Genomic DNA, 57,671 nt, shown 5'->3' on the forward strand with positions numbered 1-57,671 from the left:
CGCTGATAAGCTACTAAAAATAATAGCCGCCTCGATTTTTCGGGGCGGCTATTATTTTTTATCGAAGAGAAACTTAGTTATTCAAAATAACCTTTCATAATTCCTCGTGGAGAGTTGCGGACAAACAGCAAGATTTCATCTCTTTCTTTTGTTGCAGGCATTTCTGCTTCGATATGTTCTATTGCCATGCTGGTATTCATGCGAGACAGATAGATATAGCGATAAATCTCCTGTATGTCTCTGATTTGCTCATTTGTGAAGCCTCTGCGACGGAGACCAACCGAATTAATACCACAATAAGAGATTGGCTCACGAGCAGCTTTTACAAAAGGAGGAATATCCTTGTTTACTTTGCTACCACCCTGAATCATTACATGCGGTCCTACATGGGTAAACTGATGGATCATCGTTCCACCGCCGATTACAGCCCAGTCTCCCACTACAACTTCGCCTGCGAGCTGAGTTACATTTGACATGATAACGTTATTGCCAACCACACAATCGTGGGCTACGTGGCAGTAAGCCATAACAAGGCAATTGTCGCCAATGGAAGTGCTTCCTTTTGATGCTGTGCCTCTGTTGACAGTGACGCATTCACGCAGGGTGGTATTATCACCTATGATGGCTAACGAGTCTTCTCCTTTGAATTTAAGATCCTGGGGAACTGCACTAATTACAGCTCCGGGGAAAATTTTGCAATTTTTGCCAATACGAGCTCCTTCCATGATTGTGACATTTGAACCAATGTGAGTGCCTTCGCCAATCACGACATTCTTATCGATAGTTACAAATGGTTCAATTACTACATTGGAAGCAATTTTTGCTTCTGGATGGATGTATGCCAATGGTTGTTTCATAATTGCAGTAGTTTTGATGTATATAATCTTATTTATTCTTTGCTATTTGTGCCATAAACTCAGCTTCGGCCACGATTTTATCTCCAACAAAGGCATAGCCTTTCATGGTAGCGCAACCTCTTCTGATCGGACTAATTAATTCGAGTCTGAATATTACCGTATCGCCAGGAACTACTTTCTGTCTGAATTTGACATTGTCAATCTTCATAAAGTATGTAGAATACAACTCAGGCTTCTCAACCTGATGTAAGATCAGCAGTCCTCCGGTTTGCGCCATCGCTTCAACCAATAAAACTCCGGGCATTACCGGTTCATTGGGGAAATGGCCCATAAAAAAGGTCTCGTTGCTGGTTACATTTTTCAGTCCGATAACCACAGAGTCTGTAATTTCCATCACTTTATCGACCATCAAAAACGGCCAACGGTGAGGCAACATTTTCTTTATTTGATTGATGTTAAGTACGGGCTCTTTATTTGGATCATACACAGGAGTTGGAACTTCCTGGCGTTTAATTTCTTTGCGAATTACTTTGGCCAGCGCGGTATTAATCTTATGCCCCGGACGGGTTGCAATGACCTTCCCCTTGATGGGTTTTCCGATGAGAGCAAGATCGCCCATTACGTCCAGTAGTTTATGTCTGGCGGGTTCATTCTCAAACTGTAGAGGCGTGAGATAGCCTAATTCATCAACTTTTTTATGCGGATGGTTGAGCAAGTCTGCAATGCGGTTTAATTCTGTTTGCTCAATAGGTTCGTCGTAAATCACCAAGGCATTTTCGAGATCACCGCCCTTAATAAGGTTCATTTTAAGCAATTGTTCCAACTCGCGTACAAACACGAATGTTCTACAGCCTGCAATGTCTGCGGCGAAATCTTCCAGTTGATTAAGAACCGCATATTGGTTGCTTAAGATAGGAGATTTGAAGCCAATCATTGTCTGAACGCTGAAATGATCATCGGGCAGAATTACGATTGAGGAGTTGGTAGTCGGGTCTGTATATTCGATTTTCTTTTTTACAACAAAAAAGTCTTTTTCAGCTTCTTGCTCAACTATACCAACAGAATTGATTTTGTCGATAAAAAGTTTAGCGCTGCCATCCAAAATCGGAAATTCAGGTGCGTTTACTTCCATCAGGCAGTTGTCAATTCCAAAAGAGAAGAGAGCAGCCATGGCGTGCTCTATGGTGCTTACCTGGGCATCTCCGTTTGAAAGAACAGTGCCGCGTGTGGTTTGTGTTACATATTCAGCCAAAGCCGGAATTATAGGCTGACCTTCTAAATCTATCCGTTTAATTATACACCCGTGGTTTTCAGGGGCAGGAAAGAATGTGAGCTGAATGTCAACTCCTGTGTGAAGACCTTTCCCCTGAAGCGAAAAGGATCCTTTAAGCGATCGTTGTTTTGGCATTTTTGGTTTGTTAGTTAGTCTGCTTTGATTTGATTGCGTAATTGTTCTATTTCCTTTTGCAAATTATTAATTGTGTTTGCAAGTTCCGGTAGTTTTTTGAAATAGACATACGATTTACTGAATTGCATATGAGGCATTGCCGGAGAACCCAATAATATTGAGTTTTCTTTGACATTGCCTGTAATGCCAGCCTGTGCTGAAATTTTCACGCCTTTCTCAATATGAAGGTGGCCGGGAATTCCCACCTGACCGCCAAACATACAATTCGGGCCAATTTTTGTTGAACCTGCAATGCCGGTTTGAGCGGCAATTACAGTATTTGATCCTACTTCAACATTATGTGCAATTTGAATAAGATTATCGAGTTTTACTCCTTTATGAATGATAGTGGAGCCCATAGTTGCTCTGTCAACGGTTGTGTTGGCACCTATTTCAACATCACTTTCCAACACAACATTCCCAATTTGGGGAATCTTGTTGTAACTTCCATCTTCAGTAGGTGCAAAGCCAAAACCATCAGCGCCAATAACGGCACCCGAGTGGATTACACAACGATCACCAATAACGCAATTGGCATAAATTTTGGCTCCGGCATAAATGGTTACATCGTCTCCAATTTTTACGTTGTCACCAATGTAACTTTGCGGGTATATCTTCACGCTTTTGCCCGTTTTTACATTGTCGCCAATGTAACTGAATGCTCCAATGTAAGGTTCAGCTCCAATTTCGGCAGATGCCGATACATATGATAACGGTTCAATCCCGCTTTTATTTTTCTTGAAGCTGTCAACGAGCTGAAGTAATGATGCTAACGACTGATATGCATTTTCAACTTTAATGAGAGTGGCGGAAATAGGCTTTTCCGGAACAAAATCATTGTTTACAAGTATGATCGCAGCTTTGCAGTCGTAGATGAAATGACTGTACTTAGGGTTAGATAAAAATGATAATGTTCCTGGAATACTATCATCAATTTTTGAAAGATTATTTACTTTAACATCGCGATCTCCAATAATTTCTCCATGCAAGAAATCGGCAATTTGTTGTGCAGAAAATTCCATTCGTCTATATTTTTGTGGGTATTAGGACAAAACTCCAAAGCTTTTTGTCCTCGTCTTAAGTTACAGCACATCTTTAATTAGATGCTGAACTTATACAATTCGTTGCATCACTAACTGAAATTTGTTCACTTTTTTGAGTAGTATTTTCAACAGAGTAATGATGGTTCGCCTCATTTCAGAGGGGATTTTAACAATTAAGTTAAAATAAAGTGTGCAAAGATATGAACATTAATTGGAATGAGCTATATTTTTTCTATAAAATATATCAATAAGATATTGAGAATTAGTTGTATATGTCAATTATTTTGGTTTGATAATGATGTTGCGCCTGATTTGTAAATAGCACGAAAACAGGACTTTGATATTTAATATAACTGAATTTTATTGTCGTGAAAGATTGTTGAAATAATGATTGAGTTGTCAAAGAAGAAGAAATGGTAGTATGGGTAGAGTTCTTAACGGAAAAATAGCTACTTTTGTAGGATAAAATATACACTTTCCTAACGCTATGGATAAGAAGCACTTTTCTCAATTTCTTGGGTTTATAAAAGGCAGTTTGATTCTGAAAAACGTGTTTTACGCAGCAACGATACTCGTTGCCTTATTGTTGTTCGTCCTTTTTATGCTTCAATTTTACACTCACCATGGAGAGGCAGAGACTGTGCCGAATTTGTGTGGGCTGAAACTGGAAGATGCAGCAAAGCTCTTGGATAATAGAGGTATGCAGTATCAGGTGATTGACTCGGTATATAAGCCGGACAAAGCGCCAGGTATGGTCATGGAGCAATCTCCCATAGGAGGATCTAAGATAAAATCATATCGAAGTATCTATATAACGATTAATGCAAAAATGCCTCCGGGTGTTGCATTGCCCGATGTGCGCGATCTGTCTTTACGTCATGCACAATCGTTGTTGGAAAGCATGGGAATTAAAGTGATGGGAGTTGAATATGTGCCGTCGGAATACAGCGATTTGGTGCGAGATATAAAATATAATGGTCAAACTTTGACTCCGGGCCAAAAGATACCGGCAGGCAGTGGTGTGATACTTGTTGTTGGGCGAACATCTACAGATGAAGATGGTAATCAGTTGATGCCTGACGTTCAATCTCTGTCATTGGAACAAGCCACCCGTTTGATAAATAGTCACATGCTTTCGATCGGAGCTACAAACTTTGACGTGGAGCCAACAAATGAACAAGATAAGGCAAATTATATTGTTTATAAGCAATCGCCGGCTGCCAATGACTCCGTTCCTTCCGGCAAAGCTATTACTCTTTGGTTGACCAAGGAAAAGGGTAAGGTGGCAACAGAAGAGGTATCGACACCGGCTCCTGCACCTGCAAAAACAACTCCTGCAGTAGCTCCAAAAAAGGAAGAAAAGAAGAAAAAAAAGGAAGATATTGAAAAATTCTTCTGATAAATCTGAATGTCAATATCCCGGATTATGACCAATGATTTTGAAGTTGATCAAGACGAATTGGATGAACTGGAAGAAACTCCGGGACAAGAACTTTTTGAGCATTTTCGTTTTGTTGCAGATAAAGGTCAAACCTTAGTACGTATAGATAAGTTTTTGGTTGACAGAATCCAGAATGTTTCCCGAAATCGCATTCAGGAGGCTGCTTCAGCCGGAGCAATTCTGGCGAATGGCAGCGCGGTAAAATCAAACTACCGTGTCAAACCCAATGACATTATTTCCATCATGATGACACACCCGCCACGTGATGTAGAAATACTTCCCGAGAATATTCCTCTAAACATTGTTTACGAAGATGATAGCCTGTTGGTGGTAAATAAGCCTGCGGGTTTGGTTGTGCATCCCGGGCATGGTAACTTCGATGGCACCTTGCTCAATGCCTTGGCTTATTACATGAAGGATAATCCTCACTTTAATCCCAATGATCCACGCTTAGGTTTGGTTCACCGGATCGATAAAGACACTTCCGGACTACTGGTGATTGCGAAGACCGAGGAGGCAAAGACGCTGCTTGGAGCACAGTTCTTCCATAAAACCACTAAGCGGCTATATTGGGCTTTGGTATGGGGAACTGTTGAAAATGACGAAGGTACAATTGTCGGGCATGTTGGCAGGAGTATCCGGGATCGGCAAAAAATGGATGTATTCCCCGACGGTGAATATGGTAAACACGCGGTTACTCATTATCGGGTGTTGGAACGCCTGGGTTATGTAACGCTGGTGGAATGCCGGCTCGAAACGGGTAGGACACATCAGATCCGTGCGCATATGAAATATATCGGGCATCCTCTGTTTAATGATGAACGATATGGGGGGCATGAGATTTTGAAAGGAACCCAGTTTGCCAAATACAAACAGTTTGTAAAGAATTGTTTTGATGTATGCCCCCGGCAGGCTCTTCATGCCAAAACATTGGGCTTTGTTCATCCGGTAACAAAAGAAGAGATGTATTTTGATAGTGATATACCTGAAGACATGCAACAAGTGTTGGAAAGATGGAGGGTATACATTGCAGGAAGAGATTCGCAGATTAATTAATTCAATCTTATGATGTATTAATTTTGCACTATGAGGAACAAACGGAAAATAATAAATGATCCTGTTTTCGGTTTTATTAATATACCGACCGAATTTCTGTATGATCTGATTCAGCACCCTTATTTGCAACGATTATCCCGTATAAAACAGTTGGGGATGTCGTCGTTTGTTTATCCCGGAACACAACATACCCGGTTTCAACATTCTTTGGGAGCAATGTACCTGATGGGCGAAGCAATAGCTCAGTTGCGCCAGTTAGGCTATGAAATAAATAAAGAAGACTGTGAAGGGGCACTTGCGGCTATTTTGTTGCATGATATTGGCCATGCTCCTTTTTCGCATGTACTTGAAAATAGTTTAGTGTCAGATATTTCGCACGAAGAAATCTCTTTGTTGATGATGCAACAGATCAATAAAGAAGAAAATGGTAAACTTGATAATGCGTTGAAAATCTTTCACGGTACGCATCCGCATGTTTTTTTGCACCAATTGGTCTCCGGTCAGTTAGATGTAGACCGGCTGGATTACCTGCGTCGTGACAGTTTCTTTTCCGGGGTTACAGAAGGAACCATTGGCTCCGATCGAATTATCAAAATGATGGACTTGTACAAAGGACGTCTGGTAGTACAGGAAAAAGGTATATATTCTATTGAGAAGTTCCTTATGGCCAGGCGATTAATGTATTGGCAGGTGTATTTGCACAAAACGTCTATTGCAGCTGAAAAACTGATGATTTATGCCCTGACAAGAGCAAAAGAACTTGCCATGGAAGGCCAGGAACTGTTCGCTTCTCCTTCGCTTCATTTCTTTTTGTATAACTCCATATCAAAAAAAGACTTTTACCAACGTCCGGAAGTGCTGGAAAATTACGCCTTGTTGGATGATAGTGATATTCTGTCGGCCATGAAAGTCTGGATGAATCATTCGGATGTGGTTCTTTCAACCCTGAGTAATGGTTTTATCAACAGGCGCTTGTTTAAAGTGAAAGTTCTACAGCAACCACTTTCTCGTCAGGAGTGTAGCGAGTTGAATGCGCAATATCAGCAGCATTTTGGTATTTCGGAGCACGATGCTAACTATTTCTGGGCTGTGGAAGAAGTTGCTAATGAGGCATACAGTCCCAATGAAGCCGGAATTCAGATAAAATATAATAATGGGGATGTGAAAGATATAACAGAAGCATCCGATATGTTTAACTTACAGGTGCTTAGCAAGGAGGTAAAAAAATACTATCTCTGTTACTGGCCTGTGTATTAATTTGAAAAAATGAACGCATTTATCACCGGAACTACCGCAGGTTTTGGAAAAGCCATTGCATTGCGCTTGGCAAAATTGGGCTACAACGTGATTATTACCGGTCGAAGAAAAGAACGCCTTGATAGTTTAGCCGAAACCCTGCGTAATGAATTTTCGGTAAAGGTATTGCCACTCTGTTTCGACATTCGGGATAAGGAAGCTTGCCGTCAGGCGGTGGAAAGCCTGCCTGCCGAATGGCAGAAAATTGACATTCTTGTGAATAACGCAGGCTTGGCCTCGGGTTCGGCTCCTTTCAACGAATTCGACATCGAAGACTGGGACAAAATGGTAGATACCAATGTAAAGGGATTGCTTTACATCAGTCGTTATATTACCCCTCTGATGGTGGCCGCAAAATCAGGACATATCATAAACCTGTCGTCGATTGCCGGACGCGAAGTGTACCCTTCCGGCAATGTGTACTGTGCCACCAAACATGCGGTGAACGCTATTACTCAGGGCATGCGCATCGATATGCTGAAGCACAACATCAAGGTGAGTTCCATCTCTCCGGGTGCTGCCGAAACCGAGTTTTCGCTGGTACGTTTTCACGGCGATCAGACTAAAGCTGATGCTGTTTATCAGGGTCTTACTCCACTCAATGCAGAGGATATTGCTGATGCGGTGGAATACATCGTCACGCGCCCGGCTCATGTCAATATCAACGATATTTTTATAACTCCTGCCCGTCAGGCAAATACCTACGTATACAACCGGACTGACGAGTAATAAACCGAGTCTAATTATGGTACAGCCATTAGTAATTCCGGAAAAAGAGAGGCGAGAAGTTGCGCGGCATTATCGTGAAATGCTGCGTGCAGTCGATAATATCCTAACACAAGAGGATATTAAATTGTCGCGTCAATGGATGTATCAGTCGATTGCAAAAATGCTGGAAAAGGGAGAGATGATGCCCACGCGCCGCGTGATCAAGCACTTGAGGATGGCTCAGGTGTTGGTCAATGAATTCGGACTGGGACGTTCTGCTATTCTGGCTACGATACTGTATGATAGTTTGCTGGCGGGCTCCGAAACTCTCGAATCGATAGAGAAGCAGTTCGGTCCTTCAGTTTCAATTATTGTTCACGGCTTGTGTCGTGCTCACGATTTGTATGAGCGTAACAGCGCCATCGAAACCGAAAATTTCCGCCAGTTGTTGCTCACCTTTGCCGAAGACATGCGGGTGATCCTTATCATGATTGCCGATCGTTTGGATACGATGCGGACACTTCGTGATCATGCCGATGACGAAGTGAGGTTGAAGGTGGCACACGAAGCATCGAATCTCTATGCACCGCTGGCTCACCGTATGGGGCTGTATGCCATCAAAACCGAACTGGAAGATCTTTCACTCAAATATTCGAATCCTCAGATATACAAGGAAATTGCCCATAAGCTCAACGAAACCAAGCGGTCGCGCGATCAATACATTGCGTCGTTTATCGAACCGGTGAAGAAAAAGCTCGAAGATGCAGGCTTTAAGTTCGACATCAAAGGGAGAACCAAGTCGATTCACTCGATTTGGAACAAGATGAAAAAGCAGAACACTCCTTTTGAGAATATCTACGATTTGTTTGCGATTCGTATTATTCTTGATACTCCCGTTGATAAAGAGAAATCGGAATGCTGGCAGGTATATTCTATTGTGACGGATATGTACATGCCAAATCCCAAGCGCTTGCGCGATTGGCTTTCCATTCCAAAATCCAACGGCTATGAATCGTTGCACATCACGGTGATGGGAAATGAAGGTAAATGGGTGGAGGTGCAGATTCGTACCCGCCGCATGGACGAAATTGCCGAAAAAGGGGTTGCTGCCCACTGGAAATATAAAGGCATTAAAAGTGAGTCGAGTGGTATGGATGAATGGTTGAAGAACCTGCGTACCATTCTCGAAAATCCCGAGATGAACTCCAAGGAGGTGATGGACAACTTCAAGCTCAACCTCTACGACGACGATGTGTTTGTGTTTACGCCCAACGGCGATCTTCATAAGCTGAAAAAGGGAGCTACCGTGCTCGATTTTGCCTTTGCCATTCACTCTGGACTGGGGTGCCGCTGTGTGGGGGCAAAGGTTGGTGGACGGAATGTTCCGTTGAAATATGTTTTGCTCAACGGTGATCAGGTGGAAATTCTTACTTCGGCTAATCAATCGCCTAAAAGAGACTGGTTGAATATTGCGGTCACTTCTAAAGCCCGTACTAAGATCAAGCAGTCGCTCAAGGAAGAAGAGAACAAAGCCGCCGATTTGGGTCGTGAGGCTTTGCAACGCCGCATGAAGAACCGTAAGATTGAATTTGACGAGGCTCAGATTATGAAGCTGGCGCGTAAACACGGATTTAAATTCGTGTCCGAATTCTATCAGGCCATCTCTTACGAGCGGCTCGATGTGATCGATCTTTGCGAGGAGTTGGTTGAACTTGACAAGCACGAGGAGACACCGGAACTGGCTGCTTTGCGGAGCGTAGATAATTTTTCGAAGCAGACTGACCTTGAAAAAATCACTTCGGAGAACGATGTGCTGGTGATCGGCGACAATGTGAAGAATGTACAGTATTCGCTTGCTAAATGCTGTAATCCTATTTATGGCGACAATGTATTCGGCTTTGTTTCGGTAACAGGAGGAATTAAAATTCACCGCGACGACTGCCCCAATGCCTCACAGCTGAAAGAGAAGTTCGGTTACCGCATCATCGATGTGAAATGGGCCGGCAAATCGGGTAAATTCGACCTTGCCACCCTGCGCATTGTTGGTAAAGACGATATCGGTATAGTGAGCAATATCACCTCGGTTATCTCCAAGGAAAACAGAGTACAGATGCGCTCCATATCCGTCAATTCGCACGATGGTATGTTCGAAGGAACCATTACTGTGATGGTAAGCGACGTAGCTCAACTCTCCCAGTTGATAAAAAAACTGCAAGGTGTCAAAGGCGTGATCCGCGCAGAACGTATGTAATATTCCGATTCATATATAAAAATAAACCCTCATGTTGAAAAACATGAGGGTTTATTGTTGAATTATAATTTGCTTCAAATTATCTGCGATGACGCTTTGATTTGTGACTTTTCCCTGCCTTTGCAATGTATTTTTTATAAGCAGAAGAATGAGCTCCTTTTGCGTATTGATAATCGAAAGAGCTGGCTTTTCTGATTACATATATGTCGTTGATCGGCATATGATATGCAAAGTCAAATAATTTTTCAGGATTGATAGCATTACCTAAGTAACGGGTTTCAAAGTGGAGGTGAGGTCCGGTAGAGTGACCGGTGCTACCTCCTAATCCAAGCACGTCACCAGCTTTTAGAGGTTGGTTTTCGTGAACGAGAACTTTTGATAAGTGGCCGTATACAGTTTCCAGCCCATTGTCATGACGAATAACAACATAGTTTCCGTAACCGCCGGCTTCATAACCTGTGATACGTACTTTGCCGTTGAAAGCTGCGTGTACAGGATCCCCAACATTGAGTTTTAAGTCGGTTCCGTAGTGGAAACGATATCTACGCATTCCAAAGTGCGATGTGATAAAGGTTGCAACCGGAGGGACGTATTGAGAAAGATTGATACGTACGGAATCGGGTAATTTGGCAACCGGAGTCATATACGGGTTGATACGTCTGTTGGTCCAGGTTTCGTATACCCCGCTTGCAGGAACTTCCGTATCCTCTTCTGTAGCATACGGGTCTTCTTCCTGTTGCATTTTTTGCTGCATCAATGAATTGAGCGCGTTAATTTGACGTTGTACGTCATCGACTGCGGCTATTTCTTTATGATACACGTGCTTCGCTTTCGCTCGTTTCTTTGCAGAAACGCTTTCAGTTGCCAAACCGCACATAAATAGCCATACAAGGGTGAATAAGAATACTTTCTTCATTCTTGTTTGGTTTATAGGTTAGAGTAATTCGTCGGAAGTATACAACACAGGTGTTACTGCCAACTGATACGAAAAAATTTCTTCCGGGCTGAAAAAACGGTTAATTTCCGTTAGGGCTGATTCTGGTGAATCGGATGCATGAATAATATTCTCCAATCTACTCATGCTGTAGTCTCCGCGAATAGTTCCCGGAGCGGCTTCCCGCCCATTGGTAACTCCGGTCATTTGCCGGACAACACGAATACTGTCTTTGCCCTCTACAATGCCAATTATAACCGGAGTTCTCTTCATCGATGCTGTGATGGAAGGGAAAAATGGTTTATCAGCTAAATGGGAGTAATGTTCTACCAGAATATCATCTGAAAGTTGCATCATTTTTAATCCGGTGAAGTAAAGTCCTTTTTTCTCAAATCTGCTTATTACTTCGCCAAGAATGCCTCTTTCTAATGCGCTGGGTTTTAGAATTATAAGTGTTCTCTCCATGGCTGATTAAGTGGCTATTGCACTAATTTCAGGTCAAAGTAACAAATTAAAATCGACAAATCCAAACTTTTAAAACTGAAATTAGCTGATTTTTTTCCAGTCGACGGCTTCTTTTTGTTTTTTTTGTAATTGTTTAGTGAGTATGAGATGTTCGGGGTGTTGAAGCAATGGGTCATGGTCAAGGAGGTCGTTGGCTACGTTTCTTGCGAATTGCAACATTTGCGAATCATGCGCCAAATCGGCTATTCTCAGGTTGAATGGCAATCCGCTTTGCTGGGTTCCTTCAATATCGCCGGGACCCCGCATTTTCAGGTCTGCTTCTGCAATTTCGAAACCGTCATTCGTGCGGGTCATTGTTTCCATGCGCTTTTTTGTGTCTTTGCCTAATTCAAATGGCGTGAGTAAAACGCAGTATGACTGGTCGGCGCCGCGACCCACACGTCCCCGCAACTGATGCAACTGAGACAAACCGAATCGTTGCGCACTTTCAATAATCATAACGGAGGCGTTGGGAACATTCACTCCCACTTCTATTACGGTTGTAGCAACCATGATTTGTGTGTCGCCTGAAGCAAATTTGCGCATAGCCTCATCTTTTTCCGCTGGTTTAAGTTTCCCGTGAACCATGCTGATCCTATACTCGGGGAATGCTTCTTTTACCTGATTAAATCCTTCGGTCAGGTTTTGGAAATCGAGTTTTTCAGATTCTTCAATAAGAGGATATACAATGTAGATTTGTCGTCCTTCTTCTATTTCTTTCCGGATAAAGCGATAAACGGAATTCCGCTTGTTTTCATAATAATGATATGTCTGGATAGGTTTACGGCCGGGAGGTAGCTCGTCAATCACAGATACTTCTAAATCCCCGTAAATAGTCATTGCCAGTGTGCGGGGAATGGGGGTGGCTGTCATAACCAGTATGTGAGGAGCCTGGTCGTTTTTAGTCCATAGTTTGGCGCGCTGGGCAACTCCGAACCGGTGCTGTTCGTCAATAACAACCAGTCCGAGATTGCTGAACTGAACATTGTCTTCCAGTAAAGCATGTGTTCCGATGAGGATGTGTAATTCTCCGGACTGGAGTTGCTCGTGGAGTTGTACTCTGTCTTTTTTCTTTGTGGATCCGGTCAGAAGCCCGACATTTAAATTCATTCCAGACAAAAAAGCGGAAATGGTTTCGTAATGCTGTGTGGCGAGTATTTCGGTTGGAGCCATTATGCAGGCCTGAAATCCATTGTCGATGGCCAAAAGCATCACCATGAGGGCAACCAGCGTTTTGCCACTTCCAACATCGCCCTGAAGTAGCCGGTTCATCTGCTTGCCACTTCCAACGTCGGCACGGATCTCGCGAATGACTTTTTTCTGGGCGTTAGTAAGTTCAAACGAAAGAAACTGCTTGTAGAATTGATTGAAGTGGTCGCCTACGTGCGCAAACCTGAATCCGGCGGTTTGTTGGTTTCGTAACTTGACTGTACGTAGTAACGAGAGTTGAATATAGAACAACTCTTCAAATTTTAGCCGCTGGCGGGCTTTGGAAAGTTGTGCGGCGCTTGAGGGGAAATGAATATTGACCAATGCCTCGTGCAGCGGTAGTAACTTAAATTGCTTAACAAGGTATCCGGGTAAAGTCTCGGGAACTCTTTCTTGTAAGGAAGAAATGAGGTTGAAAATGATTTTCTGAACCGCTTTGGAGTTCAGAAAATTGGATTTCATCTTTTCTGTGGTGTTATAAAATCCTTGAAGAACAATTTTTCCTTTCCCCGCGGAATCGGATATCTTTTCAATTTCGGGGTGAGCAATATTAATATGTCCGTTAAAGAGTGAGGGCTTCCCGAAAACGATATATTCTGTGTTGACTTTATATTGGTCTAAAACAAAACGAACGCCTTTGAACCAAACCAGCTCTATGGTGCCAGTCCCGTCAGTGAATGAGGCAGTCAGGCGCTGAGAAGGGCCTGTACCGATGGTTTCAAAACGTGTGATCTTACCTTTTAGCTGAATATATGCCGTGTCGCTCTGTAGTTCGCGGATTGTGTAGAACTTGCTTCGGTCAATGTATTTGTATGGAAAATAATAGAGAAGATCCTCAAAGGTGAGAATGCTGAGTTCTTTGTTTAGCATTTCTGCCCGTTTGGGACCAACTCCGGTTAAATACTTTAATTCATTCGATGCAAGATTAATCATTCCGTAAAATCTCTTCTGTTGCGAAGTTAAGAAATTATGGCCTCTCTTTCCGATAAAAGAACCTCGGCAATTTTCAGATCCGGAGGCGTAGTGACTTTTATATTGTCCCTGTTTCCTTCAACCAAATTGAGCTCAATTCCCAACGACTCGACCACAGTGGCGTCGTCCGTAAACCGTTCTTCATAGGTCTGGTTGTAGGCTATCTTAAGAATAGAGGACTGAAAGACCTGTGGTGTTTGTACTATACAATACTGATTCCGCTCGACGGCAAAATTGGTGTTGTTTTCGGTTTTTCTCAGACTGTCGACAATGGCATATACAGGAACGGCTGTGCCATAATGCTCGGCTGTGGAGAAACAGTTTTCAAGCGTTTGGCGGTTCACCAGCGGGCGCACTCCATCATGGACTGCGATAATGCATTTTTCCTTGATGGCAACTAATCCGTTTTTTACAGACGCAAAACGAGTTTCACCGCCCTGGACGATTTCGTGAGGAATAGTGAAGTTATGTTCGTTGCACAGTTTTTTCCATAGGCTAATCTGATTAGCAGGCAGAACAATAATTAGTTGGATGAGAGAATCGTAGTCGTAAAAGACTTTGATAGTGTGCATTAAAAGAGGGATTCCTCTGAGTTGAATAAATTGCTTTGGGAGGTTGGAGCTCATCCTTTCACCTTTGCCTCCGGCAACAATAATGGCGTAACGTTTCACTTTGACTTTGGTTTATTTCTGGTATAGTTTGGTTTTCCCCTTTATTTAGAACGTTTGTTCTGAAAAAAACGGGTCATAAGTTCTGCACATTCAGTTTCCATCACACCACCCAGTACCGTTGTTTTGGGGTGTAGGGCATTGGTGGCAAAGACATGATACCCCCGTTTCTCATCGCGGGCACCAAAAACAATGCGCCCTATCTGTGCCCATGAAAGTGCTCCTGCGCACATAACGCAAGGCTCAACCGTGACATAGAGAGTGCATTCCGTGAGGTATTTCCCTCCCAGCGTATTTGCGGCGGCTGTGATTGCAAGCATTTCAGCATGAGCCGTGACATCATTTAATGTTTCTGTCTGATTGCCGGCTCGGGCTATGATCTGGTTTTGGCATACCACGACAGCCCCAATTGGAATTTCACCCTGAGACTGAGCTTTCTTAGCTTCTGCCAGAGCCTGCTTCATAAAGTAATTGTCATCAAACATAAAAACAAAGGTAGTAATTTTTATGAAATTGTACTTCCGGAATCTTCTTTGCCAATAAAAAACGTATTTTTGTGTCTTCTATCACTAAATCATAATTAAGTAACTAAATAACTATGCCAACAATACCATCCAGATTAGCCGCGTTGCGTCAGAGAATGTCCTCACGGGGAGTGGCCGCAACCATCATTCCGAGTACCGATCCTCATGCAAGTGAATATGTAGCCGATTATTGGAAAGAACGTCAATGGATATCGGGTTTTACCGGTTCTGCAGGAACTGTTGTGGTGACCGAGAAAGAAGCCGGTTTGTGGACTGATTCCCGTTATTTTCTGCAAGCCGATTTGCAGTTGCAGGGAACCGGTATCGATTTGTTCAAAGACGGCTTGCCCGAAACTCCGTCAATCACAACCTGGTTGGGGTTGGTGTTGCCGGCAGGTAGCAAAGTTGGAATTAATCCGTTACTGTTTTCGGTAAGTGCTGTCGAAAATTTACAGAGCGAATTGACGGCTGTCGGACTGATGTTGGTAACCGATGTGGATTTTTTAAAGTCGCTTTGGAAAGATCGGCCGGCTTTGCCTGAGACTCCGGTTATGGTTTATCCTGTTGAATATTCAGGCAAAAGTGCTAAGGATAAAATTGCCGGTATCAGAGAAGTCATGGATAAAAAAGGCGCCGACGCATACTTTTTTACGGCTTTGGATGAAATAGCATGGATTTTCAATATTCGTTGTTCAGACGTTGATTATAATCCGGTTGCCATAGCCTTTGGTGCTATCGATAAACAAAAAGCCACGTTGTTTGTTAACCCACAAAAAATTTCGCACAATGTAGCGGCTCTGCTTGCTGATGAAGGTGTTGAGATTGCTCCTTACAATGCTGTTTTTGAATATGTGGCAACGCTTCATGTTCATTCTAAGGTGATGATCGATAAGAGCAAAACAAACTTCGCGCTGTATCAGGACATTCCTTCTCACTCCACAGTTATCAGCGTGCCATCTCCGATTTTCTACGCAAAAGCGATAAAAAACAGCGTCGAATTGGCTGGAACCCGCAATGCTATGATGAAAGATGGAGCTGCATTGACCCGTTTCTTTATGTGGCTTGAGGCGAATGTAGTTTCAGGTACGCTGACAGAATTGAGCATTGCCGAACAATTGTGCAAATTCAGAGCTGAGCAACCGTTGTTTAAAGGTGAGAGCTTTGGAACGATAGCCGGGTATAAAGATCATGGTGCCATTGTGCACTACTCTGCCACTGAAGAAAGCAATGCTACTTTGCAACCGGAAGGCTTTTTGCTGCTCGATTCGGGTGGACAATATCTTGATGGAACTACTGATATCACTCGTACCGTTTCGCTGGGGATTCTTACCGAAGAGGAAAAACTTGACTTTACGCTTGTGCTGAAAGGTCATATTGCTCTGGGAATGGCAAAATTTCCGCAGGGAACACGCGGGTCGCAGCTTGATATTTTGGCCAGAAAAGCTTTGTGGGATCGTGGCTGGAACTACGGACACGGGACCGGCCATGGCGTAGGACATTTCCTTTGTGTACATGAAGGACCCCAAAGCATCCGCATGGATGAGAATGCCACACAACTGGGTCCGGGTATGGTGATTTCGAATGAGCCGGGCTTGTATCGTTCGGGCAAACATGGCATCCGATCCGAGAATTTGGTAACAGTGGTTGAGGGAGAAAAAACCGAGTTCGGACAATTCTACCAATTTGAAACGTTGACTCTTTTTCCGTTTGATACGAAAGCATTGGAGGTTTCTTTGTTGAGCGATGAAGAAAAAAGCTGGCTTAATAATTATCATCAAACGGTGTACGAAAGAGTCAGTCCTCTTTTGAACGATGAAGAAAAAGTATGGCTAAAACAAAAATGTGCGGCAATTTGAATTGAAAGACATGAGCAGTGCCGATCTTTCTCTGCTTAGGCAGGCTATTGACACGCAGGTTTCATTGAGCGACGAAGAGTGGAATCAATTGTTGGCACGTGTCAGTGTGCGCTCTTTTGGTAAAAATGAGTTGCTGCTGAAGGAAGGGTCGGTGTGCAATTGTTTGATTTTCATTATTTCCGGCGCTGTGGTTTATTATTCTCTCAGTGAGAAGGGGGAGGAGATCACTACCGATTTTGCGCTTGAAGGGAGTTGGGTGACCGATAACAGAAGCCGTTTGAGCCAAACGCCCTCGCATCTCAACATCAAAGCCATTGAAGCAACTGATGTTGCCATTATTGCAGAGTCCGATTTGAATGAGTTGTATCGGAGTGTTCCGAAGATGGAGCGCCTCGGTCGTATTCTCATAGAGCGGGCCTATGTACGGTTGGTGCAACTGAGTCTCGATTTGCAGATTTTGTCGGCGGAAGAGCGCTATCTTAAACTATTGCGGGAAAATCCGGAGGCTGTCAGGCGTTTGCCTCTGTACCATATTGCCAATTATCTGGGTATTGCGCCCAAGTCGCTCAGCCGTATTCGGGGAAAACTGACATAACCCCTGATTTGGTAACATTTGCGGAGAAGAATCTCTTTTTTATAACGGAACTTTGCATCGTTAAAATCAAAGTTTACAAGTTATGAAAAAGAGATTTTTTTTATGTGTGATGCTGATGCTCTCTTCGTTGGGGCTTTGGGCGCAAAGTGATTCGGTACAAATGGCAGCTCCGGTCAGAACGTGGAATGTGAGATCGGCTATTGAGGTCGAAAGTCTTGTGCCGATGTTCATGACCGGCGGATTCCATATCGGGATCGGATACCGGCTCGACAAATTTCGTGTACGACTCAGCGTAATTAACGGTGGTAGTTATGATGCAGAGAAGGCCGGTATTAATAACTCTTCGAGCGACTTTAAGCGTTTCTACAAAACATCACCCGGTCTTTTCTTTGGGTATAATGTTTGGCGCAATCTCGAGCTCTACTCTTATCTCGAATTGCATACCTTTGAGATAGAGCAGCGCAGCACGGGTGTCCGAAAAAATCTGTTCAGTACGGATACCGGACTGGGGCTCAGTTATCAGTTCTTTATCGGAAACATATTTTACATTCAGCCCGGACTGCATCTTTACCTCAGAAAAAGAAACAGCATCGATTTTGAAACGGCTCGTTATATTATTCCCGGAGCCGATTTCTCTCCGGTATTGAGACTGGGAGCTCGTTTGTGGAGTAAATCGAAGTGATGAATATGGTTCGGTTTGTATTTATGATGACTGCCATTGTCGCTCTGGCTTCGTGCAAAACCAACATCGGTGCAAGGAGCTCGCTATTGGTTGGTGCTGACGATATGCACAAGATAATTTATTATGCTACGCTGGCAGGAAGCTCGCATAATACTCAACCCTGGAGAGTTGAGGTTCTGGGCGATCGTGAAATAAGGGTCTTCGCCGATACTACACGTGTCTTGAATGTGATTGATCCGAAAAAGCGTGAATTATATATTTCTCTCGGAGCGTTTATTGAAAATCTTGATTTAGCGGCCGGAGCTTTGGGGTATGCCACGGAGGTACAGGTGTTGCCCCGCTCTGAACGAACTGCATGCGTCGCTGTCGTAGCTCTGAAGAGGGCTCGTCCTTCGGGCTTTGACTTACATTCGATTGTTGGGAGAAGAACGTTGCGGGTTTCGTTTCATACCGCGGATATTCGGAAAGAAGAGGTGGCAAGTATACTCGGAGATGATTGGCAAACTTCTTTCTTCGCAGCATCTACGGAGGAAGGGCGTTTTATCGCGAAGCAAACCCTGTCGGCTTACCGCCAGCAGTCAATGAATCGTGAAGCACAGGCTGAATTTGCCAGCTGGGTGCGTTTTTCTGATCGGGATGTGCGTCTAAGACAAGATGGGATTACAACAGCTGGGATGCAGATAAATGGCATTAAGGGGTTTGTGGTTCGAAACTTTTTCAAACCGGCAGATGCGGAGAAAAAACAGTTTGTCCAAGCGGGTATTGGAACGACGGAAAAGCAGGTGAATAATTGCGGTGGCTGGCTTGCTTTGACTAGTGTCGACAACTCGGTGCAGAGCTGGATAGATGTTGGTCGTCGTTACGAGCGAATGAATATTATATGTACATCATTGTGCATCGGATTTCAACCGATGAATCAGCTTGTTGAAGAACAGAACTTTCTGGAAAATGTGCAACACGAGCTCGGAAAGGGTGGAGAAATTCAGTTTGTTGCACGCATTGGCTATGTGATTGAGACTCCGTCTCCGGTCAGTCCACGTCGGTCGGTCGATAGCGTTGCGGTGTTTTACAAATAGGCTATCTGTCTTAAAGAATGTCAAGCTTATTGCGAAAGGAAATGCCGGCTCCTTATATTTGTGCTATAAACGATAGAAATATGAATCCATCATTTTATCAATTAAGTGCAAAATTGCTTCGGGGGCAGAAGGTCTCAATGGAAGAGTATAAAGGCAAAGTTGTGCTGGTGGTCAATACTGCAAGTCAGTGTGGATTGACGCCTCAATTTGAAGGGCTGGAGGCTCTTTATCAGAAATACAAGGAGAGAGGATTCGTTGTTTTGGGTTTTCCCTGTAATCAGTTTGCGCATCAGGAACCGGGTACTGAAGATGATATCTCTCAGGTTTGCCACATGAACTATGGCGTTACATTTCCGATGTTTGCTAAGGTAGATGTAAACGGAGAAAACGCACATCCTGTTTTTAAATATTTGACGTTGACCTTGAAGGGACTGTTTTTTAATCGAATAAAATGGAATTTCACCAAATTTCTGATTGATGCGGAAGGGGTGCCGGTGAAGCGGTTTGCTCCGGTTACCAAGCCTGAACATCTGGAGAAGGAAATTGAACGATTATTGTCCAGAAGAAAATAGTAAACGATCAATTTTTGGATGTTGATGCCGTGAAGGCTTCTAGTGGTCGAAGGTTGGTGTTATTGATAAATAAAAAAGTCTCTGAAAATAATTACTTTTCAGAGACTTTTTATTGTGATTCAGCTGGGATTCGAACCCAGGACCCCATCCTTAAAAGGGATGTGCTCTACCGGCTGAGCTACTGAATCAAGGCTTTAAGCTATTGCTAAAAGCGGATGCAAAGATAGGGTCTTTTTTTTGAAACACCAAGTAGCGATGACGTTTTTGGACGAAAGAACGTGCTATTTTTTTTAATTAATTGATATATAGTTTTTTATTTTTGTTGATTGCGGAAGCTTTTTATTGTTTTGGCAAATTCAACCATCTTTTCGGGGGTGCTTTCCAGTATATTTCCCACCACAATAATGTCGGCTCCCGCATTTAAAGCGTTCAAAATATCTTCGTTAGTGCGTAATCCACCTCCTACAATTAGTGGAACGGAGATCGATTTTTTGACGACAGAGATCATTTCGGCAGGAACGGGAGGTTTTGCTCCGCTGCCGGCTTCGAGGTAAATCAGTTTGTTGCCCAGTAATTCGCCGGCAATGGCCGTTGCTGCTGCTAATTGCGGTTTATGCCGTGGTATGGGACGTGTGTTGCTGATATATTCCACGGCTGTTGTCTGGTCGCTTTCCACCAAAATATATCCGGTTGATATTGTCTCTATGCCCGATTGTTTTACAGCAGGTGCAATAACAACGTGTTGCCCGATCAGAAAATCAGGGTTACGTCCGGATATCAGAGACAAAAACAATAAAGCATCGGCTTCGGGTGTAAACTGGATTGCATTTCCGGGGAAAAGAACCGTTGGTATCAGACATTGGCTTTTCAGGTGCTTGATTAGCCGTGCAGTAGATTCGCTGGTCAGGCTGCCGCCGATAAAAATCAGATCGGGTTTTGTGGTGTTGAGTAGAGATGCAAAGTGGGAAATCTGTTTTTCGTCCGAGCATTTATCCGGATCGATCAAGACGACAAATAGTTTTTGATTTTGCTGTACAGCGTCCGACACTAATTGGTAAATTGCCTGCTTCATAGTAAGTTTTTAACGAGGCAAAGGTAAGAAAAGAAATGTCTATTTCTTATGCAACTCCGCCAGATATTCCTGTTCGGGCTGGCCCGGGGTGGGGAAGAGGTTGGCACTCCTTTCCAAGAGTTTCAAATCCATGAGGGTAGAATAGCCCGAGCGACAAAAAATATTGGGTGTCTGCAACAGATGCGTTTTAAGCTCTCCCGAAGAAAGACCCGGAACCAAATCGATGTTGCCAATAGCAGATCCAGACATGCAGTCCCCCGGTTTTCCACTTACGATTAGAGTGGGCTCCTCTCGGTCTTTAAACCTTTCGATGCACATTTGCTCAAATAAAGTACGATGAGGTTCTGGCCCTGAGATAAGGCAAAGGTTTGTGTAGTTTTTTTTAACCGGAATAGCGTTCGTTGAGGGGAACCGTGAGAGCCATCCGATAAACCGCGCATTGGTCGGTAACGGATATTTGTGAGAAAGCTCTCCCGAAAGATTTCCTTTTCCTTCAATGTCGGGAATCCAGCATTCATCGTAACGGGTAATTATACAGCGGTGGCAAAACCGGAGCAAGGGTTCCATCCAACGGTAAGGGGCCCGAATCAACAGCTGATGGGTTATGTAAATGGATTTGACCGATTTGTTCCAAAGTCCGAAACGATTATCGGAAATCACCGTTTGGATATTTTCTTCCTGAATCAGTTTTTTGAGTTGCCGATGCTCCCTGATGGTTCCAACTATTATTTTCGGCAGTTGCCGTATCATGGCAAGCAGCTGAGAGTCTGATGGAGAATATTTAATGCAGAATCCGGGTAGTTGAATGGCTTTCAATTCCGGAAATTCACTTTGCAACCAACGCAGAGCATCTCCGTCGGCAGCTAAAACAACGCGTTGTTCATCTGCAATAGCATTGCGAATAATCGGCACGCAGCGGGTTGCATGTCCCAGACCCCAGTTGAGTGGTGCAATCAGAATTGTCGGCGCATGCATCCTATTCGGTCAGAAAACGAATCATCCTTTCGATAGCTTTGCGGCAAACCGGGCAGAATTCCGGATACGAATTGGTTCTCATTCTACAATCGAACGAAGGACGATACATGCCCTTGGTGAGATAGCCACCGCCCTCAAAAACGCCCACTTTCCCTTTGTATTGATCTGTAGGAGGAGTCGGTACCGGCGTGCCTTTGGGAAGGTCGTTCTTCCATTTTTTGTCGAAATCGACCAAGGAGGTGATATTTGGTTCCCATGGTTCGTTCTTCAGGTCGTACATATCAGTGAGTACATCCTGTTTGTCGTAAAAATATTCATCGGCAAGGCCGCCGAAAGAGTGTCCGAATTCATGCACGGACACCTGCGTAGTGTACTTGTTGTCGGCAGTAACCAGCGTGTAAAAATTATAAATTCCTCCGCCTCCATAACGGTCGGTATTTACCAGAATGTAGACAGCATCGTAGGGAACAAGCGCGGCAAAATTATACACTTTCTTTACATTAAGGGTGGTCAGGTAGCGTGGTTCGTAAAACGTATAAAAATTTGACCCGACAGCCGTATTCTTCCAGACGGAATCCTGTGGAACGGAAACTCCGGAATTTTCGGATGGCGCAGCAATAGCGTGAAGTACAATTTTATTCTTATTGGAGGCAAAAGGCTCGTGAGTACACAGATTTTCGTAAAGGCGTTGCGCGTCTTTGAAGAATTTATCCTGTTCGGTGCCGGTATATCCTTCGGCAATCACGGCAATGTCTATGTCTTTTTCGGGACGATCCGCTTGTCCGATTGTTTTCACCGGTACCTGCCGCGGAGCTCTTTTTTCAATCAGTTTGTCGTCGGGAGAAAGGTTGAGTCTCAACAACTCTTCCCAACGGTTGAAGTCAAGTCTCTTTTCGATGAGCAAGACAACGGCTTTTTTCGGATAGGGAAACTGAATAGCCTGTTCAAAGCTTTTGTTAGTCTTCTGAGCTTCAGGAGTCGATTGCCATTCACGAAACAGTGCATCGAAACCGTTGATATAAATCACTTTTTGAGAGAGGCTGTCAAGAACTCGGAACCTGAAATCGCCAAGATTCAAATCCGTGTCAAGGTGATTGTGACGACCACCCCAAAATGGTTCCTGACGGATGTTGTCGAGATATGCAGTGGTTTGATGAGCGTTTCCACAAAAATGAAAGTCGACGCGACAAGCTTTATCTGTAAAAAAATCGGAAAAAGAGGGTGACGCGAAAAGATTGGAATAAACTAAAATTGACAGTAAGGTCAGGGTATACTTGAGCATAAAGCGGGTGTTTTGAAATAAACAGGGTGCAAATTAAATCAAAAAAAACAAAACTACGTCACAAAACTACAAAATTGACTGATTTTATATAGGGAACAGCGATTTCGTAAGTTTATAATGTGTATTTTTGCAGCCATTATTAAGTTGATTAAAGACAATGAAGAAGTTAGTTTTTAGCGTTTTGTTTGGATGTGTGACTGTTCTGTTAAATGCACAGCAACCACTTGAACTGAAAGGCAATGTACAACAAGAAACATTGCATGTCAACATTGATTCTATTGCACTCTCCACATTAGGAAAGGCCGTGCCGGTTCCGGATAGTTTGGTGAATAAAACCAATATTGAGTACAGGCTCTTGCCTGATCGATCGTATTATGAGAGCAATCCGCTTTTCAGTGATTTGATTTTTACGGGAATGCGTCTTTCTTTTAATCCGCCGCTTGCTCCGGTTGTTGCTCAAATGAATAAGACGTATCAGTCGTACGATAAGAACGTATCCGGATATTTTTCCCCTGATTTTTACGTGATGCATTATATGGATAGTCTTCGAGAACAGCAGAAAGAAAAAATAATAGCTGCTGACCCATTGAAGATTAAAGATCATCTGTGGAATCTTCCTGATCCGAATGAGTTTGTTATTACGAATATTGCATCTCCGGGGCATAAAGACATGTATATCAAAAGGAAGCTGGATCAGTTCAGACCAAAAAAGATGAAGGTGAATGGGCTGGAAAAAGATCCATGGTCGACGAAAGGCAATCTGGCTTTGCAGTTATCTCAAAATTACACTTCTTCCAACTGGTATCAGGGAGGGAAAAGCAATCTGGCAACCTTAGGCGTCTTAGAAGCCAGTGCTAACTATGACAATCAGAAGAACATCCAGTGGGATAATGCAGTTTCAATAAAAATGGGGCTTCAGAGCGAAAGCGCCGATACCATACGTCATTACTCAGTTACGGAAAACCAAATCCGTCTGTCAAGTAAGTTTGGAGTAAAGGCATTTGAGAACTGGTATTACAGTGCATCTACCGAATTTACAACATATTCGTTGACCTCATATTCAGCGCTGAATTCAAAAACTAAAGTGAATGGCTTTCTGTCTCCTTTCCGACTTGATATTGGCTTGGGTATGGATTATAAATATAAAAAGGACTTGTCGGTTCTTGTAACTCCACTGTCATTCAAGTATATCTGCTTTGCTGACACGATGAATTATAACAAAAAAAACTTCGGGGTGCTTCCCGGTAAAAGTGTTTTGCATGAGTTTGGTAGCATGATGAAAGTGGAATATGCAAAAAAGCTTTCGAGCACTGTGGATTTGACTACACGTTTTTCATTTTATACGAATTATAACAAAGTGGAAGTCGACTGGGAAACTACTACCAATTTTATTCTTACCCGTTACCTGTCGTTCCGTCTGTCATTGCATCCGAGGTATGATACTGCTATGATAGCAGCAGGAGATAAACATGCCAAGATTCAGATGAAAGAATTGATGAGTTTTGGTTTTGCCTACAAATTCAACAATATAAAAGCGAAGAATAAGCCACTCCATTGATCAAAGCGGGCTAAGACTGCTTCGCCGTACCTGCGCAATGATTCCCGTACGGTTTCTAAGGGCAATTCAATGTTGTGTTTTGATTTGGAAAAGAATTTGTCAGCATAACAAATGATTTGTTCTTCAATGCTGACTGGCCTTAAATCCCTGAGCGGCAGCGGTAAATTGTTTTCCCTGATGTATTCCACGCTCAGTCCGGTACCAGTATGTCGCTCGCATACCAGCGCATGTCGGGGAAGGCCCTCGGCTCGCAGAATATCGGCGCCTAAATATCCGTGTTCAATGTATTGATGCTTACCGTAGCATTCAATTTGTGGTGCATTGGTAAGGAAAATGCCGATGTCGTGCAACATTGCCGCTTCTGCAATAAATTCTGTGTCGGCATTTAATTCCGGATGCTTGAGGGAAATTTCTACAGCTTTGTGCGTTACGGATTGGCTGTGCTGTAGTAAAATGGCGTATAGACGACTGTCGGTGTCATAATATTTGGAGAGAATGGACAATGGGCTCATTTTTTTGTTGTATTTTTGATGTTCAAATATACACAGAAAACTCTTTTGAAAGGAAATTAACGTCAAACTCTTTACTATAAACTGCAAAAATAATATGGGACACGGCGCAATGAATCTGATGGAAGAGGCTATTTGGATTGGCGGAGCCATCATTATTACTTTTTTTGCTGTCAAAACATCTTCATGGTTGCTAAGAAGGGCATTTAAGCGTGCAGCCGTAAAGATGAAAATGGATCCGACCAACTATTCTTTTCTCAAAAACACAATCAATTTTTTCGTAGTTGTTATTGGTGCTCTGTTTTTATTCAATAAAATTCCGGAGTTCAAGGCAATTGGGAAAACCATGTTGGCGGGAGCGGCTATTTTGACAGCTGCTATTGGGTTTGCTGCTCAACAATCAGTAGCTAACATCATTAGCGGTATTTTTATTATTCTTTTCAAGCCGTTCAGAGTGGGCGATACGGTTATTCTGCCGGATACAAACAGGGGTACTGTTGAGGATATTACGTTGCGACATACGATTATACGCGATCCCGAGAACAGGAGCATCATTGTTCCTAATACTACCATCAATTCATCTACTATCATCAATTCTACTTTTGCCGACCAACCGGTATGTGCTTTTGTGGAAGTGGGGATTGGCTATTCAGCCGACATTGACAAAGCGATTAACCTGATTCGTGAAGAGGCGATGCAACATCCTTTGTTGGTTGATAACCGGACAAAGGAACAAAAAGAGGAGGATGCACCGATCGTGAATGTGAGGGTCCTCGAACTTGGCGATTCTGCCATTAAACTGAGAGCCTGGGCTTGGGCGTCAAACACGGGGAATGCGTTTGTCATGAAGTGTGATTTGCTGAAGTCTGTAAAGGAACGATTTGATAAAGAAGGAATTGATATTCCTTTCCCAACGCAAAATATTTTAATAAAAAATCGATAGCACTTAGCTTTTGATTTGGAAAAGAAGAGAGGATTGAAATTATTTATGACATCAAAAAGCAGATATCTCGAATTGATTGCCTGGAGGGAGCAGCATATCAAAGAGCGCCAATTTGTGTTGTTTCTTAGCTTTTTGGTCGGGTTATTTACCGGATTGGCTGCTTTTGTCCTGAAAATGTCAATTCATGGAATTCAAACGTTGCTCACCCATCGTTTTGCTTTGGATTCTGCAAACTATTGGTATTTAATTCTGCCGGTTGTCGGTATTTTTATAGCAGGGTGGTTTGTACGGAATATCGTACGTGATGATATTGGCCACGGGGTAACGAAAATTCTGTATGCCATATCTCAACGTAAAGCGATTATAAAGTTGCACAATGTCTGGAGCTCTGTTGTCGGTAGTGCTATTACTATTGGTTTTGGGGGATCTGTTGGAGCTGAAGCTCCTGCCGTTTTGACTGGTTCTGCCATCGGATCCAATCTTGGAAAATTTTTCAAGATGAACCAAAAAACGCTGATGTTGCTCGTAGGGTGTGGTGCGGCCGGAGCTATCAGTGGTATTTTTAAGGCTCCGATTGCCGGCGTGTTGTTTACGTTGGAAGTGCTGATGGTGGATATGACCATGGCGTCTGTTGTGCCATTGATGATTTCGTCTATAACGGCAGCCTCTCTCACCTATTTCCTGATGGGCGACCAGATTATGTTTCATTTTACGGTATCTGCTCCATTCTCGATCGACAGGATTCCTTATCTTATTATTCTTGGCATTGTTTGTGGATTTGTCTCTCTGTATTTCACGAGAGGAATGAATGCCCTCGAAAATGTCTTCAGGAAGCTGAATACTCCTTACCGCAAACTGGCATTCGGGGGTGTTATGCTTAGTTTGCTGATATTCATGTTCCCTCCGTTGTATGGGGAAGGCTATGAGGCTATCAGTTCTCTTTTAGCCGGAAATTCGGAGACGTTATTCGAAAAGAGCCTGTTTTATAACCTGAGGTTTAACGCCTGGGCAATTATTCTTTATCTGGCGGCTGTTATCTTCTTTAAGATTTTTGCCAGTACGGCAACCAACGGAGGTGGCGGTGTAGGAGGGGTATTTGCTCCCAGTTTGTTTGTGGGGTGTGTTACCGGTTACCTCGTCGCATTTGTGCTGAACCATTTTCTCGGATTTAAGCTTCCGGTCGAAAATTTTGCTTTTGCCGGGATGGCAGGTGTGATGTCGGCTGTAATGCATTCACCGTTAACGGCTATCTTCCTCATTGCCGAACTGACGGGCGGTTATTCGCTGTTTATGACTTTGATGATCACTTCTGTAATCGCCTTTTTGACGATCATGGTGTTCGAACCACACAGCATCTATGCAATGCGTTTGGCGAAAAAGGGCGAACTTATTACCCACAATAAGGATAAAGCGGTGCTGACACTGCTTAAAATGGAGAATGTGATTGAAACCGACATGGACATTGTGCGTCCGGATAATACGTTGGGAGATTTGGTTAAGGTGATTTCAAACTCTAACCGCAATATATATCCTGTGGTCGATTATAGCGGGAAGCTGCTGGGGGTAATGCCTTTAAGCGAAGTGCGTAATATTATGTTTCGTCCGGAATTGTACAATCGATTTAAAGTTAGTCAGTTAATGATTTCTCCCCCGGCATTGCTATCATCAAAAGATTCCATGGAAACTGTTATGAATGTTTTCGAAAGCACTCAGGCCTGGAATCTGCCTGTCGTCGACAATGGGAAATATATGGGTTTTGTATCTAAAGCCAAAATATTCAATGCCTACCGGCGTGTGCTTGTTCATTTTTCCGATGAGTAGCGAATGCCGAATTGCACATCTTTCTCTTTAATTATCACTTGACATTCTGCAACACACCGCTGCAGAATTTGTTGCATCTTCAAACTCTTTTTATGCTTTCATTCAGTGTTATCATTAGCGGAGAACTTCAACTTCGTGAACAGCAGGTAAAAAACACCATAGATTTGCTCGAAGAAGGAGCTACCATTCCATTTATTAGCCGTTACCGCAAGGAACGAACCGGTTCTCTTGACGAAGTTCAGATTGCGGCCATTAAAGAGCGGCACGAAAAATTGTGCGAACTGGAAAAACGCAAACAGACAGTTTTGAATTCGATTGAAGAACAGGAAAAACTGACTGACGACTTGCGGGATAGGATAGATAAATGTTTGTCGATGACCGAGCTGGAAGATATTTATCTGCCATATAAACCCAAGCGTCGTACTAGAGCGGAAATTGCACGGGAAAAGGGATTGGAGCCATTGGCAAAAATTCTGATGAGGCAGGTTGATAATGACGTTGAAAATAAGGCATTGTCGTTTATAAAAGGAGATGTAAAAGATGCAGATGATGCCCTGAAGGGCGCTTGTGACATTATTGCCGAATGGGTGAATGAAAACGAAGTGGCACGAAATTCAATACGGACGATCTTTTCGAGGGAAGCTGTCATCTCTTCCCGTGTTATCAAAGGGAAAGAGGTTGACGGGGATAAATATCGCGATTACTTTGAGCTGGAAGAGCCTTTGCGGCGTTGTTCGTCGCATCGTTTGCTGGCTATGCGTCGTGGTGAGTCGGAAGGTATTCTGAGGGTTGCCATTCAAACTGAAGAAGAGCGCTGTCTGGAGCGGCTGGATAAACTGTTTGTAAAATCCCGCAATGCAGCTTCGGAACAGGTGTCTATCGCAATTACAGATAGTTATAAACGCTTGTTGAAGCCCAGCATAGAAACCGAATTTGCCGCAGCAAGCAAAGAAAAGGCTGATGCTGAGGCTATCCGTGTGTTTGCCGAAAACCTGAAACAACTGTTGCTTGCCGCCCCACTTGGTCAAAAGCGGGTGATGGGAGTAGATCCCGGTTTCCGGACGGGTTGCAAAATTGTTTGTCTCAATGAGCAGGGAGTCTTGTTGCATCACGATGTGATTTATCCGCATCCGCCCCAGAGCGATGTTTCCAAAGCTTCTGACAAAATAACCCGACTGATTGCTCAGTTTCAGATACAGGCTGTGGCTATTGGAAACGGAACCGCCAGTCGTGAAACCGAACAATTCTTTCAAAATTATATTCCACAGCACGACTTGCAGCTATTTGTGGTGAGCGAAAACGGAGCCTCGGTATATTCGGCGTCCAAAATAGCCCGCGAAGAGTTTCCGGATGAGGATGTTACTGTGCGTGGAGCGGTATCTATTGGCAGACGTTTAATGGATCCGCTTTCCGAATTGGTAAAGATAGATCCTAAGTCGATAGGGGTGGGCCAATATCAACATGATGTTAATCAGACCGAACTGAAGACGGCCCTTGATCAGACCGTCGAGAATTGCGTGAACAAAGTCGGTGTGCAGGTAAATACCGCGAGCAAATATTTATTGACGTATATTTCCGGATTAGGTCCGCAACTTGCACAAAATATTGTTGACTACCGTACTGCAAATGGGGCTTTTAAGTCGAGAAAGGAGTTGATGAAGGTACCTAAAATGGGGGCGAAGACTTTCGAGCAGGCTGCTGGATTTTTGCGTGTGGAGAATGTTGGTAATCCTTTGGATAATTCGGCAGTGCATCCTGAAAGTTATCCTGTGGTAGAGCAGATGGCAAAGGATTTGCAATGTACAGTTGCTGATCTTATTACCAATGAAGAATTGCGCAAAAAGGTAGATGTGAAAAAGTACGTAACAGAAAAAATAGGGTTGCCTACTTTGGTAGATATTATTGAAGAACTGGCGAAACCGGGGCGCGATCCACGCCAGCAACTGGAAGCTTTTGCATTTGATCCGACCATTAAAGAAATTCAGGATCTTAAAATAGGGCAGGTTTTACCGGGGGTGGTTACAAATATCACCAACTTTGGGGCTTTTGTTGATATAGGAATTCATGAAAACGGTCTGGTGCATGTTTCACAAATAGCTGATAGATTCGTTAGTAATCCGGCCGAGGTCTTGTCGTTGCATCAGCATGTTACTGTTAGAGTACTTGATGTGGACTTGGTACGTAAGCGGGTGTCTCTTTCAATGAAACAAGCCTGAAGCGGGCAACGTAATGGCTGACGAACCAATGCTGGTTAAATTTATAACGAAAATTAAAGTGGAAATTCCTGATTGACGAAATAAAATGGTCAATATTCCGTTTAGTTTTTGCTGATACACGTTATTCGTGTAGTATCTTTGAAAATTATTAAATGTAATAATTATGAAGAAAACTATTGCTATTTTTTTAGTTTCATTTTTTGTGGCTGCATTCGCAAATGCTCAGGATAATGCCCTGGGTATTCGTTTGACTAGCGGAGCAGAAGTTTCTTATCAACGTTCGCTGAATGATATCAATCGGTTGGAGTTTAACCTTGGTTGGGGTTGGAATACAACTTCTCTTACAGGTTTTTACCAATGGGTTAATCCCATTACAGAGGGCTTCAACTGGTATATTGGACCGGGAGCCGGATTGGGATTGTTTAATTCCAGTACTATACTTGGCATTGGGGGAACTGTTGGCATTGAGTATAATTTTGCTATTCCTCTTCAATTGTCATTGGACTGGCGTCCGATGTTTAATTTTGGAAGTTCTCATGATAGTAATTACGGTTCGACAAATGTCGGACTTGGTATTCGGTACAAATTTTAGTAATAAAAAACAAATTAACGGAAGAAATTGTTCAACAAATAATTTCTTCCGTTTTTTTATGTCCTTTTGTTTAGGAATATTTAGTCGATGTTTATTGGTGCTAAATGGTTTGCAGATAGATTTATAGCTTTGAATTTAGATTTGGATGTTCATTTAAAAAACTAAATAAAAACTGTTAATCGTGTGTAAATTTCATAATTTGAAAATTTAACATATTAGTAGCGGTGCATTTCTGTTTTACAAGTAACTTTGTTAGAATTGTTTTAGTGTGCAAAATCAGCTGGATAACAAATCAGATTTGCATGCTCGGGCAACTTTCCAGAAGTAATCTGTTTTGAGTTTATTTTATACTCAATAATTGGATTTGAGAAAAATAAAGTGATGTTTATAGCATGAAAAGGTCTATGCTTGCATATAAATTAGTGGCATTGGGATTAGCGATATCCTTCTCAGGAACGACTATTTCCGGGGCTGAATATCGGGGCGACCAGTCACGATCACCTTTTATGCGTTTCTTACACAACCTTTTTTGGGGAGGATCAGGTACGGCAAGTAATTTTAACCGTCAGTCGCAAGGTCAAACTTACCGCTTTTCTGCCTTGTCGCTAGGATCAAGTAAAACCGGAGCGCACCTTTCTTCCGGATCATCTTCGCAACAAGATATATGGGCTGATTATGGCAAGGAAAATTCTTCCGTTGTAACTGGCCGAAAACCGGTCTCTGGTCGTGTGGGAATTTCTGGTAGAGCTGCTGTAAATGGTGCTGTCTCTGCGACGACTCAATCTGATGGATACATAAGCCCTTTGACTTCAGCGGCCGCAGTATCTTCTGCGACATCTTCCTCTGGTTCCGTGTCTTCTTCTTTTGCCGAAGCAACTTCCGTTGGAATGCCCTCTTTGTTGGCATTTCAAACTACTAAGCAATCTCTGGCAACAACATCTGTAAGTAAAGCATCACAATCCACAACCAACGATGACGGTTGGGGTGATGATCCGGCAGAGCCAATGCCTGTTGGCGACGGAACGATGACCATGATGATTCTTGCTGCTTTGTATGTTTATTTTAACAGAAAGCGGTTCGTTCTACTCGCAAATCCAATCTGAAACTTTATTCGGACTCTTCATTCTTCTCCTTGTGTTTTCTCCTTTTTTGAATAATCAGTGCATTTTTATGCTCTGACGGATTTCTTGTGTTTTTGCATTAAGGATTTTTGTGCTAATCGCCCGCAAAAGCAACATTTTTAATGGAATCTAATCATAAAATAAGATGGGAATTCCGTATTTTAGCGGTATTAATCCAAGAAGGTTTTTTATGAAATGTAACAGTTTTGAAATAAGCTTCTTGGATGTTGTATTGCAAGAATATGCATCTCAATATTATTAACCAATTTAATTCTTTATTTACCATCTTATGAAAAAACTGTTTTTGTTGGCTGCTTCATTGGCATTTCCCATGTTGACATGGGCCAGCGAAGCTGACCTAAAGATCCCGGACCTCACATCACAGCAAAACCATTTGTTGGTGTGGGGTTTTATTATTTGTATTCTGGGGTTGGTATTCGGTTTGTACCAGTTCCTGAAAGTAAAAAAACTAAACGCTCACAAATCGATGCTGGATGTTTCCAGTGTAATTTTCGAGACTTGTAAAACCTATCTTTTACAACAGGGGAAATTCCTCATCTGGTTGTTTTTGATTATTGCCGCATGTGTCACATTTTATTTTGGATTCCTGCAAGATAAAGGATTTGGCGGGGTTGCCCTGATTCTCACATGGACGGTCATTGGTATTCTTGGTTCTTACGGTGTGGCATGGTTTGGTATTCGGATGAATACGTTGGCTAACAGCCGTATGGCCTTTGCTTCTCTTGAACGTAAACCTCTGAAATTACTCAATATACCTTTACATGCCGGTATGAGTATCGGTGTGGTACTCGTTTGTGTTGAGCTGATCATGATGTTGATTATTCTGATGTTGATGCCTCGTGCGTTAGCTGGTGCCTGCTTTATCGGATTTGCTATCGGTGAGTCGTTGGGTGCCTCGGCACTGCGTATTGCCGGTGGTATTTTCACCAAAATTGCAGATATCGGTTCCGACCTGATGAAGGTGGTGTTCAAAATCGGAGAAGACGATCCCCGTAACCCGGGTGTGATTGCCGACTGTACTGGCGATAATGCTGGTGACAGCGTTGGCCCAACAGCCGATGGCTTTGAAACATATGGAGTAACCGGAGTTGCTTTGGTTTCGTTTATCGTACTGGCAGTAGGTTCACTTTCCGGTAATAAATTTCTTGCAAATCCTGACTGGCAGGCTACTTTCCTGACCTGGATTTTTGCAATGCGTATTTTGATGATTATTACTTCAGTGGTTTCGTTCTGGATTAATGGAGCCTTAAATAAAGTCTTGTATAGCCAAAAAGAAGATCTTGACTTTGAAAAACCTTTGACGAACCTTGTTTGGATAACTTCTATTTTAAGTATTATCGTAACTTTTGCAGCAAGTTATTTCCTTGTAGGTCCTGCTTCAAATGTAGGTGCTATCAATCCTAACCTTTGGGTTGTTTTGTCTGTAATTATCAGTTGCGGTACTCTGGGTGGCGCGTTGATTCCTGAATTTACCAAGTTGTTTACCAGTCCGAAGTCGTCGCACGTTCAGGAAGTGGTAAAATCCAGCAACGAAGGTGGTGCCTCATTGACAATTCTTTCCGGTTTTGTTGCCGGTAACTTCTCCGCTTTCTGGATGGGTTTGGTTTTTGTACTTTTGATGTTGATTGCTTATCTGGCAAGTACTTTCGGCTTGGATCAGTTTATGGTTTATTCGTCAATCTTCGCGTTCGGTTTGGTGGCATTCGGTTTGCTCGGAATGGGTCCTGTTACCATTGCAGTAGATAGTTATGGCCCTGTAACGGATAATGCACAGTCGGTTTACGAACTTTCGTTGATCGAAGATGTACCCAATGTTGCTGAAGAAATTGAAAAAGATTTCGGCTTCAAACCCGATTTCGAAAAAGCAAAACATTTCCTCGAAGCAAATGATGGCGCAGGAAATACCTTCAAAGCGACAGCAAAACCGGTGCTTATCGGTACCGCCGTGGTTGGAGCTACAACCATGATTTTCTCGTTGATTTTGGTTATTAAGAACGTATTGGGCGTTGCTCCCGAAACTATTCTGAATATTCTTAACCCATGGACAATCCTCGGCTTCCTTTGTGGTGGAGCTGTGATCTACTGGTTTACCGGTGCATCAACTCAGGCTGTAACTACCGGAGCTTACCGTGCGGTAGAATATATCAAACGCAACATCAACCTTGACCCGGGAGCAGAAAAGAAAGCTTCTGTAGCGAAATCGAAAGAAGTGGTAAAAATCTGTACACAATATGCTCAACACGGGATGTGGAATATTTTCCCCGCTGTGTTCTGTTTCGCTTTGGCATTTGCCTTCATTTCGGGTACTGAATCGAGCGGTTCCGGTCAATTTGCAGCAGCGTCCTTCTTTGTGAGCTATCTGATTGCCATTGCCGTATTTGGTTTGTATCAGGCTGTGTTTATGGCTAATGCTGGTGGTTGCTGGGATAATGCCAAAAAGGTGGTGGAAGTGGATCTGAAAGCCAAAGGCACTCCGTTGCACGATGCAACAATCGTGGGTGATACCGTAGGTGATCCGTTCAAAGATACCTCTTCGGTGGCTATGAACCCGATTATCAAATTTACTACCCTGTTTGGTTTGCTGGCTATGGAAATTGCCATTTCAGAAGCTTTCCGTCCGGTAGCTCCTTATGTTGGTGGAGTATTCTTAGTGGTTGCGCTCTATTTTGTATGGCGTTCGTTCTACAAAATGAGAATTAAATAAGTTCTCCGAAAATAAATTATTGGCGGGCTGTTTCCTACGGGGAACAGCCCGTTTCTTTTGTAATCAAAGAGAACTGTGTTCTAATTTATTTTGTTAAATTTGCGTTTCAATAAAATGATTGTAGATATATTTTATATTTAACGGTTAGACTCATGAAAAATTTTGTATGCTTTGCAGTGTTAGCTCTTCTGGTTCAGACAACTGCAATTGTTCAGGCCGGTAACCTGAAGTTATTTGGTGACTACTCTTACGGATGGAGCCGTATCACTGCGGCGACCAGTAGCGATTTGTCGGGACCATCGAAGGATGTGGCCAATGGTTTGAAATCCGGAACATATAATCAATTTGAAATCGGCACATACATAAAGGGAATCGGGATTGGTTTTATACATAACAGGTTTAATTCCGATGCCAACATATCCTATTCTGATGTAGTTGTACTTTATAATAGCTATTCAAAGAATGGTTCAATTGTCAACGATTTTTCGCTCAATTTCAACGGACTCGAACTGAGATATAATATTCCACTGCTGTTTACCGGCATGCATATCGGCGCTAAATGCGGATTGGGCATCGAATCTTACAAGAATAAGGGCTATTACTATAATGCCGACAATATCAATGGGCAATCTTTGGTTTTTTATACAGAAACCACAGGTAGTTCGTTCTGTTCTTTACTGGGTGCCGAACTCAGCTATTCCCTGCTTGGGGTTATCAATTTTGGAATAGAGGCCTCGTTGATGCCCGGCAAATTCAACAACCTTAAACAGGACATTCACACCACTACCATTTCGTACAATGCGATGCGGTTTAATGCCGGTATACATATCGGAGTGACGCTCTAAATAGGGATAATTAATTAAAACGACAAAGGCAGTTCCAAATCAGGAACTGCCTTTGTCGTACTGAGAGATACAATATTTTATTCTGTATCTTTATCCTGAGCTGTTTTTTGGTGTTTAAGTACTTTGGCATCCAGATAAAACACGAGTTCTTCCATAATGTTGTTACAGTGGTCACCAATTCGTTCTATTTTGCGGAGCAGTGTTACCACATTCAGACTGTACAAAACATCTTCGGGATGTGCGGTGATATGTTTTGCCAAAACCTGAATGGCATCTGAATAGCAGTCGTCTACTTTGTTGTCGATAGTGAAAACGACACCGGCCAGTGCCGTATTTTCTTCTTCGAGAGCCAATTTGTCTTTTTCAAGCATTTCAAGTACACAGTTGAACATCTCTTCTATCTTCAGTTCTTTGAGTAATTGAAGGTGTTGATTATGTCCGTCGGTTTCAAGCACAAAGCGGGCAATGCCGTCGGCAAAGTCGCCGATACGCTCGAGGGTTTTGTTGATTTTGAGAACGGAGAGTACAAAACGAAGGTCAATAGCCACCGGGCTGTAAAGCGCAATGTAGTTTTCACAATCGCTATCGATTTTCAGCTCAAAAGCATTTACTCTTTTCTCGCGGCTCATTACCACGCGTGCTAACTCTTCGTCGCCGGTCAGTAAAGATGTTTTGGCTTTCTCCAATTGAGACTGAACCAGACTCCACATATCGGAGATCGCTTTCTTAAGTTCCAGCAATTCAGTTTCTGTATGTTTCATAATCTATGTTGAATCGTTTAATTGTTGAATCGTTTAATTCGGAATTTTGAAATTTGGAATCGAGCATCAACCGAAGCGACCGGTGATATAATTCTGAGTTTGTTCCTTATCAGGGTTGAGGAAGATTTTCTTCGTATCGTTGAATTCGATCAGTTCGCCCAGCATAAAGAATCCGGTTTTGTCGCTAACGCGTGCAGCTTGCTGCATGTTGTGTGTTACAATCACAACCGTATAGTCGTTTTTCAATTCAAAAATCAGTTCCTCAATTTTAGAGGTGGAGATAGGGTCGAGTGCAGATGCTGGTTCGTCCATCAAAAGCACTGAAGGCGAAATGGCCAATGCCCGGGCAATACAGAGGCGTTGTTGCTGACCACCGGAGAGTTCGAATGCTGATTTTTTCAGTTTATCTTTTACTTCTTCCCAGAGGGCCGCCTGTTTTAGTGATTTTTCAACGGTTTCGGCAATTATTTTTTTATCTTTTACCCCATTGACGCGCAATCCGTAGGCAACATTCTCGAAAATCGATTTTGGAAATGGATTAGGCTTTTGAAATACCATGCCGACAGTCTTGCGTAATTCGTCAACCGATACGCTTCTATCATAGATGTTTTGGCCGCCCACAATACATTCGCCATCGAGATGCGTTCCATCAATCAGGTCGTTCATGCGGTTGAAAAGACGAAGAAAGGTTGATTTTCCGCAACCGGACGGACCGATGAATGCGGTAACCGAATTGGAGTCGATCTGCATGTTGATGTCTTTCAGAGCGTGAAAGTCACCGTAGAAAAAATTTACGTTCTTTGCTTCAAGTTTCATTATGTATATCTTGTAACTGTGTATTTTTTACTATTTCAAACTTACATTCGCAGCGATTATTTACTGAACCTTCGCCGCACGATATTGGCAAGTAGATTCATTATTAATACGATGGCAATAAGCACGATTGCAGTCCCGTAGGCCATCGGTCGGGTTGCTTCCAGATCGGTTCCGCTGGTAGCGATCACATATAAATGATAAGGCAGAGCCATTACCTGATCAAACACCGAAGTCGGAAGGTGCGGCAGGAAGTAAGCTGCTGCGGTGAACAAGATTGGTGCTGTTTCACCCGATACACGTCCGATAGAGAGAATGAGTCCTGTCATAACATTCGGAAACGCAGCAGGAAGTATTACCCTGCGAATGGTTGTCAGTTTGGTAGCTCCGAGCGCCAGACTTCCCTGACGATAGGTGTCCGGTATGGCCTTGAGCGCCTCTTCGGTTACCCGGATAATCAATGGCAACGCCAACAGTCCTAAGGTGAACGAACCGGCCAGCAACGAATCGCCGAAGTGTAGTTTGTTCACGAAAAGCGACATGCCGAACAACCCGAATACAATGGAAGGAATACCTCCCAGGTTGTTGGTCATTACGCGAATCACTCTCACGATATGTTTATTGGTAGCGTACTCGTTCATATAAATGCCCGACATTACACCAATGGGGAAAGCTACCAGCATACTGCCGATAACCAGATAAAAAGTACCGATGATGGCCGGGAAGATTCCGCCTTTCGTCATTCCGTCTTTAGGAGCTGAGGTGAGGAATTCCCAGTTGATAACGCCAATTCCGCGGATGACAATAAACCCGATGATGCAGAAAAGGATTCCCACAACCAAATAACTCATCAAACGGAAAAGAGAAAAGAAGATCGCCTGATTGGCACGTTTCCCTGTAAATTTATTCTGTTGCATAATTCTATATTCTTTTTCCGTGGTTACTGAACTTTGGGTTCTTTACGAATGATTTCGGCCCAGATGCTGATGCCAAGTGTCAGCACAAAGAGGATGGCACCAAGCATAAACAGCGCCTGATACTGGACACTGCCCATGGCCGATTCGCCCAGTTCGGCGGCGATGGTGGCCGGGATGGTACGTACCGGTTCGGTCAGAGTGTGTGGAATTACGGCCGCGTTTCCGGTAACCATCAATACAGCCATGGTTTCGCCAATAGCACGACCAATACCAAGAACAATTGCGGCCATTATACCCGATGATGCATAGGGAATTACGACCCGGTAGATGGTTTGCCAGTGGGTAGCTCCGAGCGCCAGGCTCGATTCTTTCATAGCCAGCGGGGTGGTACGCATTGCATCTTCGGCCACGGTAATGATGGTAGGCAAGGCCATAATAGCCAGAACGATTGCGCCTGCCAGTGCTGTTTCTCCTACCGGTAGGTGGAAGATGCTACGTATGAGCGGGACAATTACGATCAGTCCAAAAAAACCGTAAACTACAGATGGAATACCGGCCAGAAGCTCTATCAGAGGTTTCAGTATTTTTCTGACGCGGTTGTTGGCTATCTCTGCAAGATAAATTGCGACAGCCAGTCCAAATGGCAATGCAATAAGTATTGCCGCAATACTCACCCAAAGTGTACCCAGAATAAGCGGTAAAACACCGAATTGAGCTGCCGGTGTTGCGGTAGGAAACCACTCTTTGCCTCCGAAATATTCTTTCAGGGTAATGGTTTCGGCAGGTAGGACGCGCCCCTGGAAATTGATGTTGATAAACTGCTCGGGGAAAAATGCCAAAGCGCCCGGCTTTGCCGCAATCGCCTCACTTAATTTCTGGGGCAAATGCTCAAAGTTAGCGCCGATTTCCTCTTCGGTATATTGAGAAGCAATATCGTCCATACGCAGCGGTTCGATAGGAATGTCGTCGCCGCCGACTTGTTTCCAGGACGTGATGTTGCCATCGAAAATTTCTTTTACTTGCTTGGGAGTAAGGTTTTGGATCTTATTGGAACGGTTTACACAAAGCACATAACCCTTCTCGACGGTTGACGACTTGAACAACCCCCAACCCTCTGTGAAAAGAAAAATACTGATCAGTACAATGACCAGAGTGGTGGTGCCGCCGCTGAGCCGCAGCGTCCATTCTACAAGGGTTTCTCCAAAACGGTTTCTTTTTTTATTGAACACAGGATAAAATTTTGAAATTTATATCGTACAAACAAATCCTATTGAGGAAAGATAAAAAAGAGTCCAACGTTGTTCCAAGGTTAAAATCCTTGATCAGAACAACATCGAACTCACACACAACGAAGTTTTTATTTTAATTCCAGATAACCAACTTTATCAACAATTGTCTGGCCTTCTTCAGAGAGGATGTAATTGATGAAGGGTTTCACCTTTGCTTCCGATTTAGCTTCGTAGTAGAGGAACAACGGGCGAACGATCGGATATTTTCCGCTCTTGGCATTTGCTTTTGTCGGTTGAACGAATGTTTTGCCACCGTCATATGAAACGTGAATTTCTTTCACGCTACTGTTTGCATAAGCCATTCCAACATAACCGATAGCGCCTTTTGTCTGGCTAACCGACTGAATGATAGCTCCTGTTGCAGGCATACTCAGAATGCCTGATTTGTAGTTTTTGTTTTTCAACACATGCTCTTTGAAGAATTCGTAGGTGCCTGATGTTGTTTCGCGAGAGTAAGCAACAATTGGCATATCAGCACCACCAACCTGTTTCCAGTTTGTGATTTTGCCTGTGAAAATGCCTTCCAACTGTTCCCGGGTAAGGTTGGTTACTTTGTTTGAAGGATTAACCACCACCGAAAGAGCATCTTTTGCCATCACTACCGATTTTACAGCCTTGCCTCCGTTTTGCATCTTCATCTTTTCGTCGAACTTGATGCTGCGCGATGCCATTGCAAGGTCGGTTGTTCCTTCGATCAGAGCGGCAAAGCCGATACCAGATCCACCACCGGTTACAGTTACTTTAGTGCCTGATTTCTTCATATACGATTCGGCCTCTTTCTGTACGAGAGGAAGACATGTGTCAGAACCTTTTACTTTTTGTGCGCTTACCATTGAGGCAAACATCGCTACGAGAGCGAATGAAATAAGAATACGTTTCATCTTAGAAATAATTTATAATTAAGCGTTTATAATGTACTATTGAAATATAACTCTCCGCAGAAACCAGGATAACCGATATGTTATTTCAAAACTTAAAGAATCGATCAATCTTTCGATATTACCCGGGATGCCAACAATAAATTCGCCAATGTTTTTCGGAGCAGCAAGCTTCTTTCCTGCTTCAAATCTCCATGTAACTACCTGATTTTGTTGCAATACAAGTTCCATAATGTCGTAGTGTCTTGTTAAACTATAAATCTTTTTTGCCTTGCGTCTTACCTTAATCAGCGATAACTTTTTCTATTGCAAAAGTAGAATTGTGATGTTACGAAAATATTACAGAGGGGTAAAGATATTGTTGCCGGAAGAGAGTTTCTTTTCAGAGCGAAAAATTTAATTTCTAAATCTTTCGCTCTGATATTTGATGTTAAAATTTGAATTGCAGACGAACGGTAAAGGTGTCGTCCAGTTGATCGCGAGAAAAGTCGGAGCTACGTGTTGTTGAGGCAAGGTTGGCCGATTTTTCGTTCTTTACGTTTTCATAGAATACCTGAAGACGCAAGGCCGGGTTGATGCGCCATAGGCCTCCAATGCCAAGAGTGTTGTATCTCAGATCTGCTTTGTTTGTCTTTACAGCTCCTGCAACCGTTGCAGTTGCTCCGATCTCGTCGCCTTTTACCTTCGTATTCGGATCGTAGCTATCGTATTTCAATACCAGCGAGAATGGCGACTGTCCTAAATCCTGTACTAAAATACCATACCAACCGTTCATTTTACGGATGTAAGTATCTGTTGTCGGGTTGGCCGCTGCATTCGGACTTCCGGTACTGCTGTTTGATCCCGGTTGGGTACCCCAGATATATTCGGTACGAAGTTGTGTCATCCCCATGGGCGATTCGAAGCTGAACTGCCCGTCGAGGCCGAAGTATTCACGTTTTGCATATTTGCTGAGGTTGTTCGGATCACTGTTGAGAACAAAGCCGTTGCCAGCCATTGTATAGACATTGGCCGTTCCCTGATAAACGCCTCCATTGTAATAAGATGCACCCAAGCCCCATTTGGCAGTCGAACCTATCACATTTGTTGCTGTAAGGTGACCGATAAAGTCTTTGCGGTTATTAGTTTCGGGATTGATGGCATTACCGGCAAACCATCCGCCTTCAAATTTCAGGAAGTTCCAGGGGGATGTTTTTGCAGCTTGTAATATAAGTTTTCCTCCAAGGTCGACCTCTTCAGGGAATAACGTTTGAATAATTCTGGAGCGTTCCGGTGACTCGAGCAGTGACGAAGAGTAGGAAATTTCATTTCCGAAAGGACGGTCGAACATACCAGCCTGAAGTTGTAGCGTTCCATTCCATGGATCTTTTACGTTCAGATATGCTTCTTTCAATTGAACTACGGCCTGACTTACTCCTGAAGCATTTGATTTATCTACTATATTGAGTTGGAATACACCTGTTGCAATACCGCCATCATCATATGTAAATTTGATACGACCACGACGAATACCGAAGCGGTTAAACGCAGATTTATTATCGTTTTCGGTAACGTTACCACCACCTACTTTCAGACCGGCATCCTGCTGTCCCCATTGCCATTGAGGCTGTACATAACCACTGATTTTGAGTGCGTTCAGTTTGCTGATAGCGCCATCGTGGACTTCCACTTTTTGTTGAACCTGTTCAAGTGGAGTTGCTTCTTCTTCCTGGGCAAATGTAGTAAACGAAGCAGCAGCAAAAGCTGCGATCAAGAGAATCTGTTTCTTCATAAGAATTTAGTATTGGTTTCTTTTCAAGCGCAAAGGTCGTGTACGGGTGTTACAAAACTATTACAACCGTATGAAGAAAAGGATAAACAACGAGGGTATAAAGATAGTTCGGCTTTGAGCAAAGTGTCTTTGTATCTTGTTAATTAACAGAATGGAAAGAACCGGAACTCTCCTGTGAAAAGAAAGATCCGGCTCTTCGGAAATATCTGTGAGATTTATTTCTCCAATTGCTTGGCTGCTTCTGCCAGACGGATAAATTCGCGGCGGTATCCCTGAGGGTCGTTCCCCAATCCTTTTCGGGCCAGTTCTACTACTTTGTCGTAAGTGGCATCGCCTTTGAAATCGGAGTCGCGAAGCAATTGCGAAAACATGGCAACTGCTGAGGCAAAGGCAAAATCTTCGCTCATTTTCTTTTCACGATCGCCGGCCATTACCGGAACTTCCATTTTGATACTGGTATCGCTGTCGATTGGTTTGTAACGGAGTTTTACCGTCATCAGTTCATTACTGTTGTTGGAGGTAGCCGCCGAAACATTTGTCTTCTGATATTTTAGATCGTCCACGCTGCCATAATTGTTTTTGACTCCTACGGGAATGATTTCGTAGAAAGCAGTAACGGTATGGCCGGCTCCCAGTTCACCGGCATCTTTTTTGTCATCGTTAAAATCTTCTTTGTTGAGCAAGCGGCTTTCGTAACCAATCAACCGATAGGCATTCACATACTTGGGGTTGAACTCCACCTGAAGTTTTACATCTTTGGCAACTGCATACATGGTGGAGCCGAACTCACTGACGAGTACTTTGTTGGCTTCCTGAAGATTATCAATATAAGAGTGATTACCGTTGCCTTTTTCCGCAAGAGTTTGCAATTTTGCATCTTTGTAATTGCCCATTCCATAACCTAGGACAGTGAGATAAACGCCGGTTTTACGTTTTTCGGCAATCAGACTTTCCAAATCATCGGTTGACGAAACGCCAACATTAAAGTCGCCGTCGGTACAGAGGATGATGCGGTTGTTGCCACCTTTGATAAAATTCTTTTCGGCAATTTTATAGGCCAACTGAATACCGGCTCCACCGGCAGTGGAACCCCCGGCTTGAAGGTTATTCAACGCTTCTGTGATTTTTTGCTTGTCACTTCCCGGGGTGGAAGGCAATGCTTCACCGGCAGCTCCGGCATAAGTCACGATGGCTACGCGGTCTTTGTCGCGAAGATTATTTACGAGCAACTTCATGGAAGCAATAACCAGAGGCAAACGGTTTGCGCTACCCATAGATCCAGAAACGTCGATCAGGAAAACAAAATTGGAGGCCGGAAGATTATCCGAAGGAATCTCTTTTGCTTTCACACCAATGCGAACCAAGAGGTGGTCTTTTGCCCAGGGACAACTCTGTGTTTCGGTCAGGATATTGACAGGGTGTTTGCCTGTCGGATTCGGATAGTTGTACGAAAAATAGTTGATGCACTCTTCTGTGCGGATCGAATTCTTTTCGGGCTTCTGTCCAAGGTTGATCATTCGGCGTATATTGCTGTAGGAGGCTGCATCCACATCCAGCGAAAACGTAGAAAGAGGATCGGCTTTGGCATCTTTGAAGCGGTTTTCGGCAAACGATTTGTACTCTTCATTCTTTTCGGAATTGTAGTCGTAAGCAGGGACGGGAGGTGGGTAATATCCTCTTTGCACCTGAATGCCGGCAATACTGCCACACAAAGTTGTCTTTTTTTGTGGTACGTGACCAACTACCATTACCTCGCTAAGCGCCTTGGTGTCCGGTTGCAACGCTACATCGATCCTGGATTTGGTTGCTTTTATTTCTTTTGTTATAAATCCGATGTAAGAAAAAATGAGGATTTTCCCCTTTTCAGTACTGATGGAATATTGTCCGTTGGCATCGGTAAGTGTACCGATATTGGTTCCTTTTATTGTAACGGGAACTCCTACCAAAGGCGAATTGTCGCTGGCATCGGTCACTTTACCGGTAACGGAAAGAACTTCGGCATTTGCAAATCCGAAAGAGATGAGGAATAAGGCTAAACAAATGGCCTTCGTACATGTTGTTTTCATAGTTGTATGTTTTAATTGGGTGAGAAAATTGTTTTCTTTTCCCTATAGATGCTCCGGTATCAGAAATTCCATAAAAGATTTTCTATTTTTGTGTAATTTTTTTTTGAAGAACCCGGAATCCATTGAAAATTAAGCTGACATATAAAGATTGGAGTGACGAGGAGTTGTTGCAGCAATACGTAATCACTTCACGACAGGAGTTGTTGGGTCAGCTCTATTCGAGGTACATTCCGTTGGTTTACGGTTTATGCCTGAAATACCTTCGTCAACAAGAGAATGCTGAAGATGCTGTGATGCAGATCTATGAAGAATTGCAACGAAAAGTGTTTAATTTTGAAATCGCAAACTTTCGTACCTGGCTCTACAGCGTGGCAAAAAATCACTGCCTGCAAATCCTGCGGCGCACTCAGGGACAACTCTTCCAGGAAATTGACGAACGGGTTATGGAATCGGATGAGTTTGAGCATCTATTAGATACAAACGAAGATGTTGAAAAGGATAAAGCGTTGAACTATTGTCTGGATACCCTCTCGGCGGAACAAAAAGCCTGCGTCGTACACTTCTTTTTCGACGATTGGTCGTATGCCGACATTGTAGAAAAAACAGGCTATGCACTAACGAAGGTGAAGAGTTATATTCAGAATGGCAAACGCAACCTGAAACTCTGCATGGTAAAAATTCTGGATTGCTGACATGACACTAAAAGAATACATACAAGGCCAAAGAAAAGGGAAAGAGGCTAACCGGATTGAACGGCAGGCGATGAACGATTCTTTTCTGAACGATGCTATCGAGGGGTTCGATAGTGTTGAGGGAAGTCATCTTCCTGCACTTGAGCGACTGGAAGAAAAAGTGCTTCGGGTTCGCAATCAGCACCGGCGAGTAATTGTCTATTGGGCAATGGCGGCTTCTGTGTTGTTGTTGATAGGTTTCGGGTCATTCTTCCTACTTCAACAGAAACCGGAAACCCGAATGCCGGAAATAGCCACTGTTGCGCCGAAGAAAGTAACTCCGTCTGCTGAAGAACAAAAAAGTGCGGTTCCTGAGTCAACTTCCCGAACGATAATACCTACTAAAACCAAAACCTTAGCGGTTGCCTCTCCTCCGGTTTCTCCGGAAGCAATAACCAATAAAGCCCAGGAGGAATCAATTCCGGAACCTGTTATGGCACCTGTGCAAGCGGAAGTGTTGACGGCAAATCAGGTGAGAATGTCCAAAATGTTGGAAGGTAAAGTAGCCGGATTGCAAGTGGAGCCGACGGTGCAGCCATCAAACAAGCTTCAGGGTAAAGTGGTTGATGAGAAAGGCGAGCCGCTAATAGGAGCGTCGGTAAAGATAAAAGGGACCAATGTCGGCGCGGTTACCGATGCGAATGGATATTTTCAGTTGCCTCAAAATGTTTCCGACTCGGCTAAATTAATTGCCGGTTATCTCGGATATGAAAACAGAGAAGTAAAAATTACCGATAAGTCGGTTTCCATTCAGCTGCAACCCGATCAGAAAACATTGAGTGAGGTGGTGGTGGTTGGTTATGTGCCTCAAAAGAAAAAAACTGTCGTAGGATCGATTGTAAAGATTGCCTCGGGCGAATTCGGAGAAAAAGAGTTCTTGGAGTATTGTAAAAAGTACGGAGCAAAAAATCTTTGTGGAGAACTGCAAACAGAAGTGAAAGTCTCTTTCAATATTTCTAAAGAAGGTTTCCCTGTCAATGTCACGATCAAGAAATCTACATGTATGGCAGCCTCTCGTGAAGCGGAACGATTACTCAGCTCTTCTCCCGCATGGTCAAAAAAAGACCGTAAGGTAACGATGACGATCAGCTGGTAAAACAAAAACGGATGACATATTGCCATCCGTTTTTTTTTGTATCTGTTAGCGATTCTTTTTCCAACCGCCTCTTTCTTTCTTCTCGTGCTGAAATTTGCGTTTTTTTGCGCCATGATAACCTTCTGGCTGAGCACGTTCCACTACCATTTTGCGATCAAGTCCTTTTATTTTGTTCAGCGAGTTGATCACGATATCGGCCGATTGTTCTTCCACTTCAATAAATGAGAAGTTTTGCAGAATATCTATTTTGCCGATTTCTACCCGGCGGGGAACGTTTTCGTTGATGATGTCGATGAAATGAGCAGGAAAAACTCCATCGGTTTTTCCGTAATTAACGAACAAGCGGGCAAATCCGGCTCCACCGGAACGTCTGTCACCACGTTCTCCTCTTTCACGTCTTCCTCCTCTTTCATCCGGAATATCCAGTTCGGTTGCATCTCGGTAATATTCGAACATGCGGTTGAACTCCAACGAAACCAGACGCTTTATCAAATCTTCTTTTGTCAACCAGTCGAGTTTGCGGAAAACGGAAGGCAGTAGTTCTGCAATTTCCTCTTCGTTAACCTTTACTTTTTCAAGTTTGTCTGCCAGGCTGATGATCTGCTTTTCGCAGATGGCTTTGCCTGTAGGAACGGTACCTGCTTCGAACTGTTTCCCAATTTTCCGTTCGATATCGCGTAAACGGTTTTTTTCTTTGATATGGATGATGGCAATAGAGATACCGGTTTTTCCGGCACGTCCTGTACGTCCGCTACGGTGATTGTATATGTCGCTGTCTTCCGGCAGCCCGTAGTTGATGACGTGAGTCAGATCATTTACATCCAATCCGCGTGCGGCTACGTCGGTAGCGACCAGAATTTGGAGGTTGCGGATGCGGAATTTCTGCATCACAAGGTCGCGCTGTGGTTGCGACAAGTCCCCGTGCAGAGAGTCGGCATTGTATCCGTCACGAATCAGAGCGTCGGCAATTTCCTGTGTCTCTTTACGTGTACGGCAGAATACGATTCCGTAGATGTTTGGATAAAAATCGGCAATGCGCTTTAATGCCAGATATTTATCTTTGGCATGCACCATGTAAAAACGGTGTTTTACGTTATTAGTGCTCTCATTACGGTTGCCTACCACAATCTCCTGCGGATTGTTCATGTAGTTTTTAGCAATGCGGGCAATCTCGGGAGGCATGGTTGCCGAAAAGAGCAGAGTGTTACGGTCTTTGGGTATTTCGGCCAAAATAGCGTTAATGCTTTCGGTAAAGCCCATGTTGAGCATTTCGTCGGCTTCATCCATCACAACGTTGCGGATGGCTTCCAGTTTCACGGTGCCGCGTTTCATCAGGTCGAGTAAGCGGCCCGGGGTTGCAACGACGATGTGTACGCCTTTGCGCAGAGAGCGGATTTGGCTTTCGATGCTGGAGCCTCCGTATACAGGAAGCACCTTCAAATCATTTATATATTTGGAGTATTCCAATAAATCGTCGGCAATTTGCAAGCAGAGCTCGCGGGTAGGGCAGAGGATCAACGTCTGGGGTTGACGTAGTTTGACGTCGGTCTTTTGGAGTACCGGAAGCCCGAATGCAGCTGTTTTGCCCGTTCCGGTTTGAGCCAAGCCGACGACGTCGTGCTCGTTGTTGAGTAAAACCGGAATTACTTTTTCCTGAATGGGCATCGGTTGCTCATAACCTAATTCGCTGATGGCTTTTAGTATGTCTTCTCTTATCCCTAATTCTTCAAATGTCATTTGTTATAAATTAAAATTCGTGCAAAGGTACGCATATTATTCCAGATGGCAAGTAAGTGAGAAAGTTAGATGGTAGGTAAACTCATTGTTTACTGCTCACTACATCATTATCTCACTTTCTAAAAAAATATCCCCGACGAGTACTCCAACCGGTCGGGGATCCAAGACCCAAAAAGTGAAAAAGAAAAAAGAGAATTTACCTATTAGCTGATGCAAAGGTAGATTCTCTTTATTGCGAAAAGATAAAGACAGGATAAAGATACTGTTTCGTCCGTTGTCTTTATTTATTTGTGAAGCGAAAATATAAATTCCAGTCCTCCTCCGTTCTTGTTCTTTACCGTGATGGTTCCCCGGTGCAGTTCAACGGCATTTTTTACAATGGACAATCCCAAACCGGTGCCGCCTGTCTTGCGCGAACGTCCTTTATCAACACGGTAGAAACGGTCGAATAGGAAAGGAAGGTGTTCCGGTGCTACTCCGATACCGTTGTCAGAGAATGCAAAATGATAACATTTGGCATCTTCTCCGGTGAGCGTGAGATTGATTTTTATATTTTCACCGGCATAGGCAATTGCATTGTCAATCAGATTTCTAAAAATAGAATACAGCAGAATGGTATTGGCTTTTAGCCAGATATCTCCCCCGAATGACGTGTAGACTTCAATATTCTTTTCTTGTAGTTTGAGTTCCACATCGTCTAATACCGTCTGGACTACCTTGTTTAAATGAACCGGTTCCATCTGTACCGATTGAGGAGCTTCGTTTATTTGATTGAGCATCAGAATGTCCTGCAGAAGAGAATTCAAGCGTTCGGCCTGAGCATGACTGCGTTCGATGAAGAAGCGTTGACGTTCGGGAGCAATGTCCGGATTGTCGTGCAACGTTTCCATATAACCGATTATGCTGCTGAGCGGAGTTTTCAGCTCGTGAGCCACCTGGTGCGTCAAGCGACGGCGTACCATGGCGTCATGTTCTATTTGTTCTCTGTTCAGTTTGATGGAAAATTTATTCGAGATGTAAAACAAAACGGCAGCGATGATAAAGGTCAGTGCCAACCAAAAATAGAGGAATAGATTGTCAGGCCGCAACAATGATGAAATGTTCACATCGTAAGGCAATGATGAACGAACATAACAATTGCCGAATTTGGTGGCATGATAATAATAACGTCTCTGATTGGTATGTGATGTGCGGATATCCGATCCGTTTCCATTTTGCAACGCCAGTTTTACCTCTTTGCGCGAAAGGTGGTTTTCCATATGCATGACATCCTGGATGGCATTGTCGTATACCACGCTGCCTTTGAGGTCGATAATGGTAACCCTGATATCGCTGTGCGGAAATATTGCAATGAGGGAATCTATGTGTGCCAACGATCCGTTTTTGCTTTCAAAATAATTGTATATCATGTCGTTGGTATCACCAAGCAACGTGTTGAGCATGTCGGCTTTGTATTGCTTCTCACGGTTGTATTGAAACGCAAGTACAGCAAATGAGAAGATAAAAAACAGCGGAATGTAATATTTGAAAAGTAATTTTTTCATAACCGATAGATTGATAAATTCTATAAAAAGCAATATCCGTATCCGGAACGTGTTACTATGTTTTTGCCGTAAGGCTCAATCTTCTTTCTCAATCGCGTAATATGCACATCAACCGTGCGATCGGTTACATACACATCTTCGGTCCACACCTGTGTTAAGATGCTTTCTCTGGAAAATACCTTGGTGGGATTTTGTACGAAAAGTGCCAGTAATTCAAATTCGGTTTTTGTCAGTTCAATGGATTTGCCGGCAATGCTTACCTGCTTGGCGTTGAGGTCAATTTCCATCGTTTCAAACCGAACAAGCTCATTGGATTGGGCATTGCCCGAACGTGTTCGGCTAAGGACAGCTTTAATGCGGGCTGCTACTACCTTAATGGAAAATGGTTTGAGAATGTAATCGTCAGCTCCTGTGTTGAAACCGGTTAATACATCATTTTCGGTTACCCGCGCCGTCAGAAAAATGATCGGAATATGTTTCGTTTCCGGTTTGGATTTCAACAGCTGAGCCAATTTGAAACCGCTCATTTGCCCCATCATCACATCCAGTAGGAGTAAATCGTACTGTGCCAGGTTTTTAGTTAGGGCTTCTTCTGCCGAATTGGCAATATCTACGGTGTATCCTTCACTTTCGAGGTTAAACTGTAGAATTTCGCAAAGATCGGGCTCGTCTTCGACGATTAATAATTTATAGCTTTTTTCCATTCACTTATAAGATAATTATCGTTGCAAAAGTAAGGATAAATCTTTCGCTTGGTGTTAAGAAATGATGAAGAAATAACTTTTTTGTTGATTATGATGAGGTTAGAAGAGAGATACTTAAGCAAGGCGGTATTGTCGACTTTTGCCGGAATGTTGATATTGGTTGTAATATTCCGAATCTGTGATAAATTATTTATATTTGTAAAGAACAGATTTATGCCACGTATGTTACACTTTTCGGAAATAAAAAAATCTCTTTTTGTTACACGCTTTGTTGCATGGATGCGGCAAACGAAAGTGCAAAAGCTTCTTGTGGTACTTCTTGTGTTCATTTTGATAAGCGGCTTTGGCATTTATAAATTGTTGATTAGTCCGAAAAGTACACTCTCCCCAACGATTGATAAGACAATAGAACTTTTTTATAATGAGAATCAGAATCGGCAAGTATTAGAGGAAGTCAAAAAGATTGAAATTGAGAATCCGGATAAAACGAATATAATTATGTGTCAGATTCTGAAAGCTGCGGCCTATTGCGAGATGAAAGAGCTTGACAGTGCTTCTCATATTATTAACAGCATTACTGTAAAAGAGATCAAAAGCGACCCGCGACTGGAATTTTGGTATATGAGTATCAGGGGGCTTATTTCTTTTCGGATGGAGAAATACTCGGCTGCATATAAAGAACTTACTCAAACTCTCCGTGGGTCTTTTTCGGAAGAGAGGGCTCTCGCTCTGAATAAACGCATTCTCGGTCGTCTTTGCTTGGAATCGAAAGCTTACAAGCAGGCGATAGACTGGATGGATCAGTCGTCTCAACATTTCACTCGTGTTGGATTGGACAAAGGTGTTGGGGTTAATGAGCGTATTATTGCGCATTATTATTTTAGGAGTGATAATCTACCTGAGGCTCTAACCCACTTAACACGATCTGAAGCAGAATTAAAAAAGTCGGATGATAAAGAAGAATTGTTCTATTTGTACATTGATTGGATTGATTTTTATGTAAAGGATAAAGATTTTGATAACGCATTACGATATGCATCTCTTGCTTACCAAAACAGCTTGGAGTTGAAAAACAACAGCATGGTTGCTTTGGCGCTTACAAATTACGGTGAAATTGAAATTCATCGTAACCGATTTGACAATGCAATCGGTTATCTCCGAAAAGCAATGGCTTATTATCCAAATTATCGTTCGCAACGAGGGCGTATTATCGCATCGTTGGATTTATCTCACGCACATGCCGGGTTGAGTCAGATGAGCGAGGCATTGAAGTATGCTCAACAAGCTGTTTATTTTGTTGCAAATAGCGGACAGATGCAGCTTCAGGAAAATGCCTATGAGGTTTTGGCTCATTTGCATGAAAAACTGCATAACGATCATCTGGCTTACTGTTATCTTGATTCAGCCATGCAGTTAAAAGATTGTTCCAATTCGTACGTGTCAGATCTTAATAAAGCATATCAATATTCTAAGACAGGATTGGATAGTATGTCTTTTAAGGTTATGATGCTTCAGCAGAGCCGTAAGAAACAATTGGTAATTGAGTTACAGATAATGTTTGTTCTTCTGATCATTATCACATTGTTATTTATCACTTCTCGTTTGATGAAGAAAAAAAACGCAGCTTTGGTAAAGAAGAATATGGAAATGCTGGAAGAACGAAAGCATTATTCTGCTCTCTTGCAACAGAATACGACGATTAAGAAAAAAAACAAAAGTGAAACTGATAGCGAAAAGTTGGATTTGCTTTACGGAAAGCTCATAAAATGGTTGGAAGAGGGGAAAAGATTCACGCAAAGTGACATTTCGTTGGATGTAGCTTCGAAAGAACTGAATACGAACAGGGATTATCTTTCAAAAGCTATTAATGAGCGCTTCGGCAGGTTTACCGATTTAGTGAATAAATATCGCATAGAAGAAGCAATTTCATTGCTGTCTGACTCGCAAAAAAAGACATCGCAATACAAACTTACAATTATAGCCTCTCAGGTCGGATTCAACTCCAGTTCTGCTTTTATTGAAGCTTTCAAGAAGCAAACACACCTCACTCCGGTGCAGTTTAGGAAAAATATTACTCAGTCTTTGTAGATTTTTTAAACAAATAGATATTCTGAATATCAGTTTGTTATAATTTCTGATTGATAAAATCAAAATTGTAATATTTGCCCGAATTTTCTTTTATTCTTATTTTTGTTTCCTCAAAGTTTACAATCTTCATAAGAGGTAAATTTGAGTATGCAGTGCAGTTTTTGTTCGGAGTTTTTTGTACTTACTCCGTTCGTGGTTAAAAGACTGTATTGTGTCGATTTTGGTTAGTGGAACTAGTGACGACGTGATGTCGCTTCTTTTTTCAGCACATAAAAAAGGTTGCCCATGGGCAACCTTTTTTTATATCTGTTTTTACTTGTTGAGCTTGAAAGTAATGGGGAGTGTGTATTTAACTCTTACAATTTGGCCTCTTTGTTTTCCCGGTATCCATTTGGGCATTGTGTATAATACCCGGCAGGCTTCGGCATCAAGCAATGGGTCGATACTTCTGATAACTTGTACGCTACTGATTGATCCGTCTGTTTCTACTATGAACTGGCAGATTACACGACCCTGTATATTGTTTTTTTGAGCTTCCACTGGGTAGCGTATATTTTTTGCCAGAAACGCCTGAACAGGACCATCCGCAAATTTTGGCAACTCTTCTACCACAGTAAATACTTCGTCAGATCTTTTGCTTGTCTGTTGATCATTGGTTTCAGGTGCGCCGTATCCCACGACTACTACTTCGTCGACACTATTTGCACCTTTTTTATCTTGTCCCGCTTGCTGTGTCTCATTACCTTTTTGGTTTGTAGCTTTTTGTGAATCTGTTTGCTGTGATGGGCTTTCTGATTGCGTGGTCGACGGTTTCACTTTTGTTTTAGATGCAGCCGGCTGGCTTGCTTTCTGTTGTTTAACCACCGTCTTGGTTTCGACAATTTTGGTCTGGGCAAAGCCAACCATAATAAGGCCCGCCAATGGAACGACCATTAGGCTTTTCAAACTCGCGAGTTTGCTGGATTGTTTTTGTTTCATGATTTTAATGCGTTTAAAGATTAATGGAAAAGAAAAGTGTAATGCGATCGGATTTAGATGATGTCCTACACTGTATTTTATGAGAAGTTGGAGATACTCGTCTTTCAACGTTGTGTTCCGGAATGTTTGATGATCTGCAATGAATTCACAGTTTTCCTGAACCGCTTTTGCATAAAGCCATGCAATCGGATTAAAAAACTGGAGAATACAAACGGCCTTTGTCACCCATAAATCCAAATAGTGTAATTCATTGGTATGCGTATATTCATGAGCAAGAATCAGTTCGCGTTCTTGTTCCGAAAGACTTTCCGGAATAAAGATGTATTTGCCAAAAGAAAAGGGAGAGGAAAATGTCCGGCTATGTATCAATGCGTCATTCCCTTGGTGCTTCCTGATCTCTTTCAGGATGGGCGTAAGATTGATCGCAGTCCTGATGATGAAATAGGCAAGACAGACTCCATACAACAGGATGGCTGTGTTCTGAATGACTTCCCGAAACGACATCGTTGGTTCTGCTTGTATCGCCGGTATTGTTGCTATAACGGGCAATGGATCCTCTACACTGACGGTAGTGTAAATTGTATGATAGACTACTATCAACGGCATTATTAAGGATGCAAATATGCCGGTAAGTAAAAAGAATCGGTTGAATTTGCAGAAGGTTTCTTTGCGGAGAAGGAAATGATACACCACATAGAAAGAGCACAGCCAAAGCACAGATTTGAGTAAATAATCGAATAGTGGGTTCATGGTAAGAGGTGTTTTAGTGGTCTATGTTTCTTTTAATCTGGCTCAGTAATTCGTCAAGTTCAGTCATCGATAAATCGTTTTCTTTCACAAAGAAAGAGGCCATGGAAGCAAACGATCCGTTAAAATAGTTGTGGATCATGGAGAACATCTGTTTCTTCGTGTATTCTGCTTTCGCTACTTTGGGGAAGTACAGGTACGTTCTTCCATACGCCTTGTGTTCGACAAATCCTTTTTGTTCCAGAATGCGTATAACGGTAGAAATCGTATTTCGTGAAGGCTTCGGGTCCGGAAAGGCCTGTCGGACATCCTGAACAATTCCTTCTCCCAGGCTCCAAAGGATTTGCATCACTTGTTCTTCTGCTTTTGTTAGTTGTGTCATAGTAGATTTAGTTTTTACAAACATACGACTAAAAATATAGTCACATCAAATTTTAGGAGTTAAAAATGACTAAATTTATAGTCAATATCAATGAGTGCTATTGTTTTGGCTGATTTTCAAACATATAAATGAGAAGTTCGGATTTATATTCCGGCCTTGATAGTGTTCTTAAAAAGGAAATCGATAAACAATGACTGTGCTGTTAGTTGGGGACCTATTCGTTCGGCAATGCGGAATTGTCGGAAAATTGATAAACCCGGAATCTGGAGGATTTTTAAAGATCTTGCTTTTACCTCTTTTCGTATGGCAAATCTTGATATGAAGGCAATGCTGTCATAGTAATCCAGAAATTGCTTAATAGCTTCGGTGGCTCCCAGATATGCTGCAGCGTGCAGCAATGACCCATCAATGTTGTTTTGAGCGAAAGCCTGCATCAGGGTTTCCAAAGTGCCGGAGCCTTGCTCGCGCAGGATGATGGGGGCCGACATTAGTTCTGCAGTACTTATGCTGTCCTTTTGAGCGTAAATGCTTTTTGAGCCTGTGACAGCCACAATCTCGTCTTTTGCAAATGCAGTATATCTTAATTCCTGTATTCCGGAACTATTTTCGACTAAAGCAACATCAATTTCATTATTAATTAAAAGGGATTCAACTTGTTTTGAATTTCCTGCCACCATTGAAAGCGTGACTTTGGGATAGCGTTTATGGAATTTTGCCAAAAGTTCAGGTATTACATATTGAGCAATGGTGGAACTGGCGCCCAAACGAAGCGAACCTTCGCTTTCACCTTTCAGAGAGCTTAGTTCAAAATCGAGCTCGTTATACAGATTTTCAATTGTCCCTAACCGATTGTATAAGATTTCTCCTGCCTGGGTTAAAAAAATCTTGTTGCCTTTTCTGACAAGCAGAGCTATGCCTATTCTCTGCTCCAGTTCGTGAATGTGTTTTGTCACTGCAGGTTGGGATATATACAGGCTTTCGGCAGCTCTGGTAATGTTGAGCCGTTCGGCTACTGCCATGAATACTTTTTCTCGGTAATCCATACTGAATAAGTCTGTTTGAATCTTGCGTACAATCGCAGGAATGAAGGACAAAAATACAACTTTTGTATCAGGATTTTATTTGTTATTTTTGTAGCTTAAAACTGATGTGCAAAAATGAGAAAGCTACACATAGTATTTGTCGGTCTGTTATCTTTTGTATTGTCCTTTGGCACAGTGTTTGCTGCAGGTTTTACTGTCACAATTGATGCTGGTCATGGAGGAAAAGACCCCGGTGCTATCGGTTCTTTTGCGAAGGAAAAGAATATAAATCTGGCTGTTGCGTTGAAAGTTGGCAAGATTATCGAAAGCCGGTATCCGGAAGTAAGGGTTGTTTATACCAGAAAAACAGATGTGTTTATTCCTTTGGAAGAGCGGGCGGCGATTGCTAATAATGCGCATTCAAATTTATTCCTTTGCATCCACACCAATTCATCTCCGAGTCCGGTAGCTTCAGGTTCAGAGACATACACGCTGGGTTTGGCTAAATCTCAGGCAAACATGAATGTGGCGCGTCGCGAAAATGCTGTGATCTTGTTAGAAGATAACTATAAGCAACGCTATCAGGGTTTTAACCCGAATTCGACCGACTCTTACATCATGTTTGAATACATGCAGGACAAATATATCGACCGTAGTGTTCAATTTGCCTCCGACATTCAAACTCAGTTTGCACAAAAGGCAAACCGCTCTGATCGGGGAGTTCGTCAGGCTGGTTTTTGGGTATTGCACCGTACCGCAATGCCTGCGGTTCTCGTCGAAGTTGGGTATATCTCCAATAAAAATGAGGAAGAGTTCATTTCGTCAGAAGCAGGTCAGGAACGTTTGGCCGAGTCAATAGTTTCTGCTTTCGGCAAGTTCAAACATGAAAACGACCGTCGTTCCGGCAAACTGCAAGTGGCGGCAGATAGAGAAGATACTGTTTCCGCAGCAAGACTCGAACGACCCGCTAAACAAGATTCAACACGACAAGAGTCGGAAGAAAAACGAACAACAAAAAAGAAGAAGAGAAAAAGCACCCCACAGACCGTAGAAGAAGCTCCTAAACAGGAAATAATAACGGCTCAAAAAGAAACACAGGAGACTGTCGGCGCTGATGCTTTGGTATTTAAAGTGCAATTCTTTACCTCTCCGACTAAGGTGCGTAAAAGTAGTCCGAAGCTCAAAGGAGTGAAAGATGTGGATTTTTATCAGGAAAAGAGCTCTTATAAATATACGACGGCAGAATCTGACGATTATAATCAGGTCGTGAATTCCTTCAAACAATTGCTGAAAACCTTTCCTGATGCGTTTATTGTTGCATTTAGAGGCGGACAGAAAGTCCCATTGCAGGATGCCATCAAACAATGGAGAAAACAGAAGAAACAATAGCGGTTATGAGCCGATAATACAAGGATAATATACATTTTATGAACAAAGAATTTTTATCAAAAAGCCGGGAGATGCGTATCGGGTTGATCGTAATTATTGCTATCGGCTTGCTCTTTTTTGGATTGAATTACCTTAAAGGAGTCAATATTTTCTCCCCGACAAACTACTATATTGCCATCTACAAAAATGTCGATGGCCTTGTACCTTCCAACGCGGTTTACATTAAAGGCTATAAGGTTGGTCAGATTGATAAAATACAGTATGACTTCAGCCGCGATAGCTCTTTTATGGTGTACATGACTATCAATAAAGACTTGAAGCTTCCAAAAGGAACACGGGCTGAATTGGCTGACGAAGGGTTAGTTGGAGGAAAGCAGGTCAATCTGGTTTTGGGGCCAGCTTCCGAAACATACTATCATTCAGGCGATATTATCGAATCTTCAGTTCCGGTTACTTTGATGGAAACTCTGAAAACAGGGATTGTTCCTAATCTGGAAAAAATTGTACCCAAGCTCGATTCTCTTGTTACCAACTTAAATAAGGTAGCATCCGATCCGGCAATCGGTAAAAGTTTGGCTTCTATACAGCGTACTACAGCCAACCTGGATGAAACATCTGCTCAGTTGAAGTCTATGATGCATAAAGATGTTCCTCAGATTATGACCAAGGTCAACAGAATCACCGATAATTTTGCTTCAGTGAGCGATAACTTGCGGAATGCCAACTTTGCAGCTACTATTGCCAGCATCAATCATACACTGGCAAACCTCGAGTCGGCAACCGGTAAACTGAATAGTAAAGATGGAACTTTAGGAATGTTGCTTAATGATAAGACCTTATACGTCAACCTGTCGAATATGACTGGTAGCGCTAATGATCTTATGGTTGACCTGAAGGCTCACCCCAAACGCTATGTCCATTTTTCTGTTTTTGGAAAGAAAGATAAATAAAAACGATTTGACAATGCGATAATTTGACAATGTGCCCATCTCGTGGCAAATTTCATTTTCAAATTTTCAAATCTTCAAATCTTCAAATTGAACAACATGGATTTTCAAACATTAAATCTCAATAAGCCGGCGCCGGTACAACCTGTAGCCGGAACTGCCGAACAAGTACGATGCCTTATCATCGGTTCGGGACCTGCCGGATACACGGCAGCTATTTATGCCGGTCGCGCCAATCTGGCTCCTGTTTTATACGAGGGAATGCAGCCCGGTGGTCAGTTGACAACGACTACTGACGTGGAAAATTTCCCCGGTTATCCTTCCGGAGTGGATGGCAATCAACTGATGGCCGACCTTCGCGAACAGGCTGCTCGCTTTGGAGCTGACCTCCGTTACGGAGCTGCTACGGCAGCCGATCTTTCATCGTCTCCTTACAAAATAACTATTGACGGAGAAAAGCT

49 protein-coding genes and 1 tRNA gene (1 of these 50 cut by a window edge) are annotated in these 57,671 nt (G+C 42.9%); 24 read left to right on the forward strand and 26 right to left on the reverse strand.

The features are described from left to right. Positions 1 to 77: 77 nt before the first annotated feature. Genes lpxA through lpxD form a run of 3 tightly spaced genes read right to left on the reverse strand, consistent with a single transcriptional unit; the run spans position 78 to position 3,326 of the window. Positions 78 to 857, reverse strand: a complete 780-nt coding sequence (gene lpxA / locus PJIAN_RS04865; RefSeq protein WP_068702537.1) for an acyl-ACP--UDP-N-acetylglucosamine O-acyltransferase — start codon at positions 855 to 857, stop codon at positions 78 to 80. 28 nt (positions 858 to 885) lie between these two features. After that, positions 886 to 2,265, reverse strand: coding sequence for a bifunctional UDP-3-O-[3-hydroxymyristoyl] N-acetylglucosamine deacetylase/3-hydroxyacyl-ACP dehydratase (locus tag PJIAN_RS04870; protein WP_068702539.1), 1,380 nt, complete (start codon positions 2,263 to 2,265; stop codon positions 886 to 888). Positions 2,266 to 2,279: 14 nt separating this feature from the next. Next, positions 2,280 to 3,326 carry a UDP-3-O-(3-hydroxymyristoyl)glucosamine N-acyltransferase gene (gene lpxD, locus PJIAN_RS04875; protein WP_068702541.1) on the reverse strand — a complete coding sequence of 349 codons (1,047 nt, stop codon included), beginning with the start codon at positions 3,324 to 3,326 and terminating at the stop codon, positions 2,280 to 2,282. A gap of 508 nt (positions 3,327 to 3,834) precedes the next feature. Here lpxD and PJIAN_RS04880 point away from each other — a divergent pair. From PJIAN_RS04880 to PJIAN_RS04900, 5 genes are read left to right on the forward strand one after another with little or no spacing between them, the layout of a single operon-like run. Further along, positions 3,835 to 4,746, forward strand: coding sequence for a PASTA domain-containing protein (locus tag PJIAN_RS04880; RefSeq protein ID WP_068702543.1), 912 nt, complete (start codon positions 3,835 to 3,837; stop codon positions 4,744 to 4,746). A gap of 27 nt (positions 4,747 to 4,773) precedes the next feature. Further along, a complete protein-coding gene (locus tag PJIAN_RS04885) occupies positions 4,774 to 5,844 on the forward strand; it encodes an RluA family pseudouridine synthase (protein ID WP_068702758.1) in 1,071 nt (356 codons plus the stop codon). Between the two features lie 30 nt (positions 5,845 to 5,874). Beyond that, positions 5,875 to 7,101: an HD domain-containing protein gene (locus PJIAN_RS04890; protein WP_068702545.1), complete on the forward strand. Its 1,227-nt coding sequence runs from the start codon at positions 5,875 to 5,877 to the stop codon at positions 7,099 to 7,101. 9 nt (positions 7,102 to 7,110) lie between these two features. Further along, positions 7,111 to 7,869, forward strand: a complete 759-nt coding sequence (locus PJIAN_RS04895; protein WP_068702547.1) for an SDR family NAD(P)-dependent oxidoreductase — start codon at positions 7,111 to 7,113, stop codon at positions 7,867 to 7,869. 16 nt (positions 7,870 to 7,885) lie between these two features. Further along, on the forward strand, positions 7,886 to 10,099 hold the full coding sequence (locus tag PJIAN_RS04900) for a RelA/SpoT family protein (RefSeq protein WP_068702551.1): 2,214 nt from the start codon (positions 7,886 to 7,888) through the stop codon (positions 10,097 to 10,099). A gap of 79 nt (positions 10,100 to 10,178) precedes the next feature. Here the strand turns inward: PJIAN_RS04900 and PJIAN_RS04905 are convergent, their stop codons facing one another. The 5 genes from PJIAN_RS04905 to PJIAN_RS04925 form a co-directional block, all read right to left on the reverse strand. Continuing rightward, positions 10,179 to 11,015, reverse strand: coding sequence for a M23 family metallopeptidase (locus PJIAN_RS04905; RefSeq protein WP_084252263.1), 837 nt, complete (start codon positions 11,013 to 11,015; stop codon positions 10,179 to 10,181). Positions 11,016 to 11,033: 18 nt separating this feature from the next. Continuing rightward, positions 11,034 to 11,498 carry a nucleoside-diphosphate kinase gene (gene ndk / locus PJIAN_RS04910; RefSeq protein ID WP_068702555.1) on the reverse strand — a complete coding sequence of 155 codons (465 nt, stop codon included), beginning with the start codon at positions 11,496 to 11,498 and terminating at the stop codon, positions 11,034 to 11,036. 81 nt (positions 11,499 to 11,579) lie between these two features. Next, positions 11,580 to 13,679: an ATP-dependent DNA helicase RecG gene (gene recG / locus PJIAN_RS04915; RefSeq protein WP_068702557.1), complete on the reverse strand. Its 2,100-nt coding sequence runs from the start codon at positions 13,677 to 13,679 to the stop codon at positions 11,580 to 11,582. A gap of 26 nt (positions 13,680 to 13,705) precedes the next feature. Beyond that, a complete protein-coding gene (locus tag PJIAN_RS04920; protein ID WP_084252264.1) occupies positions 13,706 to 14,389 on the reverse strand; it encodes a 2-C-methyl-D-erythritol 4-phosphate cytidylyltransferase in 684 nt (227 codons plus the stop codon). A gap of 41 nt (positions 14,390 to 14,430) precedes the next feature. Then, entirely contained in the window at positions 14,431 to 14,871 is a 441-nt protein-coding gene (locus PJIAN_RS04925; RefSeq protein WP_068702561.1) for a nucleoside deaminase, read from the reverse strand. A gap of 113 nt (positions 14,872 to 14,984) precedes the next feature. On the opposite strand from PJIAN_RS04925, the gene PJIAN_RS04930 reads away from it, so the two are divergent. The 5 genes from PJIAN_RS04930 to PJIAN_RS04950 all read left to right on the forward strand — a co-directional run bounded on the left by PJIAN_RS04930 (position 14,985) and on the right by PJIAN_RS04950 (position 19,691). Beyond that, positions 14,985 to 16,766, forward strand: coding sequence for an aminopeptidase P family protein (locus tag PJIAN_RS04930; protein WP_068702563.1), 1,782 nt, complete (start codon positions 14,985 to 14,987; stop codon positions 16,764 to 16,766). Then, positions 16,753 to 17,361 carry a Crp/Fnr family transcriptional regulator gene (locus tag PJIAN_RS04935; RefSeq protein ID WP_236714364.1) on the forward strand — a complete coding sequence of 203 codons (609 nt, stop codon included), beginning with the start codon at positions 16,753 to 16,755 and terminating at the stop codon, positions 17,359 to 17,361. Before PJIAN_RS04930 ends, PJIAN_RS04935 begins: the two co-directional genes overlap by 14 nt. 82 nt (positions 17,362 to 17,443) lie before the next feature. After that, the gene (locus PJIAN_RS04940) at positions 17,444 to 18,043 is read left to right on the forward strand and encodes a hypothetical protein (RefSeq protein ID WP_068702565.1); all 600 of its coding nucleotides are present in this window, start codon (positions 17,444 to 17,446) and stop codon (positions 18,041 to 18,043) included. Positions 18,044 to 18,048: 5 nt separating this feature from the next. After that, positions 18,049 to 19,119 (forward strand): Acg family FMN-binding oxidoreductase, encoded by a 1,071-nt coding sequence (locus PJIAN_RS04945; RefSeq protein WP_153802486.1) that lies wholly within the window; start codon positions 18,049 to 18,051, stop codon positions 19,117 to 19,119. Between the two features lie 80 nt (positions 19,120 to 19,199). Further along, on the forward strand, positions 19,200 to 19,691 hold the full coding sequence (locus PJIAN_RS04950) for a glutathione peroxidase (RefSeq protein ID WP_068702765.1): 492 nt from the start codon (positions 19,200 to 19,202) through the stop codon (positions 19,689 to 19,691). 115 nt (positions 19,692 to 19,806) lie between these two features. On the opposite strand, the gene PJIAN_RS04955 is transcribed toward PJIAN_RS04950, so the two are convergent. From PJIAN_RS04955 to PJIAN_RS04970, 4 genes are all read right to left on the reverse strand, one after another. Beyond that, positions 19,807 to 19,879: transfer RNA gene (locus tag PJIAN_RS04955), tRNA-Lys, on the reverse strand. 125 nt (positions 19,880 to 20,004) lie between these two features. Then, positions 20,005 to 20,763 (reverse strand): phosphoglycerol geranylgeranyltransferase, encoded by a 759-nt coding sequence (locus tag PJIAN_RS04960; protein WP_068702569.1) that lies wholly within the window; start codon positions 20,761 to 20,763, stop codon positions 20,005 to 20,007. Positions 20,764 to 20,802: 39 nt separating this feature from the next. Continuing rightward, positions 20,803 to 21,738, reverse strand: coding sequence for a hypothetical protein (locus PJIAN_RS04965; protein ID WP_068702571.1), 936 nt, complete (start codon positions 21,736 to 21,738; stop codon positions 20,803 to 20,805). A 1-nt stretch (position 21,739) separates the two neighbouring features. Beyond that, complete coding sequence (locus PJIAN_RS04970) at positions 21,740 to 23,020, reverse strand: M64 family metallopeptidase (RefSeq protein ID WP_068702573.1); 1,281 nt, start codon at positions 23,018 to 23,020, stop codon at positions 21,740 to 21,742. 157 nt (positions 23,021 to 23,177) lie between these two features. Here PJIAN_RS04970 and PJIAN_RS04975 point away from each other — a divergent pair, with 157 nt between their 5' ends. Next, positions 23,178 to 24,578, forward strand: a complete 1,401-nt coding sequence (locus PJIAN_RS04975) for a DUF3078 domain-containing protein (protein WP_068702575.1) — start codon at positions 23,178 to 23,180, stop codon at positions 24,576 to 24,578. Here the strand turns inward: PJIAN_RS04975 and PJIAN_RS04980 are convergent. Continuing rightward, a complete protein-coding gene (locus PJIAN_RS04980) occupies positions 24,533 to 25,090 on the reverse strand; it encodes an HDIG domain-containing metalloprotein (RefSeq protein ID WP_068702767.1) in 558 nt (185 codons plus the stop codon). The two genes, PJIAN_RS04975 and PJIAN_RS04980, sit on opposite strands and share 46 nt — an antisense overlap. Positions 25,091 to 25,184: 94 nt before the next feature. On the opposite strand from PJIAN_RS04980, the gene PJIAN_RS04985 reads away from it, so the two are divergent. The 7 genes from PJIAN_RS04985 (at position 25,185) to PJIAN_RS05015 (ending at position 35,350) form a co-directional block, all read left to right on the forward strand. Further along, on the forward strand, positions 25,185 to 26,030 hold the full coding sequence (locus PJIAN_RS04985; protein WP_068702577.1) for a mechanosensitive ion channel family protein: 846 nt from the start codon (positions 25,185 to 25,187) through the stop codon (positions 26,028 to 26,030). 45 nt (positions 26,031 to 26,075) lie between these two features. Next, positions 26,076 to 27,851 (forward strand): chloride channel protein, encoded by a 1,776-nt coding sequence (locus PJIAN_RS04990; RefSeq protein ID WP_068702579.1) that lies wholly within the window; start codon positions 26,076 to 26,078, stop codon positions 27,849 to 27,851. A gap of 92 nt (positions 27,852 to 27,943) precedes the next feature. Beyond that, entirely contained in the window at positions 27,944 to 30,067 is a 2,124-nt protein-coding gene (locus tag PJIAN_RS04995; RefSeq protein ID WP_068702581.1) for a Tex family protein, read from the forward strand. A 163-nt stretch (positions 30,068 to 30,230) separates the two neighbouring features. Beyond that, positions 30,231 to 30,659 carry a hypothetical protein gene (locus PJIAN_RS05000; protein WP_068702583.1) on the forward strand — a complete coding sequence of 143 codons (429 nt, stop codon included), beginning with the start codon at positions 30,231 to 30,233 and terminating at the stop codon, positions 30,657 to 30,659. A gap of 392 nt (positions 30,660 to 31,051) precedes the next feature. Beyond that, entirely contained in the window at positions 31,052 to 31,762 is a 711-nt protein-coding gene (locus tag PJIAN_RS05005; protein ID WP_068702585.1) for a hypothetical protein, read from the forward strand. Between the two features lie 307 nt (positions 31,763 to 32,069). Next, positions 32,070 to 34,505 (forward strand): sodium-translocating pyrophosphatase, encoded by a 2,436-nt coding sequence (locus tag PJIAN_RS05010; protein ID WP_068702586.1) that lies wholly within the window; start codon positions 32,070 to 32,072, stop codon positions 34,503 to 34,505. A gap of 152 nt (positions 34,506 to 34,657) precedes the next feature. Beyond that, positions 34,658 to 35,350, forward strand: a complete 693-nt coding sequence (locus tag PJIAN_RS05015) for a hypothetical protein (RefSeq protein ID WP_068702587.1) — start codon at positions 34,658 to 34,660, stop codon at positions 35,348 to 35,350. A gap of 77 nt (positions 35,351 to 35,427) precedes the next feature. Here PJIAN_RS05015 and phoU read toward each other — a convergent pair whose 3' ends face one another. The 7 genes from phoU to PJIAN_RS05055 all read right to left on the reverse strand — a co-directional run bounded on the left by phoU (position 35,428) and on the right by PJIAN_RS05055 (position 43,845). After that, positions 35,428 to 36,114 carry a phosphate signaling complex protein PhoU gene (gene phoU, locus PJIAN_RS05020; RefSeq protein WP_068702588.1) on the reverse strand — a complete coding sequence of 229 codons (687 nt, stop codon included), beginning with the start codon at positions 36,112 to 36,114 and terminating at the stop codon, positions 35,428 to 35,430. Positions 36,115 to 36,177: 63 nt separating this feature from the next. Then, a complete protein-coding gene (gene pstB, locus PJIAN_RS05025) occupies positions 36,178 to 36,927 on the reverse strand; it encodes a phosphate ABC transporter ATP-binding protein PstB (RefSeq protein ID WP_068702589.1) in 750 nt (249 codons plus the stop codon). Positions 36,928 to 36,983: 56 nt separating this feature from the next. Further along, positions 36,984 to 37,841 (reverse strand): phosphate ABC transporter permease PstA, encoded by an 858-nt coding sequence (gene pstA / locus PJIAN_RS05030; RefSeq protein ID WP_068702590.1) that lies wholly within the window; start codon positions 37,839 to 37,841, stop codon positions 36,984 to 36,986. 23 nt (positions 37,842 to 37,864) lie between these two features. Next, positions 37,865 to 39,070 (reverse strand): phosphate ABC transporter permease subunit PstC, encoded by a 1,206-nt coding sequence (gene pstC / locus PJIAN_RS05035; protein WP_068702591.1) that lies wholly within the window; start codon positions 39,068 to 39,070, stop codon positions 37,865 to 37,867. Between the two features lie 128 nt (positions 39,071 to 39,198). Beyond that, a complete protein-coding gene (locus tag PJIAN_RS05040) occupies positions 39,199 to 40,011 on the reverse strand; it encodes a phosphate ABC transporter substrate-binding protein (RefSeq protein WP_068702592.1) in 813 nt (270 codons plus the stop codon). Between the two features lie 427 nt (positions 40,012 to 40,438). Continuing rightward, positions 40,439 to 41,779, reverse strand: coding sequence for a porin (locus PJIAN_RS05050; RefSeq protein WP_068702595.1), 1,341 nt, complete (start codon positions 41,777 to 41,779; stop codon positions 40,439 to 40,441). A gap of 215 nt (positions 41,780 to 41,994) precedes the next feature. Further along, on the reverse strand, positions 41,995 to 43,845 hold the full coding sequence (locus PJIAN_RS05055) for a vWA domain-containing protein (protein ID WP_068702597.1): 1,851 nt from the start codon (positions 43,843 to 43,845) through the stop codon (positions 41,995 to 41,997). 122 nt (positions 43,846 to 43,967) lie between these two features. Here PJIAN_RS05055 and PJIAN_RS05060 point away from each other — a divergent pair, with 122 nt between their 5' ends. Together PJIAN_RS05060 and PJIAN_RS05065 are read left to right on the forward strand one after the other, a co-directional pair. Continuing rightward, positions 43,968 to 44,537, forward strand: coding sequence for an RNA polymerase sigma factor (locus tag PJIAN_RS05060; RefSeq protein WP_068702599.1), 570 nt, complete (start codon positions 43,968 to 43,970; stop codon positions 44,535 to 44,537). 1 nt (position 44,538) lies between these two features. Continuing rightward, on the forward strand, positions 44,539 to 45,672 hold the full coding sequence (locus PJIAN_RS05065; RefSeq protein ID WP_068702601.1) for a carboxypeptidase-like regulatory domain-containing protein: 1,134 nt from the start codon (positions 44,539 to 44,541) through the stop codon (positions 45,670 to 45,672). 45 nt (positions 45,673 to 45,717) lie between these two features. On the opposite strand, the gene PJIAN_RS05070 is transcribed toward PJIAN_RS05065, so the two are convergent. From PJIAN_RS05070 to phoB, 3 genes are all read right to left on the reverse strand, one after another. Then, positions 45,718 to 47,409, reverse strand: a complete 1,692-nt coding sequence (locus tag PJIAN_RS05070; RefSeq protein ID WP_068702604.1) for a DEAD/DEAH box helicase — start codon at positions 47,407 to 47,409, stop codon at positions 45,718 to 45,720. A gap of 284 nt (positions 47,410 to 47,693) precedes the next feature. After that, entirely contained in the window at positions 47,694 to 48,953 is a 1,260-nt protein-coding gene (locus PJIAN_RS05075; protein WP_068702606.1) for a sensor histidine kinase, read from the reverse strand. 20 nt (positions 48,954 to 48,973) lie between these two features. Next, positions 48,974 to 49,657 carry a two-component system response regulator PhoB gene (phoB, locus tag PJIAN_RS05080; RefSeq protein ID WP_068702608.1) on the reverse strand — a complete coding sequence of 228 codons (684 nt, stop codon included), beginning with the start codon at positions 49,655 to 49,657 and terminating at the stop codon, positions 48,974 to 48,976. A 498-nt stretch (positions 49,658 to 50,155) separates the two neighbouring features. Here phoB and PJIAN_RS05085 point away from each other — a divergent pair, with 498 nt between their 5' ends. Next, complete coding sequence (locus tag PJIAN_RS05085) at positions 50,156 to 51,745, forward strand: helix-turn-helix domain-containing protein (RefSeq protein WP_172795569.1); 1,590 nt, start codon at positions 50,156 to 50,158, stop codon at positions 51,743 to 51,745. A 312-nt stretch (positions 51,746 to 52,057) separates the two neighbouring features. Here the strand turns inward: PJIAN_RS05085 and PJIAN_RS05090 are convergent, their stop codons facing one another. From PJIAN_RS05090 to PJIAN_RS05100, 3 genes are all read right to left on the reverse strand, one after another. Further along, positions 52,058 to 53,473 carry a M56 family metallopeptidase gene (locus PJIAN_RS05090; RefSeq protein WP_084252266.1) on the reverse strand — a complete coding sequence of 472 codons (1,416 nt, stop codon included), beginning with the start codon at positions 53,471 to 53,473 and terminating at the stop codon, positions 52,058 to 52,060. A 13-nt stretch (positions 53,474 to 53,486) separates the two neighbouring features. Beyond that, positions 53,487 to 53,852, reverse strand: a complete 366-nt coding sequence (locus PJIAN_RS05095; RefSeq protein WP_068702768.1) for a BlaI/MecI/CopY family transcriptional regulator — start codon at positions 53,850 to 53,852, stop codon at positions 53,487 to 53,489. Between the two features lie 143 nt (positions 53,853 to 53,995). Beyond that, on the reverse strand, positions 53,996 to 54,895 hold the full coding sequence (locus tag PJIAN_RS05100) for a LysR substrate-binding domain-containing protein (protein ID WP_068702614.1): 900 nt from the start codon (positions 54,893 to 54,895) through the stop codon (positions 53,996 to 53,998). A gap of 114 nt (positions 54,896 to 55,009) precedes the next feature. On the opposite strand from PJIAN_RS05100, the gene PJIAN_RS05105 reads away from it, so the two are divergent. The 3 genes from PJIAN_RS05105 to trxB all read left to right on the forward strand — a co-directional run. Next, positions 55,010 to 56,263 carry an N-acetylmuramoyl-L-alanine amidase family protein gene (locus PJIAN_RS05105; protein ID WP_068702616.1) on the forward strand — a complete coding sequence of 418 codons (1,254 nt, stop codon included), beginning with the start codon at positions 55,010 to 55,012 and terminating at the stop codon, positions 56,261 to 56,263. 38 nt (positions 56,264 to 56,301) lie between these two features. After that, positions 56,302 to 57,213, forward strand: coding sequence for an MlaD family protein (locus tag PJIAN_RS05110; protein WP_068702618.1), 912 nt, complete (start codon positions 56,302 to 56,304; stop codon positions 57,211 to 57,213). A gap of 96 nt (positions 57,214 to 57,309) precedes the next feature. After that, positions 57,310 to 57,671 carry the start of a thioredoxin-disulfide reductase gene (gene trxB, locus PJIAN_RS05115; RefSeq protein ID WP_084252279.1) on the forward strand. Its footprint extends 631 nt past the window's final position, so 362 of the gene's 993 nt are visible here — the first part of the coding sequence; its start codon is at positions 57,310 to 57,312; its stop codon lies beyond the right edge, outside the window.

Source organism: Paludibacter jiangxiensis (genome assembly GCF_001618385.1).
In the GTDB taxonomy this organism is placed as follows: Bacteria; Bacteroidota; Bacteroidia; order Bacteroidales; family Paludibacteraceae; genus Microbacter; species Microbacter jiangxiensis.

Coding starts and splice junctions, on each gene's coding strand:
- lpxA (WP_068702537.1), bottom strand. CDS start 857: ATGAAACAACCATTGGCATACATCCATCCAGAAGCAAAAATTGCTTCC.
- PJIAN_RS04870 (WP_068702539.1), bottom strand. CDS start 2,265: ATGCCAAAACAACGATCGCTTAAAGGATCCTTTTCGCTTCAGGGGAAA.
- lpxD (WP_068702541.1), bottom strand. CDS start 3,326: ATGGAATTTTCTGCACAACAAATTGCCGATTTCTTGCATGGAGAAATT.
- PJIAN_RS04880 (WP_068702543.1), top strand. CDS start 3,835: ATGGATAAGAAGCACTTTTCTCAATTTCTTGGGTTTATAAAAGGCAGT.
- PJIAN_RS04885 (WP_068702758.1), top strand. CDS start 4,774: ATGACCAATGATTTTGAAGTTGATCAAGACGAATTGGATGAACTGGAA.
- PJIAN_RS04890 (WP_068702545.1), top strand. CDS start 5,875: ATGAGGAACAAACGGAAAATAATAAATGATCCTGTTTTCGGTTTTATT.
- PJIAN_RS04895 (WP_068702547.1), top strand. CDS start 7,111: ATGAACGCATTTATCACCGGAACTACCGCAGGTTTTGGAAAAGCCATT.
- PJIAN_RS04900 (WP_068702551.1), top strand. CDS start 7,886: ATGGTACAGCCATTAGTAATTCCGGAAAAAGAGAGGCGAGAAGTTGCG.
- PJIAN_RS04905 (WP_084252263.1), bottom strand. CDS start 11,015: ATGAAGAAAGTATTCTTATTCACCCTTGTATGGCTATTTATGTGCGGT.
- ndk (WP_068702555.1), bottom strand. CDS start 11,498: ATGGAGAGAACACTTATAATTCTAAAACCCAGCGCATTAGAAAGAGGC.
- recG (WP_068702557.1), bottom strand. CDS start 13,679: ATGATTAATCTTGCATCGAATGAATTAAAGTATTTAACCGGAGTTGGT.
- PJIAN_RS04925 (WP_068702561.1), bottom strand. CDS start 14,871: ATGTTTGATGACAATTACTTTATGAAGCAGGCTCTGGCAGAAGCTAAG.
- PJIAN_RS04930 (WP_068702563.1), top strand. CDS start 14,985: ATGCCAACAATACCATCCAGATTAGCCGCGTTGCGTCAGAGAATGTCC.
- PJIAN_RS04940 (WP_068702565.1), top strand. CDS start 17,444: ATGAAAAAGAGATTTTTTTTATGTGTGATGCTGATGCTCTCTTCGTTG.
- PJIAN_RS04945 (WP_153802486.1), top strand. CDS start 18,049: ATGGTTCGGTTTGTATTTATGATGACTGCCATTGTCGCTCTGGCTTCG.
- PJIAN_RS04950 (WP_068702765.1), top strand. CDS start 19,200: ATGAATCCATCATTTTATCAATTAAGTGCAAAATTGCTTCGGGGGCAG.
- PJIAN_RS04960 (WP_068702569.1), bottom strand. CDS start 20,763: ATGAAGCAGGCAATTTACCAATTAGTGTCGGACGCTGTACAGCAAAAT.
- PJIAN_RS04965 (WP_068702571.1), bottom strand. CDS start 21,738: ATGCATGCGCCGACAATTCTGATTGCACCACTCAACTGGGGTCTGGGA.
- PJIAN_RS04970 (WP_068702573.1), bottom strand. CDS start 23,020: ATGCTCAAGTATACCCTGACCTTACTGTCAATTTTAGTTTATTCCAAT.
- PJIAN_RS04975 (WP_068702575.1), top strand. CDS start 23,178: ATGAAGAAGTTAGTTTTTAGCGTTTTGTTTGGATGTGTGACTGTTCTG.
- PJIAN_RS04980 (WP_068702767.1), bottom strand. CDS start 25,090: ATGAGCCCATTGTCCATTCTCTCCAAATATTATGACACCGACAGTCGT.
- PJIAN_RS04985 (WP_068702577.1), top strand. CDS start 25,185: ATGGGACACGGCGCAATGAATCTGATGGAAGAGGCTATTTGGATTGGC.
- PJIAN_RS04990 (WP_068702579.1), top strand. CDS start 26,076: ATGACATCAAAAAGCAGATATCTCGAATTGATTGCCTGGAGGGAGCAG.
- PJIAN_RS04995 (WP_068702581.1), top strand. CDS start 27,944: ATGCTTTCATTCAGTGTTATCATTAGCGGAGAACTTCAACTTCGTGAA.
- PJIAN_RS05000 (WP_068702583.1), top strand. CDS start 30,231: ATGAAGAAAACTATTGCTATTTTTTTAGTTTCATTTTTTGTGGCTGCA.
- PJIAN_RS05005 (WP_068702585.1), top strand. CDS start 31,052: ATGAAAAGGTCTATGCTTGCATATAAATTAGTGGCATTGGGATTAGCG.
- PJIAN_RS05010 (WP_068702586.1), top strand. CDS start 32,070: ATGAAAAAACTGTTTTTGTTGGCTGCTTCATTGGCATTTCCCATGTTG.
- PJIAN_RS05015 (WP_068702587.1), top strand. CDS start 34,658: ATGAAAAATTTTGTATGCTTTGCAGTGTTAGCTCTTCTGGTTCAGACA.
- pstB (WP_068702589.1), bottom strand. CDS start 36,927: ATGAAACTTGAAGCAAAGAACGTAAATTTTTTCTACGGTGACTTTCAC.
- pstA (WP_068702590.1), bottom strand. CDS start 37,841: ATGCAACAGAATAAATTTACAGGGAAACGTGCCAATCAGGCGATCTTC.
- PJIAN_RS05040 (WP_068702592.1), bottom strand. CDS start 40,011: ATGAAACGTATTCTTATTTCATTCGCTCTCGTAGCGATGTTTGCCTCA.
- PJIAN_RS05050 (WP_068702595.1), bottom strand. CDS start 41,779: ATGAAGAAACAGATTCTCTTGATCGCAGCTTTTGCTGCTGCTTCGTTT.
- PJIAN_RS05055 (WP_068702597.1), bottom strand. CDS start 43,845: ATGAAAACAACATGTACGAAGGCCATTTGTTTAGCCTTATTCCTCATC.
- PJIAN_RS05065 (WP_068702601.1), top strand. CDS start 44,539: ATGACACTAAAAGAATACATACAAGGCCAAAGAAAAGGGAAAGAGGCT.
- PJIAN_RS05070 (WP_068702604.1), bottom strand. CDS start 47,409: ATGACATTTGAAGAATTAGGGATAAGAGAAGACATACTAAAAGCCATC.
- PJIAN_RS05075 (WP_068702606.1), bottom strand. CDS start 48,953: ATGAAAAAATTACTTTTCAAATATTACATTCCGCTGTTTTTTATCTTC.
- phoB (WP_068702608.1), bottom strand. CDS start 49,657: ATGGAAAAAAGCTATAAATTATTAATCGTCGAAGACGAGCCCGATCTT.
- PJIAN_RS05085 (WP_172795569.1), top strand. CDS start 50,156: ATGTGTCAGATTCTGAAAGCTGCGGCCTATTGCGAGATGAAAGAGCTT.
- PJIAN_RS05090 (WP_084252266.1), bottom strand. CDS start 53,473: ATGAACCCACTATTCGATTATTTACTCAAATCTGTGCTTTGGCTGTGC.
- PJIAN_RS05095 (WP_068702768.1), bottom strand. CDS start 53,852: ATGACACAACTAACAAAAGCAGAAGAACAAGTGATGCAAATCCTTTGG.
- PJIAN_RS05100 (WP_068702614.1), bottom strand. CDS start 54,895: ATGGATTACCGAGAAAAAGTATTCATGGCAGTAGCCGAACGGCTCAAC.
- PJIAN_RS05105 (WP_068702616.1), top strand. CDS start 55,010: ATGAGAAAGCTACACATAGTATTTGTCGGTCTGTTATCTTTTGTATTG.
- PJIAN_RS05110 (WP_068702618.1), top strand. CDS start 56,302: ATGAACAAAGAATTTTTATCAAAAAGCCGGGAGATGCGTATCGGGTTG.